Origin of the sequence: Providencia sp. 21OH12SH02B-Prov (genome assembly GCF_027362595.1) — a bacterium.
In the GTDB taxonomy this organism is placed as follows: Bacteria; Pseudomonadota; Gammaproteobacteria; order Enterobacterales; family Enterobacteriaceae; genus Providencia; species Providencia zhejiangensis.
Window position 1 is genome coordinate 3,575,639 of the sequence record NZ_CP114796.1, and the last position, 57,671, is coordinate 3,633,309.

The window sequence follows — 57,671 nt, forward strand, 5'->3', positions numbered from 1 at the left end:
TGCCGCAGTCTCAGTGATGGGTTATCGCATCAGTATGCTGGTGTCTGGTGGGCTAGCATTATGGATGGCAGATAAATTCCTCACATGGCAACAACTTTATATGGTGATGGCAGGGCTGATGCTCATTGGTGTTTTTGCGACTCTGCTCGCCAAAGAACCAGAAGATAGTGGCACCCCGCCAACCTCACTGAAAGATGCGATTTATAAACCGCTTGCCGAGTTTTTTAGCCGCAACAATGCCTGGCTAGTCCTCTTATTATTAGTATTCTATAAGATGGGTGATGCATTTGTGATGGCGCTTAGTACTAACTTCTTATTGAGTGGCCTTGGCTTTACCTTAAGTGAAGTTGCTGCGGTCAATAAAACTGTCGGTATGGCAGCAACCATCTTCGGGGCATTGTTTGGCGGTTACCTAATGAAGAACATGAGCCTATTTAACGCCTTATTGGTGTTTGGTATTTTGCAAGGCGCCTCAAATATCGGCTATTGGTTCCTTGCGGTCACACCACCAAACATTATCAGTATGGGTTCAATCATTGTTATCGAAAATATTTTTTCAGGAATGGGAACCGCGGCGTTCGTGGCATTACTCATGACTCTATGTAATAAGTCATTATCTGCAACACAATTCGCTTTACTCTCTGCACTTTCGGCTATTGCTCGAGTGTATATAGGCCCTGTTGCCAGTATTGTTGTTCTTTCTTACGGCTGGCCAACCTTCTATCTGATTTCTATTGTTGTTTCGGTGCCCAGTATTCTGCTCTTACTTGCCTGTAAAACCTCGTTGAGCTATACGCAAACCACTGGGTTATTCCAACGCAGGGAGCTGTATCCACAAGCTTATAAAATTGCCGTTTATATCCTCTTAACCGCAATTGCTATATTAGCGCTATGGCTATTAACACTATTAGTTACCTCGTTTGCTACAGTCAAAATTTACTTATTCACCAATCAAATATCCCTTTGGCTTGCCTTACCTGAATATAAGAATTTCATTTTCAATACAGGCGCAAGTATTGGCGCACTCAGTTTAATCATTGGTGGCTGTCTCGACTTCTTTGCAGTACGCAAGATAGTTAAGAAATAAATTATTAACTCAATCAATCATCCCGAAGTGAAATTAATTCATTTCGGGTTTTTTCTTGACCTTTTAAATTAGATCTGACTAGCAAATTTTGATATCCCCACCTTCATAGCGTGATGCATATCACCTATTTAATGAAATATATTTTTTAATTACAAATTAAAAGCCTAATATCTCACACGTTAAGGGCTAATCAGCCTTATGGCTGAATAACAAATAAATATCGTTAATACTCAAACGAAAATAATATATCATGAAAAAACAACTTCTCTGCGTCGCTGCACTTGCGTCTTTAGCTGGGGCGGCAAATGCTGACGACTTTCTTGGCTATCAGAATGGTTTCGCGGACATCAATGTCAATTATTTAGACTGGTCTCACCGCACCGAAACTAAATCAGAAAACACCACTCGCAAAAAAGATTTTGCCTACATTGAGTTAGAAGGCGGAGCTAACTTTAATTGGGGTGAATTGTATGGATTTTTTGATGTCGAAAATCCATTCCACAAACGTCGTACTGAGCCTGGCCGTAACCAACGTTACACCATCAAAACGACAGGTCGTTTCTATCTAGGCGATAGTGGCTTTAACGTTTATGGTCATGTTTACGGTACTTGGTCAATGCCAGGTGCTAAATATGGCGGCAATTTCCATGAAGTCAACACATTATATGGCTTAGGCTACAACACTTCATTCGGTGATCTGTGGTTCAAACCATTCGTTGCATTACATTATGTTGACCAAACTTTCTACTCAGGCAATAACGGCTATGTGGTTGGTTGGGTTGCAGGTTATGGCTTCAAGATGTTTGAAGAAGATTTCATGATCACTAACTGGCATGAAATGGAATTTGCTCGTCATAAGCGCTACGGCAACGGTGGGCGTGACGGCGTCAATGGTGCTCTCGCCTTTTGGTGGAATGCAACACCACACTTAGCTGCGGGTGTGCAATACCGCTATGCTGACAATAAGCTAGGCGATGATTTTTATCAAGACGCAATCATTTATACATTAAAATATACATTCTAAGTGTTTATATTTAACTGTAAAAAAATTTAAAAACTCTCTTTTCTTTTCAAGAAAATAACAATTTTTCTTAGTTGTTTTAGCCGATAAGATGGCCTCAAGCCTCTTATCGGCGTTAAAAGCCGTATTTTCACCTACCATTTTATTTAACAATCAGATCAGTTGTTTTAATTTTTGCTCATTTTTGTATATATTTTTCTTTGAAAAAAGACAAAGATATTTTAGTATTAGTCCTGTTTTAGCAAAATATACCTATAATCTGCATGACTTTTAACTATTTAATCATAAGTTCTTCACATGTGATCATATTAACATAAAGAGCTAACAATCCCGTTTCTTTACCTTACAATTGTTTACACTCACATAACCTTACCGTAGAATGCCCCCACTGATGAAACGACAATTAGAATCTTTGTCATTTGGGGTCGTGGATGAGACTTATGAACTACAAAAAAAGCATTGGGGCACTCTCACTTGTTGTCGCTACCTTATTATTAGGTGGTTGCGATATGGTGTTGATGGACCCTAAAGGCGCCGTTGGCGTTAAACAAAAAGAGCTGATTCTTATTGCAATCGGCTTAATGCTGGTTGTTGTCATTCCCGTTATTTTCATGGCGTTTATTTTTGCTAGAAAATATCGTGAATCCAATAAATCAGCAACTTACCGTCCTAACTGGGCTCACTCAAATAAAATTGAGTTAGTCTGCTGGACTGTTCCTATCATCATTATCATTATTCTAGGTACAATCACTTGGAAAACGACTCATGAGCTTGATCCATATCAGCCATTAGTCAGTGATCAGGAACCTGTCACAATTGAAGTTATTTCCGCTGACTGGAAATGGATTTTCATCTATCCAGAGCAAGGTATTGCAACAGTTAACGAAATAGCATTCCCTACCGGTGTGCCAATCAACTTCAAAATCACATCTGATTCGGTGATGAACTCGTTCTTCATTCCATCTTTAGGTGGCCAAATCTATGCGATGGCAGGTATGCAAACTAAACTTCACTTAATTGCCAACGAACCTGGTACCTACAAAGGCTTCTCAGCAAGCTATAGTGGTCATGGATTCTCTGACATGAAGTTTAATGCTATTGCAACACCTGATCGTCAAGGTTTTGATGAGTGGGTACAAAAGGTAAAAGCTTCACCTAAAACTATGGATACAATGCAAGCTTTCGACGAAGTCGCTAAGCCTAGCATGAATGTTCCTGTTACCTACTTCTCTAGCGTGAAACCAAATCTGTATGAAGACATCATTCTCAAGTTTGGTCATGAGCACCATAAAGGTCACGCTCCTGCGGACAAGAAAGATGAAGCCGCAGGTCAATCTATGCATATGAGCCATAATGCTCATACAGGCGCTGAGGAATAAGGGCATGTTCGGAAAATTAACACTAGATGCTATTCCGCTCCATGAGCCAATTGTCGTCGTGACATTGATTTGTATCATTCTCGGCGGCCTTGCGCTTCTAGGTGCGATCACCTACTTCGGTAAATGGAAGTGGTTGTGGAAAGAGTGGTTAACCTCTGTTGACCACAAAAAAATTGGTGTCATGTACATCATTGTTGCAATGGTCATGTTGTTCCGTGGTTTCGCGGATGCCATCATGATGCGTGGTCAGCAGGTACTTGCTTCTGCTGGTCAAGAAGGGTTCTTGAATCCTCATCACTATGACCAAATTTTTACCGCACACGGCGTTATCATGATTTTCTTCATGGCAACACCATTTGTTGTCGGTCTGATGAACCTTGTTGTTCCTCTGCAAATTGGTGCACGTGATGTTGCGTTCCCATTCCTGAACTCACTGAGTTTCTGGTTCTTCGTTGTCGGTGTTGTGCTGATTAACATCTCTTTAGGGGTGGGTGAATTCGCACAGACAGGTTGGTTAGCTTATCCGCCTTTATCTGGCTTGGAGTACAACCCTGGTGTCGGGGTCGATTATTGGATATGGAGTCTCCAAATATCCGGTATTGGTACACTATTAACAGGGGTTAACTTTATCGCGACAATTATCCGTATGCGTGCACCGGGTATGTCGATGATGAAAATGCCAGTATTCAGCTGGGCAGCACTCTGTACTAACGTACTGATCGTTGCAGCATTCCCTATCTTAACAGTCACCATCACACTACTGACTTTAGACCGTTATCTAGGTACCCATTTCTTCACTAACGATATGGGCGGCAACATGATGATGTACATCAACCTGATTTGGGCTTGGGGTCACCCTGAGGTGTATATCCTTGTTCTACCTGTATTTGGTGTATTCTCAGAAATTGCAGCAACCTTCTCGAAAAAACGTTTGTTTGGCTATACCTCTCTGGTATGGGCAACTATCGTTATTACCGTTATGTCGTTCATTGTATGGTTGCACCACTTCTTTACGATGGGCTCGGGGGCAAACGTCAACGCCTTCTTCGGTATCGCTACGATGATTATCGCAATCCCAACTGGGGTTAAGATCTTCAACTGGCTGTTTACCATGTACCAAGGTCGTATTGAGTTCAAATCACCGATGCTATGGACTGTCGGCTTCATTATCACCTTCTCTGTTGGTGGTATGACTGGGGTTCTACTTGCTGTACCTGGTGCAAACTTCGTTCTACACAACAGCTTATTCCTGATTGCTCACTTCCATAACGTTATCATTGGTGGTGTGGTATTCGGATGTTTCGCTGGTATGACTTACTGGTTCCCGAAAGCTTACGGCTTCACGCTGAATGAGAAATGGGGCGTTCGTGCCTTCTGGTTCTGGATTGTTGGTTTCTTCTTAGCATTTATGCCGTTGTATATCCTTGGCTTTATGGGTATGACTCGTCGTTTAAGCCAAAACATTGACCCAACGTACCACGGTATGCTGGTTGCAGCGGCTTGCGGTGCAGGTCTAATCGCAATTGGTATTGCATGCCAAGTTATCCAAATCATCGTGAGTATCCGTGATCGTCATGCTAACCGTGACTTAACCGGAGACCCATGGGGCGGACGTACTCTGGAGTGGGCAACTTCTTCTCCACCACCATTCTACAACTTCGCTATTGAACCTAACGTTCAAACGCGTGATGCTTGGTGGGATATGAAAGAAAAAGGCATCGCTCATAAGAAACCTGCTTCATATGAAGAAATTCATATGCCGAAAAATACCGGCGCTGGCGTGATTATCGCGGCATTTAGCTTGGTTTTAGGTTTCGCGATGATCTGGCACATCTGGTGGCTCGCAATCGTTGGTTTCGCTGGCATGATTGTTACTTGGATTGCAAAAAGCTTCGACGAAGATGTTGATTATTACGTACCTGTGGCTGAAATCGAAGAAATCGAGAATAAGCACTTTGAAGACTTACGTAAGGCAGGTGTGAACGATGTCAACTAATACAATGACTAATCAAAACTTAGCCCATGCAGAGCATGGGCACCATGATGCAGGTGGGACAAAGGTATTTGGTTTCTGGCTCTACATAATGAGCGACCTGATTCTATTTGCTTGCTTGTTTGCAACTTATGTTGTTCTAGCCGATGGCACCGCTGGTGGTCCTGAAGGTAAAGATATTTTCAGCCTGAAGTTCGTTCTGGGTGAAACATTCTTACTTTTATTCAGTAGTATTACCTATGGCTTCGCAATGATTGCGATGCATAAAGGGAAAATCCCAGCAGTCAACTTATGGCTATTCGCAACCTTCCTGCTAGGCCTTGGGTTCGTTATCATGGAAGTGTACGAGTTCCATGAACTGATCGCTGAAGGACTGGGTCCTGACCGTAGCGGTTTCCTATCAGGTTTCTTTGCTTTAGTTGCAACACATGGTCTGCACGTAACAGCAGGTTTGATCTGGATTATCGTTATGATGATTCAAGTCACTCGTCGTGGCCTAACTGACGTGAACAAAACGCGTTTGAACTGCCTTAGCTTATTCTGGCACTTCTTAGACGTTGTTTGGATTTGTGTATTTACCGTTGTTTATCTTCTGGGGGCTATTTAAATGAGTCATGCAAAAGATGCTCACACTGGAGCAAGCCACGGTAGCGTTAAAACATACCTGATTGGCTTTATTCTATCCGTCATCCTGACAGTGATCCCATTCTGGATGGTGATGGAAGGTACTGCATCACAAGCCGCTATCCTTTGGACTGTTGTCGGTATGGCAGTTGTGCAGATCCTTGTACACTTAGTCTGTTTCCTGCACATGAATACATCATCAGATGAGCGCTGGAACCTGATTGCATTTCTGTTCACTATGCTAATCATCGGTATCGTTGTTGTTGGCTCTCTGTGGATTATGTACAACCTGAACATCAATATGATGCTCGACTAAAGAGTTGCCGATATGTTTAAGCAATACCTGCAAGTGACCAAGCCAGGAATTATTTTCGGAAATCTAATTTCTGTGATCGGCGGTTTTCTACTTGCCTCAAAAGGCACGATTGATTATCCGCTGTTTATTGCGACTTTGCTGGGTGTATCACTGGTCGTGGCTTCTGGTTGTGTTTTTAACAACTATATCGACCGTGATATCGACCGTATCATGGAAAGAACGAAGAATCGCCCTTTAGTTAAAGGGCTGATTGACCCGAAGATTAGCCTGATTTACGCCGCTGCATTAGGTATTGCTGGCATGCTGCTACTTCTTGTAGCAGCGAATGCTCTGGCAATGCTCCTTGCGGTGATTGGTTTCATCGTCTATGTAGGTATCTATAGCCTATATATGAAACGTAAATCAGTCTATGGCACGCTAATTGGCAGTTTATCTGGTGCAGCACCTCCTGTTATTGGTTACTGTGCCGTCACAAATGAGTTCGATACCGGTGCATTGATTCTGTTATTGATCTTCAGTTTGTGGCAGATGCCACATTCGTATGCTATCGCGATTTTCCGTTTTAAAGACTATAAAGCAGCCAATATTCCTGTTTTGCCTGTTATTAAGGGGATCTCTGTGGCTAAAACCCATATCTTCTTATATATCTTGGCATTTATGGTCGCCACACTGATGTTAGCTATCAGCGGATACGCTGGTTATAAATATTTAGTTGTTGGTGCGGCTGTTAGTCTTTGGTGGCTTGGCATGGCAATCTCCGGATTTAAAACCGAAAATGATGACCGTGTTTGGGCTCGCAAACTGTTTATCTTCTCCATTGTGGCTATCACATCGTTGAGTGTCATGATGTCAGTTGATCCAACAGTTTCAACCGATACTGTTATAGCTTTAGTTAGATAAATTCTAACACGCAGTTACTCTAACGGCAGGCTAGTCCTGCCGTTTCATTTAGTCACCATGTTTTCGAACGTTTTTATTTGACGAATCGACCTACCCTATCGAATAACTTTTATGTTTTAATACCCGCTTATTCATGCCTAGCATAGCGAGATAATGCCTTTCTATGCTCAAAATAATAACTAACAATATTCTAATTTGTTGTAATAAGGCAAAATGTGACTAATTCCTAGATAAATACATTCATAACTGACCAGGGTTAGTGAATGAAGCCAACACAGCTACAGCTTGAAGTATGACGAGTATTTATGAAAGATAACAAAATGACCACCTCCGAACTCCGTGCTACATGGGGGTTGGGTTCAGTTTTCTCCCTACGTATGTTAGGGATGTTTATGGTATTACCCATTTTGACCAGCTATGGTATTCATCTTAAGGACTCATCAGAATTTTTGGTAGGCCTAGCGATTGGTATTTATGGCTTAAGCCAAGCTATCTTTCAGATACCGTTTGGTTTAATGTCGGATAAAATTGGTCGTAAGCCCTTAATTATTATTGGGCTAGTTATCTTTATTATTGGTAGTGTGATTGCCGCTCTCAGTGATTCCATATGGGGCATTATTATTGGCCGAGCCTTGCAAGGTGCTGGCGCTATTTCTGCCGCCGTTATGGCATTACTTTCCGATTTAACGCGTGAGCAGAATCGAACCAAAGCAATGGCTTTTTTAGGAATTAGCTTTGGTATCACTTTCGCTATTGCCTTAGTATTAGGCCCGATCATCACTCATTGGATTGGCTTAAGCGGGCTATTTTGGGGAATCACCCTATTAGCAGGAGGCGCTATCATCGTTACCCTGTTTGTTGTACCGAATAGCCGCCAGCATATTACTAACCGAGAATCCGCTTTTGTTAAAGGAAATTTACGGGCGGTCATTACTCACCCGCAATTATTGAAACTCAACTTAGGCATCTTAAGCTTACACACCTTGCTCATGTCCAGCTTCGTCGCTTTACCTTTAATGATGAGCGATGCGGGATACCTAGCCAAAGACCATTGGAAAGCTTACCTTATCACCATGCTGGTCGCTTTTGTTTCAGTGCTTCCCTTTATCATCTACGCTGAAAAACACCGAAAAATGAAGCAAATGTTTTTATTCTGTATTGTGATACTGGCTTTAGCTGAAATAACCTTATGGCTGTCAGGAAGCCATTTGTGGGTGATTTTCGTTGGCTTACAACTGTTTTTTGTTGCCTTTAATATTATGGAGGCGATCCTTCCTTCTTTAATCAGTAAAGAAGCTCCCGCAGGTTATAAAGGTACCGCAATGGGGGTTTACTCCACCAGCCAATTTCTAGGTGTCGCTATCGGAGGGATACTCGGCGGTTGGTTATATGATATAGATGGCGCAGCCGCGGTATTTATCGGTGGATTAGCAGTAACAGCCATTTGGTTTGTTGTTAGCTTAACCATGAAGCAACCACCTTATGTCAGCAGTATTCGCCTTGTGTTACCACCTCAATTTAAAAACACCGCTAAGTTACAAGCACTGCTCTTATCTCAACCCGGTGTACTTGAGGCCGCGATTATCCCTGATGAAATGGGCGTCTATGTGAAAGTGGATAGAAAATTGACCTCCCGAGAACAACTCGAGTCTATCATCAAAGACCAAATATAATCGCTATAGCCCACAACGATAAATGCTGTGGGCTTTTTTACGTGTTAGTCTCGGAAGTTAGTAAATTGGAATGGCCGGCCTAAATTACCAGAACGGACGAGCGCCATTACCGATTGCAAATCATCACGTGATTTACCGGTTACTCTCACTTGCTCCCCTTGGATCTGTGCCTGTACTTTCAATTTACTATCTTTAATTAGCTTCACGATTTTTTTGGCTGTGGCAGTATCAATTCCCTGCTTTAGGGTCACTTCAACACTGTATGTTTTACCACTATGCACAATGTCATCAGGGACATTCAATACAGCACCATCAATACCACGTTTTGCCATTTTTTCACGTAAAATGTCTAATAGCTGCTGAACTTGAAAGTCTGACTCACTAGTGACCTTAATTGATTCGCTTTTTTCATTAAGTTCGAAGCTCGCCGTCACATTTTTAAAATCCCAGCGAGTGGTTAATTCACGATTAGCATTTTCAACCGCATTGCGGACTTCATTCATTTCTACTTCAGATACAATATCAAATGATGGCATAGTTATGACCTCCTGATAATCAATGCGATGCATGATAGCTGCTTTCTATTGACAGCAAAAGTACTATACTGGAAATATGAGTTTACATATGTCTATATCGTTATATTCTTACAAGCTTAGAAGAAATGGTTCATAGGGGAAATATGAAAATAACGCTTATAGGTTGTGGTGCCATCGGCAAGCTGTGGGTTGCCGCATTAGCTGAACAAGGGCATGATATTCAAGGATGGTTACGTATCGCTCAATCCGATATATTTGTTGATGTTAATGAGCCTGACGGGCGTATTTTTCGTGAATTAATCCCTTGTAACAACCTTAATCACTTACATAATAGTGAACTCGTTATTGTCTGTTTAAAAGCATGGCAAGTGTCCGATGCCTTACTCCCTTTGCTTCATAATATCCCCGAATCCTGTCCAATTTTATTACTGCATAACGGCATGGGAACGCTTGAGGAATTAGGCCCTTTACGGCATCCTTTTTTATCTGGCGTGACCACCCACGCTGCGTGGCAAGAAAATAATCAGGTTTTTCATGTTGCGAACGGCATAACCCATATTGGAGCCATCAATTCACTTGCTGAAAATTACTATCCGATTGCCGATATTTTGCATGAAGCCCTACCGGATGTTGCATGGCATAACCAAATTTTAAATACGTGTTGGCGAAAACTGGCTGCAAATTGTGTTATTAACCCATTAACCATCCTTTATGATTGTAAAAATGGTGATTTACTTAATCATCCAGAACAAATCAATACGCTCATCGATGAGATTTGCCAAGTGATGGCAATTGAAGGGCTACATACCGATAAAACTCAGCTCGTTAATTATATTTATGGCATCATTCACAATACAGCCAATAACTACTCTTCAATGCTGCAAGATATCCGTAATAAACGCCGTACAGAGATTGATTACATTACTGGCTACCTGATTAAACAAGCGAGAGCTCACGGGCTTCATACTCCTGAGAACGATCGTTTATACCATTTAGTTAAACAGCGAGAAGAAAAAAATGACGGTTTCCGTGCTGATATGCATCGCCAATGGTAGTGAAGAAATAGAGACAGTCACTACAGCCGATCTATTAGTTAGAGCAGGTATTAAAGTAACTTTAGCCAGCGTGACTGATGATGGCTCTGTTAATATAACAGCGTCGAGAGGACTCAAAATCATCGCTGATACGCCTTTAATTAGGGTTGCCGATGATCCTTTCGATGCAATTGTGCTTCCGGGTGGATTAAAAGGTGCAGAGGCCTTCCAAAATAGCCCTCTCGTCATTGAAAAAGTAAGACGTATGCATCTTGATGGCAAAATTGTTGCCGCAATCTGCGCCGCACCTGCGCTGGTATTGGAATATCATCAATTATTTCCCATGGGGAATATGACATGTTTCCCAACCCTACAAGATCAGATTGCAGCCAATAAATGGGTTGATAAACGAGTGTATTTTGATGAGCGAGTGAATCTATTAACCAGTCAAGGTCCTGCAACTACCTTTGATTTCGCCTTAAAATTGATTGAGTTGCTAGTTGGCCGTGATATCGCTGGCAAGGTTGCATCTCAATTAATTTTACCTAATGGGATTAATGATTACTTAGAGCAGTAATGACAAAAAGCCGAAACAGCGTAGCGGGATCGGCTTTTATCTTATAGAACGTAGCGAGTTACGGGCGATAGACTTTCACATTACTAAAGCCTTGTTCTTGCAGATACAGCGCTTGCAAGCGACTCATCACACCACGATCACAGTACAGTAAATAAGTCTTTTCTTTTGGTAAATCACCAAACTGCGTTCCCAGTCGATAGAATGGAATATGTTTAATTTCAATTCCCTCGATCGACAATGGATTATCTTCATGCTCATCCACAGAGCGAATATCTAAAATGATTTCATTGTCTGGTGAAAGCTCACTCACCATTTCCACTTCTGTCACTTGTTCGCGACTTTCTTGTGCAATCTGGCGGATATCAATATTTTGTGCGTGTTCAACCACATCGTCTAAAATACTGAAATCAAAATTTGCTTCTTCTGCTTCAATTCTCGCTTTAACCGCTTTAACGGTAGGACTTTTCGAAATCACGCCACAATATTCAGGCATCGTTTTAGCAAAATCCTCAGTACCGATTTGGCGAGCTAGTTTGATGATATGCTCTTTGTCATGAGAAATCAGAGGACGCAATACCAACGTATCTGAAGCATTATCAATCAAACGTAAATTGGTCAGTGTTTGGCTTGATACTTGTCCTAATGCCTCGCCAGTGACAATCGCTTGTACACCATAACGTTCGGCGACTTTAGAAGCTGCGCGTACCATCATGCGCTTCAGTACCACTCCCATTTGGCCATCATCAACTTTTTCAAGGATTTCTGCCACAACAGGTTCAAAATTAACCGCAATAAAGCGAACTTTATGTGAACTGCCAAAGCGGTTCCATAAATAGTGGGCTATTTGTTTAACGCCAATTTCGTGGGCTGCACCGCCTAAGTTAAAGAAACAGTAGTGCACTCGACAGCCTCGGCGCATCAACATATAACTGGAAACGCCTGAGTCAAAACCACCTGAAATCAGCGACAGTACATCTTCTTGAGTACCAATTGGGAAACCGCCAATACCTTCATAACGCGCTTTCACGAGGATCAAGTTTTCGTCTTCGATCTCCAAATGCACGGTGAGATCAGGATCGGTTAATTTCACTTTTGCAGATGAAATATGTTGATTTAAGCCACCACCGATGTAGCGTTCCGCTTCAATCGATGTAAATTCGTGCTTCCCTCTGCGTTTTACGCGAACACAAAAGGTTTTGTTTTCTAGTAATGCACCGTATGCCTCATGCGCCATTTCATAAATATGATGTAGGCTAGTAAACGGTTTTTCTTCAACTTCTAAAATATGGTGAATACCAGGGATTCGAGTCAGCATGTCACAAATTTCGTCGTGCTTTGTTTCCCCTTTAACACGCACTTCGATGTTATCCCAATGACGGACAACCGCGATTTCTTCGCCTAATGGTTTGAGGACATTACGGATATTGCTGGTGAGGATCTTAATAAAACGTAGCCTAACGGTTTGGCTTTTAATCGTAATTTCTGGGAATAACTTAATGATAAACTTCATAATAGCAGCATGTTAATGTTATAGGGGCCAGCGCACGTATTTTAAAAGTGACACACGTACAGGTTACCAATTGTCAATAAAGAAGCGTATTATAGCACTATCTTGTGTGTTGAATCTAAAAACACTAAGAATAAATTGTATCCGTAGCGAGACTACGCTAGTCTGCTAAATGAATATAATCCCTTGATTGAATGATTGAATATTTGTGGTTGAAGAAAGATGGCTAAAGAAAAATCTCAACAAGTACCAGTAGTTAGCTTCGAAAACTCACTCAAAGAACTTGAGGAAATTGTTTCTCGCCTTGAGTCTGGCTCACTACCACTTGAAGATGCTCTCAATGAATTTGAACGAGGCATTCAAATCGCTAAACAAGGGCAAAAAGTCCTCCAACAGGCTGAACAACGCGTTCAAATTCTCCTTAGCGATGATGAAAATAAAGCACTTGATGATTTTTCACCAGATACCGAATAAATTATGTCTGAACAACACCTTAATAGCTTCATAGTACAACAACAACAAGCGTATGAGCGAGTTAACCAATATCTATTAGATGCTTTGGATGCGCTTCCTTTCTCACATTTACCGCTTGCTGCTGCGATGAAGCATGGCGCATTGCTCGGTGGTAAGCGCCTACGCCCATTTTTAACCTATACTGTAGGAAGTATGCTTGGTGTCGCGACCATTAATCTTGATGCACCAGCGGCGGCGGTTGAATGTATTCATGCCTATTCACTCATTCATGATGATCTCCCAGCGATGGATGATGATGATTTACGCCGTGGGCAACCGACATGCCATATAAAATTTGGTGAAGGAAATGCGATTTTAGCCGGCGATGCGCTACAAACATTAGCATTCCAATTACTTTCCTCCGCCCCCATGCCAGATGTCACTGATAAAGATCGGATTGCCATGCTGTCAGAGCTGGCTTATGCCAGTGGTTTAGCAGGCATGTGCGGTGGACAAGCCCTTGATCTTGAAGCTGAAGGTAAACGTGTCGGCCTTGCGGAACTAGAGCAAATTCATCAACATAAAACAGGTGCACTCATACGAGCGGCCATTCGCATGGGCGCCTATGCCGCTGGAGATAACGGCTATCAAATATTATCTGCTTTAGATCATTATGCTGAAGCTATCGGTCTGGCATTTCAAGTACAAGACGACATTCTAGATGTCATTGGTGACAGCGAAATCACAGGTAAGCGTCAAGGTGCAGATGCAGAGCATGAAAAGAGCACTTATCCCTCATTACTGGGGCTTGAAGCAGCTCAAGAAAAAGCGCGTGAACTTTATTTTAATGCCCTTGAAGCCTTAAAAGTCATTGAAGCACAAGGCTATAATACGCAAACCTTAATCGCATTAGCTAATTTCATTATCGAGCGTAAAAGCTGATCTTATATAAAGCCACTTTACATTCAGACGTATGATGATAAAAGTGGCATAATAGCTGAATTCGAACGCTGGGATTACCCAGCGTTATACTCTAAATAATTCGTAGTACCGCTGAGCGAACAACCAATAAGTCGCTAACAGCACCGCAAACTAGATGCCCCATAGGGTTGGGCCTAGTCAACAATGCGGCAACTGGATATATGACGAGTATATTACCTTTTAACAATTATAATAGTAGTGAGCCCCTAATGAGTATTGATATCGCTAAGTATCCAACACTAGCGCTGGCAGAAACACCGGAAGAGCTTCGTTTGCTACCGAAAGAAAGCCTGCCTAAGCTATGTGATGAACTCAGGCAATTTTTACTTAGTAGTGTTGGTCGATCTAGCGGTCATTTTGCCTCTGGTTTAGGCGCCGTTGAACTCACCGTCGCATTACATTATGTCTATAAAACCCCTTTCGATAACCTCGTTTGGGATGTCGGTCATCAAGCCTACCCACATAAAATTTTGACGGGACGCCGCGATCGTATCGATACCATTCGCCAAAAAAATGGCTTACATCCCTTTCCTTGGCGTGATGAAAGTGAATATGACGTACTCAGTGTCGGCCACTCATCAACTTCAATCAGTGCCGGCTTAGGTATGGCTATTGCCGCTGAAAAAGAAGATAGGAATCGTAAAACCGTCTGTGTGATTGGTGACGGCGCAATTACTGCCGGCATGGCTTTTGAAGCGATGAACCATGCTGGTGATGTCGCGCCGGATATGTTAGTCATTCTTAATGACAATGAAATGTCTATTTCTGAGAATGTTGGAGCACTTAATAATCACCTTGCGCATTTACTTTCTGGCAAGCTTTATACCACCTTACGTGAAGGTGGAAAAAAAGTGTTCTCGAACATGCCGCCGATTAAAGAGCTCTTAAAGAAAACCGAAGAGCATATCAAAGGTATGGTTGTTCCAGGCACCATGTTTGAAGAGCTTGGTTTTAACTACATCGGTCCAGTTGATGGTCATGATGTTGTTGCGCTCGTACAGACGCTGAAAAATATGCGCGATCTAAAAGGCCCTCAGTTCTTACATATCATGACCAAAAAAGGTCGTGGCTATGAACCAGCCGAAAAAGATCCAATTAGCTGGCATGCTGTGCCTAAATTTGACCCTAGCACTTTTACTTTACCTAAAAGCAAAGAAACGGGGCCTACATTCTCTAAAATTTTTGGCGATTGGCTGTGTGATGAAGCACAGAATGATAGCAAACTCATGGCGATCACACCTGCAATGCGTGAAGGTTCCGGTATGGTGCGTTTTTCAAAAGAGTACCCCGACCAGTACTTTGACGTTGCTATCGCCGAACAGCATGCGGTGACCTTTGCTGCTGGCTTAGCTATCGGAGGCTACAATCCTATTGTTGCAATTTACTCCACTTTCCTACAACGCGGCTACGACCAAGTGATCCACGATATCGCGATCCAAAAAGTGCCTGTTTTATTTGCTATTGATCGTGCTGGGATTGTTGGTGCAGATGGTCAGACTCATCAAGGTGCTTTTGATATCTCCTATCTCCGTTGTATCCCAACATTGGTGATCATGACGCCAAGTGATGAAAATGAATGTCGTCAAATGCTGCATACAGGCTACCACTATAAAGAAGGCCCAAGTGCTGTTCGCTATCCTCGAGGAACAGGAACAGGTGCTGAGCTTCAACCTCTCGAAACCCTGCCGATTGGTAAAGGAGTCATTCGACGCCAAGGTGAGAAGGTGGCGATCCTCTGCTTTGGTACTTTGCTCAAGCATGCATTAGTTGCCGCTGAAGAACTTAATGCAACCGTGGTTGATATGCGTTTTGTGAAACCATTGGATGAAGAATTAATTTTGGAAATGGCAAATAGTCATGAAATGTTAGTGACGCTAGAAGAGAATGCCATCATGGGTGGTGCGGGTAGTGGTATTAACGAATTTCTGATGCGCGAGCGCAAGATGATCCCCGTATTAAACCTTGGATTACCTGACTTCTTTATTCCTCAAGGTAGTCAAGATGAGCTTATTGCAGATCTCGGTTTAGATAGCCAAGGCATTCTGAACGCTATCGAGCACTATCAACAAAAACTGTAGTGTCTAAAATAGACAGGTATTGTTAGGGTAACAAGCAATACCTGTTTTTTCTTGGTACTTCATCCTATTCCCTCTGTAATTTAATGTTGAATTGCACTCATATTTTTTAATATCTCAGTATAAAATTAGCGGGATCATTAGTTAGATCAATTTCAAGCAAATTTCTTTTAAAAAGGATCTTGCTTTTATCTCAAATAAAGTTCAGTATGGATTTAACATCTATTTACCCTCATAAGAATTTTGTCAATATTGACATAAATATCTCATATTTATATGAGATCTACGCCTCATTTTTGTTTTAGCTGCCTTTTGGCAGCTTTCTTTTATGAATAAAAAATGACTTTTTATTCATACACTTAAAGAATACTTAATCCCCCTCTTTATATGTAAGTATTTATACTAATAAGCCTGTTTATTCTTTTATATAAATTATCTCAGCATTATTTTGCCAGCAAAATATAAAATAAAATATTTTATGGATTCAAGATCCCTTTATAACGATCTGTTGCGATCAATAATAATAAAAAAGCCCGTGACAATGACTGACACGGGCTGATTTTTTTATGCGTTATTATCTAGGATTAATTATCAATATTTTCTAATACAAAATGATCAAATCCTTTTAATGCCACATCTACAACCTGATTATCACAATAATAACTGATCCCCTCAGATTGCGGTTTGATCTGCCCAATACAAGTAAAGTTGGCACCGGTATGCGCTAGTGCCATTTCGAGTGCACCACGGTTTATCTCAGGAACTGTGAAGCAAAGCTCATAATCCTCGCCGCCACTGAGAGACCAAATACGCGCTTGCTCTACGGAACAGTTTTGCTGTAATGCTTCAGAAAGTGGTAATGCATCAAGATTAATACGTGCACCACAGCCGCTAGCTTTCAAGATATGGTTTAGATCGGAAATTAATCCATCTGAAATATCAATGGCGGAAGAGGCCAGATTGCGTAATGCTTGGCCTTGCAAAATACGTGGCTGAGGACGCAAATGGCGTCCCAGTAACCATGCTTTTTGCTTTTCATCTTGGATATCTAACCTGCCCTGCAATATTGCTAGACCGGCAGCGCTATCACCCAGTGTCCCCGTCACATATATCCAGTCTCCATTACGAGCCCCTGACCGTGACAACGCTTTTCCATGTGGCACTAAGCCATGTACCGTATAAGTTAAACTCATCGGGCCACGCGTGGTGTCTCCACCAATTAACTGCATACCGTAATAATTAATCTGCTCAAACAAGCTATCACTGAATTGCTCTAACCAATGGAGGTCAACATGAGGTAATGTAATCGCCAGTGAAACCCAAGCAGGATCCGCCCCCATCGCAGCAAGATCACTTAAATTAGAGGCTAATGATTTGTAGGCTAGATCCGCAGGGGAAATTTCAGGTAGGAAATGAATACCAGAAACCAGTGTATCAGTACTGACAGCAAGCTGCTGTTTTTCTGGTATGGTCATCAACGCACAGTCATCACCAATACCGATATTCACATCCCGTCGATTGGTAGTTTGACGGTTAAAGAAACGTGCGATGAGGTCAAATTCGCCATATGACATGGTAGCTTTTCCATTTTCGCTATGCCTAGTATCATATTTATCATGGATACATACGCATAAAATATAAAGATAGGCTGGAACCCAGCCTACCTCATTACTACTGTAGTATTACAGGAGGGAACCCTGATCAATGTTTATTTTTTACGACGAACAGCTGGCGCAGCCTTATCAAGTACACCATTAACAAATTTATGGCTATCTTCTGCACCGAATACTTTAGCAAGTTCAATGCCTTCATTAATAGCAACTTTATAAGGGACATCTTCACGGTAGCTAAGTTCATACATAGCAACACGTAAAATCGCTTTCTCTACCTGTCCCAGCTCTTCGAGTTGGCGAGATAAGAAAGGAGCCATGAGTTGATCCAATTTCGCAGCGTTATTCGCTACTCCAGATAACAGTTCACGAAAATAAATAACGTCAACGTCAGACATGTCCTGTTCAGCAATAAATTCATATTCCACATCGGAAACGTTATTACCGGATAATTGCCATGAATAGATGGCTTGCACAGCACACTCACGAGCGCGGCGACGAGCAGCAGGTTTCACAAGATTCCCCTTAAATAAAAACTAAATCAGCCTTTTACAGCTTTAAGTACATTAATCATTTCTAATGCTGTCAGTGCTGCTTCAGCACCTTTGTTACCAGCTTTAGTGCCAGCGCGTTCAATCGCTTGCTCAATATTCTCTGTGGTCAGAACACCAAAAGTGACAGGAATTTCACTGTTCATTGCTACATGAGATAGGCCTGAGCTACACTCTCCTGCAACAAACTCGAAATGGGCGGTTCCACCACGGATAACCGTGCCTAACGCAATGACTGCATCATATTTTTTCGTTTCAGCTAACGCCTTAACTGTTAGTGGTAGCTCATAAGCCCCCGGTACCCACACAACAGTAATGTTGTCTTGAGAAACTTGGCCGATACGCTCTAAAGCATCAACAGCACCGTCCAGCAGACTATCATTAATAAAGTTGTTAAAACGAGCGATTGCAATGGCGACACGCGCTTGTGGCGCGGCAACAACACCTTTAATTACGTTCATAGCCTTCCTTTAATATTAATTATACTCGTCATGCTTCAGGTTGCAGCGTTTTACCTTACCTACGGTAAGAACCCCATTCGCCCTAGTCATACAGCGAACTATACATCTAGCGACGCTTTCACTTATTACCGAGCTGCACCTCGAATGATGAACAGTATACAACCCGTGGGGCGCGGATTTTATCACATTCTTTCATTAATCGCGTGGTTGAATTTTAGCAAAACGATAAAAAACTTTTATTACCACACGGGACGTAGTCTAACACGTAGATCATCACCAACCTTTTGCACATCCGTAAATGCAAATTTTGGCGCATCAGACAAATGCGCAAGAGCCGGAAAATTGACTAATCCGTGCGCGGTATCGCCTAGCAGTTTAGGTGCAATATAAACAATAAGCTCATCCACTAAACCGAGCTTAAGTAACGATCCGGCCAGTGTTGGTCCTGCTTCTACCCATATACTGTTCACATTACGCTTAGCGAGCTGCATCATCAGAATCACTAAGTCAATGCCATTGTCGTCACTGGGTATCGCTAATTGTTCAACTTGCCCCTGCCATACGGCATCGACGTCAGGTTGTGGGCGTACAAGCCAACATTCACCTGATAATTGAGTCACCTTATGCTCTGCCGTGACTTTGTTCTGCTGATCCAACACAATTCGAATAGGCTGACGTACCGTCTTTTCTGGGTAAATAGTTTGTATATTTTCTGGTAACTCATTCCATCGAACAGTCAAAGAAGGATCATCTGCTAATACGGTACTGCTGGTACTTAAGATGGCGCTTGCCTGCGCTCGCAATACTTGAACATCCTGCCGAGCAGCGGCAGAGGTAATCCATTTACTTTCGCCAGAGGCAAGCGCTGTCTTACCATCAAGAGAGGCTGCCAGTTTCAATTGAACATAAGGGAATGCTGTACGCATGCGCTTGAGAAAGCCTTGATTTAATCGCTCAGCTTGCTCCATCAAAACCCCACTGGCCGTTTCGATACCTGCTTGAGACAGCATATATAGGCCACGACCTGCAACTTGTGGGTTAGGGTCTTGCATAGCGGCCACAACACGGCTAACACCGGCTTTAATTAAAGCTTCAGCACAAGGTGGTGTACGACCATGATGGCTACACGGCTCTAATGTGACATAGGCGGTTGCACCTTTTGCGTTTTCCCCTGCCATACGCAAAGCATGAACTTCAGCGTGAGGCTCCCCAGCCTTCTGGTGGTAGCCTTCACCCACAATTTCGCCATCACGTACAATAACACAGCCAACATTTGGGTTTGGTGACGTAGTAAAACGACCTTTTTGGGCAAGCTCAAGCGCCCGCGCCATGTAGATGCGGTCTTGTTCAATCATGTTATTAATCCTGTAATTTAGCGATTTCTTCGCCAAATTCCCGCACATCTTCAAAACTGCGGTAAACCGAGGCAAAACGGATATAAGCGACTTTATCCAACTTTTTCAACTCATCCATCACTAAATTACCAATCAATTTAGAAGGGATTTCTCTTTCACCCGTTGCACGGAGTTGTGATTTGATAGAAATAATCGCCTGTTCAACCGCATCTGCACTTACAGGGCGTTTTTCCAAGGCTTTTTGCATGCCTCGGCTAAGTTTTTCTTCATCAAACGGTTCACGTATTTCATCACTTTTAATTACCCGTGGCATAACAAGTTCAGCCACTTCAAAGGTGGTGAAGCGTTCATGGCAAAGCAGACATTGACGGCGCCTGCGCACTTGAGAGCCTTCACCAACTAGACGCGAGTCAATTACTTTCGTATCTACAGCTGAGCAAAATGGGCAGTGCATAGTGTTTCCTGATTCTTATTTCGGGTAAACAGTGTAACCCAGAGCTCAATAAAAAACACCCCGCAAGACTGTACATTTGCAGTCTAACGGGGTGTTTCACGTTTTTAGCTCGCTTTTCAAAACCCAAAAGATAGCGTTAATTGGCCTACTAGCATGACAGGCCTTCTGCTAAATCAGATTAAGGCAGTAAAGACTCTTGGTCTGCACCTTCTTTCTCAACTTTAGGAGGAAGTAAATGCTCACGTCTCATTCCCATCTTCAATGCTAATGCAGAAGCAACATAGATAGATGAGATAGTACCAATAGTGACACCAATCAACATTACCAATGAGAAGCCTTCTAACATTGCGCCACCAAATATATACAGCATCAAAACCACCAGTAATGTGGTTGCAGATGTCATAATGGTACGGCTTAATGTTTGGGTAAGAGAGACGTTCATGATTTCATAAGGTGTACCGCGACGGATCTTACGGAAATTTTCACGAATACGGTCAGATACTACGATACTGTCGTTCAGTGAATAACCAATAACAGACATCAATGACGCAACAATCGTCATATCGATCTCAATATGGAATAACGATAAGATACCTAATGTAATGATAACGTCATGGGCAAGTGCTAATACCGCACCCGCAGCAAGACGCCATTCAAAGCGGAAACCAACATAAATCAGAATACAGATAAGCGCGGTTAACAATGCCAGTGCGCCTGTTTGAGCCAATTCAGCGCCAACACTTGGCCCCACAAACTCAATCCGCTTAACTGTCGCCTGTTCATCAACATTTTTATTGATGATAGTGATGATCTCTTTACCAACTTCTTGACCCGCCACACCTTCGATAGGGGGTAGACGGATCATAATGTCACGGCTACTACCAAAGTTTTGGATCAGAGGGTCTTTGTGGTCCGTATTAGAAAGACTATCACGAATCTTATCCAAGTCAGCAGGCTGACTCAGGTTGATCTCGATTACCGTCCCCCCCGTGAAATCAAGTCCCCAGTTGAACCCTTTAACCCCGATGACCACAAAAGATGCGATCAGCAGTACGATAGAAATCCCAAAGGCAACGTTGTCCCAGCGCATAAAGTCATAGACTTTACGGCCATAGTTCAATTGTTCAACAGTATAATCCTGTGCCACAACGTGCTCCTTAAATTGACAGCTTGTTGATACGCTTACCACCATATAGCAGGTTCACGATAGCACGTGTACCGATAATGGCTGTAAACATAGAGGTGGCGACACCGATAGCTGTCGTAATTGCAAAGCCTTTGATTGACCCGGTTCCCACTGCATACAGAATAATGGCAGTGATAAGCGTAGTCAGGTTTGCGTCAATAATACTTGAGAATGCGCCTTTATAACCTTCATGAATAGATTGCTGGACGGAACGCCCATTACGCAATTCTTCTTTGATACGTTCGTTAATCAAAACGTTCGCATCAACGGCAACGGCAAGGGTCAACACAATCCCCGCAATACCAGGCATTGTCAGTGTTGCACCCGGTAACAGCGACATCACACCAACAATCATGATCAAGTTTGCAAATAGTGCAGTACTGGCAATCAAACCAAACTTACGATAGTAAATAATCATAAATAGAATTGATGCTAACAGGCCTGCCAAACACGCTTTCAAACCTTGTTCAATATTCTGCAAACCAAGCGTTGGACCAATGGTACGCTCTTCAACGATTTGGATTGGTGCAATTAACGCACCCGCACGTAACAGCAATGATAACTGGCGTGCTTCATTTGGATCATTGATACCGGTGATACGGAATTGACTACCGAAACGCGCTGAAATGTTCGCAGCGTTAATCACTTTCTCATCTTTCATCAAGATAGCGCGGCCTTCGGCATCTCGTTTACCACTGTCTTTATATTCAACAAACAGGGTTGCCATGAGTTTACCCTGATTATCACGAGTAAAATCAGACATGATAGAGCCACCAGCACTATCCAAACCGATGCTAACTTGAGGTGCACCGTTTTCATCACCGCCTGAAGTTGAGTCAGTGATATGGTCACCGGTCAAAATAACACGCTTATACAACACGTAAGGCACGCCATTTCGATCATACTTAACTTCGGAATCACCAGGCACACGTCCACTTTCAGCAGCCGATGGATCAACGCTTTGGTTGACTAAACGGAACTCTAGGGTTGCTGTTGCACCTAAAATTTCTTTAGCACGGGCGGTATCTTGAATACCCGGTAACTCAACAACAATACGCTCCGCACCTTGACGCTGAACTAAAGGTTCTGCAACCCCTAATTGGTTCACACGGTTACGAATGATAGTAATGTTTTGAGATACGGCATAGTTACGAGCCTCACGTAGACGCTCATCCGTCATGACAGCAGTCATGGTATTATTGCCACCATCAGAAAACACTAAGTCTTGGAATTTACGAGCCAATGTTTTCTCTGCTAGGCTACGGTCATCAGCGTTACGGAAACGGACTTCAACGCTGTAATTGTCGCCTTTACGGATAGAAGAGTACGGAATGCCTGCTTGGCGCAAGTCATTACGTATACCGTCCATGTTTTGTTCCTGCAATTTACCTAATGCAGTGTCCATATCAACTTCCATTAGGAAGTGAACCCCACCACGCAAGTCAAGGCCGAGTTTCATCGGCTCACCACCGATCATTTCAAGCCATTTCGGTGTTGCAGGTGCAAGGTTTAATGCAACAACGTATTGATCACCCAAGGCGCTAACTAAAGCTTCACGAGCGCGCAACTGAATATCTGAGTTGTTGAATCGGGCTAATACAGCCCCATTTTCCAAGGCAATAGACTTGCTTTGGATATTGTCTTTTTCTAACGTTTTTTGGACTTGGATCAGCGTTTGTTCATTGGCGGCGGTTCCCCGCACGCCAGTGATCTGAACAGCCGGATCCTCACCATATAGGTTTGGAAGCGCATAAAGCAGACCGATGAGGATCGCAGCGATCAGCATCAGATACTTCCACAAAGGATAACGGTTTAGCACGGCAGTTCCCTTCGGGAAAATCAGAAATTAAATAGCTTTCATTGTGCCTTTAGGTAAAACAGCAGCAACGAAATCACGTTTGATAGTTACTTCAGTGTTCTCACTGAGTTCAAGAACAACATAGCCTGTTTCAGAAACTTTGGTTACACGTCCGATCAAACCACCCGTTGTCAAAACTTCATCACCCTTCGTAATGGATTCCATCAGCTTACGGTGCTCTTTAGCACGTTTTTGCTGTGGACGTAGGATCATAAAATAGAAGATCAGGGCGAAAACGACGAGCATAATGACCATCGTGTACGGGCTACCCTGTGCTGGAGCGCCTGCAGATGCCGCTGCTTCAGAAATAAAAAAACTCATTCAACTTTCCTCATTGTTATTGAACGCTATTTAAAACATAAGTACAGCAAGGCTTAATATGCTACACAGATTAAGCCTATTTGGCACTTAAATTCATTCCATATTTAAAGAAGGTTGGCTTTTGCCAATCTTCTGGTAAAAATCTTGGGCAAACTGTTCAAAGTTACCCTCTTCAATCGCTTGACGAATGCCAGCCATCAAACGCTGATAATAACGTAAATTATGAATGGTATTTAGTCTTGCGCCAAGAATTTCATTACAACGGTCGAGATGATGTAAATAAGCTCGACTATAATGGCGGCAAGTATAACAATCACATTCCGGATCGAGTGTTGAAGTATCTGATTTATACTTCGCATTACGAATTTTTACCACGCCATTAGTGACAAATAAATGTCCATTTCGTGCATTTCGAGTTGGCATCACACAATCGAACATATCGATACCACGGCGTACACCTTCGACTAAATCTTCAGGTTTACCGACACCCATAAGATAACGGGGTTTATCAGCTGGAATCTGTGGACATACATGCTCTAAAATACGGTGCATATCTTCTTTTGGCTCACCCACCGCGAGGCCGCCTACAGCGTACCCATCAAAACCAATTTCTACCAGCCCCTTAACCGAAATATCACGTAAATCTTCGTAAACACTCCCTTGGATAATGCCAAACAACGCATTCTTGTTGTTTAATTCGTCAAAACGTTGACGGCTACGCGCGGCCCAACGTAAAGACATCTCCATGGATGTTTTTGCATAATCCCAATCCGCGGGATATGGCGTACACTCATCAAAAATCATGACGATGTCCGAGCCAAGATCGTACTGAATTTCCATCGATTTTTCTGGGCTTAAGAAGACTTTTTCGCCATTGATTGGATTGCGGAAATGCACACCTTCCTCTTTAATTTTACGCATAGCGCCGAGACTAAAGACTTGAAAGCCGCCTGAATCTGTCAAGATCGGCCCTTGCCACTGCATGAAATCATGTAAATCCCCATGCAATTTCATAATCTCTTGCCCTGGGCGTAACCAGAGATGAAAGGTATTCCCAAGTAGGATTTGAGCGCCCGTTTCTTGTACTTCTTCAGGCGTCATTCCCTTGACCGTACCATAGGTACCCACAGGCATAAATGCCGGCGTTTCTACGACTCCGCGTTCAAACACTAAACGACCACGACGTGCATTGCCATCCGTGGTGTGTAATTCATATTTCACGTTTATTTCTCCTAGCACCAGAAAAACAGTCCGATGCTGATATTAACTTTACAGGCTAGTGGCGTTGCCATCGCCTAAATCAAACGACTCTCCAATCTGCTCTAAACGAGCATCGGGATTACGGGTGATAAACATAGCATCACCATAACTAAAGAAACGGTACTGTTGTGCTACCGCTTCTTTGTAAGCTTGCATAGTATGTTGGTATCCTGCAAAGGCAGAAACCAACATAATTAATGTCGATTCTGGTAGATGAAAGTTAGTAATCAACGCATCAATCACTTGATATTCATAACCTGGATAAATAAAGATTTGCGTATCATCAAAAAAAGGTGCGATTAAAGTGTCTTTACTGGCTTGAGCCGCACTTTCCAATGAGCGGACGGATGTCGTTCCTACCGCAATAACGCGATTACCTCGGGCCTTACAAGCCAATACCGCATCGACAACATCTTGGGGAACTTCCGCATATTCTGAATGCATGACATGGTCTTCAATGGTATCGACTCGCACGGGCTGGAACGTACCTGCACCTACATGCAATGTGACAAACGCCATTTCCACACCTTTTTCACGCAATGCTTCCAGCAAAGGCTCATCAAAATGTAATCCCGCTGTTGGTGCCGCAACAGCACCAGGGCGCTGACTATAAACAGTTTGATATAATTCTTTATCGGCTTCTTCGTCTGGACGATCGATATAAGGAGGCAACGGCATATGACCAATTTGATTGAGGATACTCAGCACGTCACGCTCATCATCAAATTGCACTTCAAACAAGGTATCATGACGAGCGACCATGGTCGCCTTGACGCTTTCGTCTTCACCTAAAATCAGCTCAGCACCTTCTTTTGGTGCTTTAGAAGCTCTGATATGCGCAAGCACGCGGTGCTCATCTAACATTCTTTCAACGAGCATTTCGATTTTACCACCACTCGCCTTACGGCCAAATAGCCTTGCTGGAATAACACGAGTATTGTTAAAAACGAGCAAGTCACCCGGCTCCAATTTCTCAAGAATATCGGTAAAAATGCCATGCGTGAGCTGCCCCGTTGGGCCATCAAGGCTAAGCAGCCTGCATGCGCTTCGCTGCGCTTGAGGATAGTGGGCAATTAATTCTTCAGGTAACTCAAAAGTAAAATCAGAAACACGCATTGTCTTAACTTCAATCTAAAAAAACAGGCGACTAGTCTAGTGCTGAGCACTCAAAGGCGCAAGAAATAAGCGTATTTTTGCTGAAAAAACTCCCCACATTTAACAAATATTTAGCAAAGTAGCCCTATTCCCTGTTTCTCTAAAGGGGCTATTATCGTTCTCTTTTGTTCGTCAATACCTAATGACAAAGCGGCTTACCACTCATTGACACTGCAAAACAGATAACCGTAGGTAGCTCAAACAATGTTTAAACAACGAACATCACTATAATTTGTTAAGCATCAGGTATATGATAAGGATCATGAACTTTCTCGCTCATTTACACTTGGCTTATACCGCTAACTCCTCATTACTCGGCAATATCATGGCTGATTTTGTACGTGGCAACCCTGAAGGCCTGTATGCGCCAGATGTCGTCGCGGGTATCATGATGCACCGAGCTGTTGATAAGGCAACGGATTCGCACCCCTTGGTCAAAGAGGCGCGTCTGCTATTCAGAACGGATTACCGGCGAGTCGCACCAATCACGTTAGATCTCGTATGGGATCATTTTCTGTCTTTGCATTGGTCTAAGGTTGAACCGCATATTAACCTAACTGACTTTATTCATTATGCTCGCCATCAAATAGAGCCAAACCTCTCCCATACTCCTGAAAAGTTTCAGGAGCTGAATGAGTTTCTTTGGCCGCAGCACTGGCTAACGCGCTATGCAGATAAAGCCTACATTGGTAAATCATTAAATGGTATGGCTCGCAGACGACCAAAATTACAAGCACTTAGTGGTTCATATGACGATTTTTTATTGCAATATGCGCAACTTGAAAAAATTTTTTTCCAGTTTTACCCACAAATGATGGCGCTTGTGAAAAACTCACGCTTTTCTTAGACACCCTCATGCCATGACAAGCCGTTACATGATTTCGCAAAAATAATAGCCATAAATGAATGTTCGATTAAAACGTTTCCCGAACGGATTTTGCATTCACCCAATGAGTTACCTGCCCCGTTTTACTATCAAAATCAGAATCTAAACATTGAGCCTTAGAAAGGTAATCGCTGCCTCTTGAGATCCCAATACCGTGATAGCCATAAATGCGAGCTTCTGGCACGACTTTTTGGGCTTCTATTTTGGCGTGAGCAGCTAGTGAATGAGTATGATTTTTATCAATTCGCTTTTTTTGTGTTAATTGGTTAAATGAGTCAAGTTTCTCAGCATCGGCGCTTTCACAAGCAGTCAATTTAATTTTTACATTGCTGGCGATTTTATTGCCTAGTGATGCATAGATTTCCTTCATCACATCTGCAACATGTTTTTGCCGACAACCTATTTTGCTCGTTTCATAGAGATAAGGCTGCCCTGCTTCACCATGCCCAATAACATAAATTGTGTCTATTTTTTGTGATGACTTTAACTCTAACTGCAATTGGTTCAATGCCTTATATTCCCCCAATACAGTCACTGCATTCTTATTGAGCGCTATACCACCTTGTAAAATCGCATCATGTACCGTTGCAAGCCCATGCTCTGCAATTAAAGGAGTCAATTTTTGGTCATAAACAGCCCCATTCTTTAACTTTCCCTGTAGCTCACTTTTTTTAAATTCCCTCACCGATTCTTGCAGCATCGGACGCAATAATTTCGAGCTCAATAAGGGTAATGCAGCTTTATTTTTCAAAACTCTAGGTGTATTGATTCTCAATGCTTGGCAAATCATATCTTGATGACCAAATGGACTATAAATAACCGCATTCTTCGAGGGTAAACTAAACGTCTCATTATTATTTTTTAATTTAATGATATTCGGCGCGACGGATAAGGTATTACTGACCACCATAGTATTGTGATATCCGCTGCTCCTAACGGTCGCGTTTTGACTCACCTGATTCACAGTTTAGCCGTTGGACGGTGGCTTTTTGTCTGACCGATGTGGGCGCTTTTGGGCGTCATAACAGACTCTGAGACTATTTTACCAATCATTCGTATACCTCTATGCTTCGCTAATGTATTTTTATCAATAAATTAAACTGCTAATAAATTCAGCATCAGACATAGTAGAAGCAATCAAGAACTGAATGATTTCATAAAACGCGGCTATGACGTAATTCAAGAGTAGAAAAGAGTCACAATGTCAATAAATATCATCTATCAATATTAATTTAGTTATAAAGATCAATAAATTAAAAAACCTATTAATATCAATGCAAAATTTAAGCTTGCACTTCACAACAATCAAACTATCTTATTGTTATTAATCTGATAAATTGTTACAATCAATAGGTAAAAACTATCACAACGATTGGTATTTATACCTTTATTCTTTGTAGGGAATTTCATATTCTCTCTTGAGATATAGCCCAAATATTTTGAGCTGCTTGTAGGCGGAAAATAACCACTCCCCCTAACAGCACCATTGAGTGCGCAGGGAGTTTAGTGAACCCCACACCTAAGCAGTTTACATTATTATGGGTATAAAACCTTTAATTAACACTCATAGGAGTAAATTATGGTTCTGGTAACACGTCAAGCCCCTGATTTTACCGCAGCAGCTGTTCTAGGTAACGGTGAAATTGTTGATAACTTCAACCTGAAAAAACACCTAAACGGCCGCCCAGCAGTGATCTTCTTCTGGCCAATGGACTTCACTTTCGTTTGCCCTTCTGAGTTGATCGCATTCGATCATCGTTATGATGAATTCAAAAAACGCGGCGTTGAAATCGTTGGTGTTTCTTTTGACTCTGAATTCGTTCACAACGCATGGCGTAAAACACCGGTTGATAACGGTGGTATTGGTGAAGTTAAATACCCAATGGTTGCTGATATCAAACGCGAAATTATGAAAGCTTACGGCATTGAACACCCAGAAGCAGGTGTTGCTCTGCGTGGTTCTTTCTTAGTCGATAAAAATGGTGTTGTTCGCCACCAAGTCGTTAACGACCTGCCACTAGGCCGTAACATCGATGAAATGCTGCGTATGGTTGATGCGCTGCAATTCCACGAAGAGCACGGTGATGTTTGCCCAGCTCAGTGGGAAAAAGGTAAAGAAGGTATGAATGCATCTCCTAAAGGTGTTGCAGACTACCTGACTAAAAACGCAACGGGTCTGTAATTAGATCTTTTCAGTTTTTATGGGCCAGCATAATTTTATGCTGGCCTTTTAGGTATCGTTCTCATTTTCCCTGTTATTTCCTTCTGTTTTTTCTTCCTTTTTTAAATATCTCAGACCAGAAAATTCTCAATTGAAGATAAAAAACCATATATCAAATGATATATAGCGCCTCATACTTTCATGTGGTGAACATTTATAATATGGTTACATTTATCAACAAATAGTTACATTCACTATTAAATAAGCCTTATTGAATTTAATGATATTTTTGGGGTAAGTCTGTTAATCATCTATATCTCGATACGTAAATTATTTTTATATCAAATAGTTACAAAAATATCGTCATCATAGTCGTTATAATGATCTTTATAACAGCAATAAATATACGTAAGTCGATTAGGATAGGAATACAATGAAATTTAAAATGTTAGCTTCTCTTGCTATTGCAGCGACTTTCCTCGCTGGCTGCGATAATAACCAAACTGCTTCTGAAAGTAATTTCAAAAAGTCTATTCAAGATTATCTCGATACTAAACCGGCTATTTGTATTAATACAGGAGCCTTTCCTGCGGGGTTTTTAGCTCAATCAAATGCGACAAAAATAGAACAATTAAACAGTTTAGTTGATGCTGGGCTATTAAATAAATCAGAAAAAGAAATTGTCATCAAGGATATGTGGGGCAAAGAAAAATCAGGTGAGGGCGTTGAATTTACACTGACTAATGAAGGTCAAAAATTCTTTGATGAAACCAAGGCTGAATTTTCAGGACGCGGGAGTTTCTGTACAGGTAAACTCGTTGTAACGGAAGTGACCAACTTTACTGAGCCAGCTGAACGTGGCGGGCAAAAAATTTCTATCGCTAACTTCAAACAAAAAATTGAAGATGTTGCGCCATGGGCTAAAAATGAAAAAGTCATCGCCGCATACCCACAAATCAAATCAGCCCAAGAACGCGCTGAAAAATCGCAGCAATCACCACTAGTGCTGACGAACAATGGTTGGATCCACATCGCATTATTCAATGCAAAATAAGTTAACTCATTTCGGTAGAGCTCTCGCCTAGGGCTCTACTCTTCCCTTCTCTAGGCTCGAGAATAAAATTTATTTCCTCTCATTTTAATCATATTCTCATACCGATCTCTCGGCCTGCTCATCTATTTTGTGCTATACATAAAATACACAATTGATTAACAAATCGACCCATTTAGTCATTTGTGTTACACAACATCATAATAACCCTATACTATTTTAATTATCGGGAGATACGAATGATAAAAACATCATGGCGCCCTTCTGCCTTATTACTTTCGCTACTTATCTCACCTCAGCTGTTTGCAGCCTCAGAGCCAGCAGTGGAAGCCAAAAAAGGGATGGTGGTATCTTCCCAGCACTTAGCCTCTCAAATTGGCGCTGATATTCTTAATTCAGGTGGGAATGCTGTCGATGCTGCCGTGGCTGTAGGTTACGCTCAAGCGGTCGTAAACCCATGCTGCGGTAATATTGGTGGAGGCGGTTTTATGACTCTCCACCTTGCTGATGGTAAAGATATTTTTATCAATTTCCGTGAAACTGCCCCTGATGCGGCTAGCGCCAATATGTACTTAGATAACAATGGCAACTTAATAGAAGGCGCAAGTCTTTACGGTTACTTAGCATCTGGCGTCCCCGGAACAGTAAAAGGGCTTGATTACGCGCTCGAAAAATACGGTTCAATGAGCCGCCAGCAAGTGATGGCACCCGCCATTAAATTAGCCCGAGAGGGCTTTGTTTTAACACGGGCGGATACCGATGTTCTCGATACAACCACTGAACGATTTAAGCAGGACCCTGAAGTCGCGCGTATCTTTTTAAAACCGGATGGTAGCCCTTTCCAACCCGGTGATTTGCTCGTTCAAACTGACCTAGCAAATACCCTCGAAAAAATTGCTAAAGAAGGCCCTAGCGCCTTTTATGAAGGAGAGATCCCGAAAATTGTTGAGGAAGCATCGAAAAAGAACGGCGGAATACTCACCGCTAAAGATTTCGCTAATTATACAATCACCGATACCACCCCTGTTAGCTGTACCTATCGCGGCTATAAGTTCATTTCAGCACCGCCACCAAGCTCAGGGGGAGTGACGATTTGCCAAACGCTCAACATCTTAGAAGGCTATGACCTCAAAGAAATGGGTTTTAACTCGGCAGAATATATCCATACACTAACTGAAGCGATGCGCCATGCCTATATGGATAGAAATACCTTCTTAGGCGACCCTGCCTTCGTTAAGAATCCAACGGATAAATTGTTAAGTAAAGCCTACGCTGACGAGCTACGCAAAGAGATCAAACCAGGTCAAGCGACACCATCAACACAAGTGCAGCCGGGTGTCGGGCCTCACGAAAAACCTGAAACCACTCACTACTCTGTGGTCGATGATAAAGGCAATGCGGTATCCACGACTTATACCATTAATGGTCGCTTCGGTTCTGTAGTCATCCCACCGGGTACGGGCTTTTTCTTAAATGATGAAATGGATGATTTCACGACTAAAGTCGGTGAAAAAAATCTGTATGGATTAGTCCAAGGGGAAAGAAATTCGATTGCTCCGGGTAAACGACCATTGTCATCAATGAGCCCAACCATCGTGACGAAAGATGGCAATGTATACCTTGTGCTTGGCTCTCCTGGCGGCTCACGGATCATATCCATCACATTACAAACTGCATTGAACATTATCGACCATGGCATGCCTCCTCAAGAAGCCGTTAATGCACCACGTATTCATCATCAATGGTTACCAGACGAGGTTTACTATGAAGAACGAGGAGTATCTAAAGATAGCTTAGCCTTACTCGATAAAATGGGCTATAAAATGGTTGAACAAACGCCATGGGGAGCTGCTGAGCTAATTATGGTGCCTGTGCCGGATGCGAAAGGCGCTAAAACAGACTCCTCAGGTAATGACGCAGCCGTCTCAGGTAAAGTTCGCCAAGGCTATATTTACGGTTCCAACGATGTTCGCCGTCCAGCAGGAAGTGCTGTTGGCGTGAATTAATCTTCTCCAAAAAAGCGGGAGCCATCCCGCTTTAGACTGCTGCCAAACCTATTATGTTTGGCAGCAAGTCGAATAGGTTATTGAAAATAAACGAGGAAAATCAATTTATTGATTTTCGGCTGATAACACAAAGTGGGGAAAAACCACGCTTTTATCCCACTTTGTCAACAACCTCAAGCGGGAGCCATCCCGCTTTTTAATATTAGAGATCAGAACATCCCTTTGCGGTTATTGATTCATCTTCCAAGAGGAACGTGTCTCTTTTTTTGAAAGACGCTTATTCAGCGTTTCATATAATTCCATAATATACAATTAACAAAGGAATTATTATGATCAACACATTTCCAAAAAACGAGGCTCCTTCCGCCCTTGTTTTCACTAATCATAATACTCGCTCAACGAAAAGTTCAGCAGACTCATCCCCTCAGAGATTACAGCCCAACCACGTTGACAGTATCAGCAATACAAATGAATCTTATACATTCCCATTAAATGGCCGTTTTATTCATTTTAATAAAGAAAAATTACTGACTGATTATCAACAGCATAGCAATTCCGAATTAATAAAAGGTGTTAGACGTGAACTTAAGGCACAACTTAAAAGTGTCAATAAATTAGATAGACTTAAACACCCGCAAAGAACCCTTAGAATGATGGATATACTCTCACACTTAAAACAACCGAAGAGTCATCAAGAAGGAAAAATTCATTCGCGATATCAATCAAACAACCAAATCGTTCAAATCCTGATGGAAGAAGGACGTCAGCAACATGCTCAGCTGGAAAGATCACTCGCTATAGCTAGGACTATCAATACAGCAGTGTGTGCTACGATTGAAGAATGGAGAGCCAATCACCAATCTACGGCCATTACGCTGACACCCGTAGAAATCGAACAAATAAAAAGTAAAGTGTTAGATGCGGTGATAACCAAATTTGAATTAACCGATGAACATATTAATTTAAAAGATAGTTCTCCCTACACCGCATATCATGTCGCAATGAATTCATATAATAAGGCGATTAAAACCATCGATTTTAATACACAAGGGCTCACAGAAAGCCAAAAGCGTGAAAATGCACAAAGTATGACAAAAGAGATCAATACCATCATCACAACCCTTGGCAATAACATTATCAACCATGTGATGACAGAATTTGAAAACGGTAAGGTGTTCAATCTTCATAAAATTAAGCAGTACGCTTCAGAGGTCACCCAAGAACAGCTCAATCATCTAGCGCCTTGCGCCTCAACAAAATCAACAGCGAATATTCCTCAACCAACACAGCTTCAGTTCTCAACATACGGTATTCATGGGGAATATGATGAAATAACTGACGTGTAAGCCAATTTTACCGATAGCTTATATTTAACAGTAAAAAGGAGCCATTAGGCTCCTTTTTACTGTGAATCCTTTCGTCATTAAACAGGTTTATGCGCCTTACTTGGCTCAATCATTCGGTCACACACTGCCGCGACAGCTAACACAATCACAGAGGGCAACAGCCACGCTAAATCTTGCTGATATAGTGGGATAGCCGTCATCCAATCAGGAATATAGGTTTTCAAATGCTCAGAAGCTTTGGCAGCCCCCACTAACCCAACAATAAAACTGGTTAACATCGTAGGAGCAATGACCACACTTGGATTACGCCACCATTTCAATGTGAAGCTGAGTAAGATCAAAACAATACATGGAGGATAAATCGCGACAAGCACAGGCACTGAAAAGGCAATCAATTTACTCAAACCAAGGTTAGAGACCACCATGGAAAACACCCCCAGTATGAGTACTAATGTGCGATAAGAAATGGGGACATATCGACTAAAGAACTCTGCGCAAGCACAAGTCAGCCCAACAGCAGTCACCATACAGGCAACAAAAATCAGTACCGCAAGGAAAAAGCTACCGTAATTACCAAATGTATACTGAACATAGGCATGCAAAATATCCGCACCATCCTGTGGGTTTGGGATAATAGAAGCGCTATTTTCGCCCAATTTAAATAGGGATAGATAAACCAGTGTCAACAATAGACCCGCAATCAAACCTGCCCACATGGTATAGCGCGTCAACAACGACGAATTCTCAATGCCGCGTGAACGGGCTGCATTAACGATAACGATACCGAACACCATTGCACCCAATGTGTCCATCGTTAGATAACCGTTAATGAAACCATTCGAAAATGCCATCTCTCGATATTCATCCGTTGATGGTATTGGTTGACCCGCTGGCCACAATACTGCCGCAACCCCTAAAATGGCCAAAGCAAGCATTTTGACCGGTGCCAATATATGCCCAACACTATCTAATAACTTGCCTGGATACAGTGAAATACCAATAACCAAAACAAAGTAAATTGCGCTGTAAATCAATAATGAGATGTCAGATTCACCACCCAATAATGGTGCAATACCCACTTTATAAGACACTGTAGCAGTACGTGGCGTGGCAAATAAAGGTCCCACAGAGAGGTAAGCGACAACCGCTAGCAATAAGCCTGCTGTTTTTCCTACTGGAGTACTCAGTGCCTCAATGCCCCCTCCAACTTTGGCTAATGCCACGACCGTTAAAACGGGGAGACCGACACCTGTAACAAGGAACCCTAATGCAGCCGTCCAAACTTGTTCACCTGCTTGTAAACCAACCATAGGCGGAAATATGATATTTCCAGCCCCCACAAAAAGCGCAAAGGTCATAAAACCTAAAGCAAGAATATCTCTGGATGTTAAACGATGAGCCATATTTTATGTTGAATCTATGTAACAATGTTAATAAATATAGAGTCACTAATAAGTAACTCTTTGAATTATAAGTGGCGGTATAGAATTCTAATTAACAAGATGATAAACAATACAATCTGTATGTTTTATCACATCAGGCAAGATTAAAAATCAAAAAACAGAAAAAATCGCCAATAACTGGCTACAAGTAAAACTTTTATAGGGAAAAAAGGCAAGAGCAAAGCGAAAAACAAGAATAAAACTCTAAAGTATTTTTTATAACTAGTGATTACTGTCAGTAAAGTAACAATATGCGCTATATGATTTGAATAAAAAACAACCAATAAACACTCAACTCTCCTTCGAGTTTAATGATATCTAATTCGAGATTGCTAGATAAAAATAGGCATTTCTGTAGTAATTGAGTATGTTTTTAATATAAATCAATGGAATATAGAAACATTGCCTCATATACCGAAAGAACGCCTAATATATAAAGACTGGCTTTCTAGAGTACAAGAACAGTGAAAGCGGCTGTATGCCGCTTCAGACGGCTGAAAAACCTATGATGTTTGGCGGCAAGTCGAGTAGGCTTTAAAAATAAACGAGGAAATCAATTTATTGATTTTCGGCTGATAACACAAAGCGGGAAAAACTACGCTTTTATCCCGCTTTGTCAACAACCTCAAGCGGCTATATGCCGCTTTTAGTCGGGTAATCATGACCTCTTTATGCTGTTTTATTCGCCTTTTTATCTACGACAATTAACACCGGCGGTAAGGTAAATGAGAATTCACTCCCCTTGCCTAACTGACTGGTTATCACTAACTGGCTGTTATGATGCTGCAAAGCATGCTTAACGATAGCAAGACCTAACCCCGTCCCCCCACCAGTTTGGCGAGACCTCGCTTTATCAACACGATAAAAACGTTCCGTTAAGCGAGGAATATGCTCTGCGGGGATCCCTGCACCATTATCTGTCACACTAAAGCGCGCGCCATTATGTGTTTTTTGCCAACCTACACGAATTGTCGTCCCTTCCGGTGTGTGCATAATGGCATTATAGACAAGGTTCGCTACCGCACTACGTAATTGCTCTTCATTACCATAAACACGTAACTTTTCATCCACTGAAAATACCAATTGCTGCCGACCTTGGCTTAAACTTATCGCCTCCTGCTCTATCATTTTTAAAATGACCGGAATATTCACTTGTTCATCTAAATTGATATGAGGCGCGACTTCAATACGAGATAATTGCAGTAATTGTTTCACTAAATTATCCATCCGATGTGCTTGCTCTTGCATCACCATCAAGGCTTTTTTATTTGCCGGAGAAGTATTTTCTTGGTCTTCCAATACTTCAAGATACCCTTGAATGACTGTCAACGGTGTCCGTAGCTCATGACTAACGTTCGCAAAGAAATCTCTACGCGATTTTTCTAAGCGACGCTTTTCAGTGACATCACGAGCCACCATTAGGAGCTGGTCTTCGCTATAAGGCAAGATACGAAATTCGACAATAGCGCCACTGTTTAACTCTATCGTTAACGCTTGCTCATAATTTTGTAACGTGAAATACCGACTAAAGTCAGGATAGCGCAATAAATTAAAAATAGGTTGCCCGCTATCTTCCGGCCAACGAAAACCTAATAGGTGCTGGGCATGCCGATTACACCAAAAAATGTTACCTTCAAGAGTCATCATCACAACCGCATCCGGTAAAGACTCTGCCCCACTGCGAAAGCGTTTAATCAATTGGCCTAATTCACGACGGCGTTTACGGTTTCGTTGTTGAAGTTGGTAGATGCCATAAAATATGGGTTCCCACCCCCCTTTGCCATCAGGTGGAAGCATACTGCGATCAAGCCATAACCAATATGAAAGCTTCATCAGGTTATAGCTATGCCAAATTAAGGCCGCCGCCAATGAAATCACTAAAAGCCATGCTAGATGGCCGATAAAAATAGACAATATTAAGGCTGGTAAGATAAATAAAAACAGCCCCCAAACTAGCTGCTTCCATGATAAGCGTTCAAGCAAACTGGAATCTCCTGTTATTTCTCAGTAGCGCACTGAAAAGCGGTAGCCAGTGCCACGAACCGTTTGAACCATTTTATCATGTCCTTCCGTCTCTAATGCTTTTCTGAGACGACGAATATGAACATCAACCGTTCTATCTTCAACATACACATTCGCCCCCCACACATAATTAAGTAACTGTTCACGGCTATATACGCGTTCGGGGTGAGTCATAAAGAAATGCAATAATTTATATTCCGTTGGCCCCATATCAATAGGCACATCGTTACTGCTAACGCGGTGAGACGTTGGGTCGAGTGTTAACCCATTCATTTCAATAATATCTTCAGTCGCCATTGGCGAAATACGGCGTAAAATGGCTTTTACTCGCGCGACTAACTCTTTAGGCGAAAAAGGCTTGATTAGATAGTCATCTGCACCAACTTCCAATCCCTTTACGCGATCTTCTTCTTCTCCCCTTGCTGTTAGCATCATCACAGGAACATCGCGAGTATCACTGTCACGTTTCATGTGCTTAATCACTTGAATACCGGATCCGCCTGGGATCATCCAATCCAATAGAACTAGGTCAGGTAATGGGTCAACCAACTGCGCAATCGCGGAATCATAATCATCAGCTTCAATAGACTGAAAACCATTCTGCTCCAGTACAAAACAAACCATTTCTCGGATGGGCGCTTCATCTTCAACAACTAGAATGCGTCTTGCCATGATTAATCCTGTAAATAAGAAGAGATTATTAAAAGTGAAACCATTATGCGTCACTTTTATGACAGAATTATGAATCCTGTCATCCAATGACACGACTCTTTTCTATATTAGTGGTAAATTGTCATTTTAGTGAAATAAACTTGTCATACATAATGCCGTGAATGGATTTATCTTCATACGGCATCATCATCTACTGGGCAATATGCCTAACATCTCTTCCCACTCAATTCGCTATTTGTTCTGATATTGCCATTAACGACCTCTAATAAGGTATACTCATCATCGCAACTCTATCAAGCAGCAGGAATCAGCCCTTATGCGTATCATTCATACCTCCGACTGGCACCTTGGCCAATATTTTTTCACCAAAAACCGAGCTGTTGAGCATCAACACTTTTTAACTTGGCTGATTGAGCAAGTTAAACAATACCAAGTGAATGCCGTGATCGTTGCCGGAGATATTTTTGACACAGGCTCCCCGCCTAGCTATGCGAGAGAACTTTACAACCAATTCGTTGTGTCACTCCAACAAACTGGCTGCCAGCTAGTCATACTGAGTGGTAATCATGATTCCGTTTCGGTCTTAAACGAAACCAGCTCGTTGCTTGCGTATTTAAATACCCAGGTTGTCACCTCTGGCAGCCATCCACAGGTGATCACCTTAAAAAATGCACAAGGCCAACCTGGGGCACTACTTTGTGCCATTCCTTTTCTACGACCAAGAGATATTCAATTGAGCGTGGCAGGACAAAGCAGCGAAGAAAAACAGCTATCACTACAGACCGCGATTAGCGAGTATTACCAAAATAGCTATCAACTAGCAGTACAACAACGGGCATCACTCGGATTAGATATCCCTATTATTGCCACTGGCCACCTAACGGTTGTCGGCGCCGAAGTGTCCGATTCTGTGCGCGATATCTATATTGGTAGCTTGGATGCATTCCCTTCCGGCGCATTTCCTCCTGCTGATTACATCGCATTAGGGCATATTCACCGCCCACAAACGATTGGGGGACAGCAACATATCCGTTACTCTGGCTCTCCTATTGCTCTAAGTTTTGATGAGGCTCAGCAACAAAAAAGTGTCTGTATGGTGGAGTTTGACGGCCATCAAATCTCACAAATTTGTCAGCTCCCTATTCCTCTATTTCAGCCACTACAAACATTAAAAGGCTCACTTGCTGACATTGAAAAGCAATTAAAGACATTAAAACATACGCCTGACACCCCACCTATTTGGTTAGATATTGAAGTCGCATCGCAAGACTATCTTGCGGATATCCAACAACGTATAGAGGTCTTAGTCAAGGATTTACCTGTTGAGGTGGTTTTATTACGCCGTGCGCGTAAACAACAAGGTCAGTCTGTGACGATAGCCAATGAAACCTTAAATGAGCTCACTGTAGAAGAGGTTTTTTTACGTCGTTTAGCAGAGGAAGCGTTGGACGATAAAGAGAAGGAACAACGCCTATTATTACTCTTTAGGCAATCCTGCGAAGCACTACGCGCTGAATTAGAGGGAGACGCATGAAAATCTTGAGCTTACGTTTAAAAAATATTAACTCCCTTAAAGGCGAATGGAAAATAGACTTTACCCAAGAACCGTTTGCTAGTCAGGGACTGTTTGCGATTACTGGCCCAACAGGAGCAGGCAAAACAACATTGCTGGATGCTATTTGTTTGGCGCTCTACCATCAAACGCCTCGCTTGAGCACTTTATCTGCCAGCCAAAACGAACTCATGACACGTCATACTGGTGACTGCTTGGCTGAGGTTGAATTTGAAGTAAAAGGTATTGCTTATCGCGCATTTTGGAGTCAACGCCGAGCGGGTAATAAACCTGAAGGTAAGCTGCAATCTCCAAAAGCGGAGTTAGCAACTAGCGATGACGGTAAAATTATTGCTGAGAAAATCAGTGAGGTAAGAGAAAAAATCATTCAGGTGACAGGACTCGATTTTGAACGTTTTACCAAATCGATCTTATTATCACAGGGTGATTTTGCCGCCTTCTTAAATGCTAGCGAAAAAGAACGCGCTGACTTATTAGAAGAGATCACAGGAACCGAGATTTATAGCCAAGTATCCAGCTATATCTACCGTCAGCATAAGCAAGTTAAACATGATTTAGAGCTGTTAAAAACTCGCGCACAAAGCATTCATTTACTTACCGAGAGTGAACATCAAGCATTCGTCGCCCAGCAAACGCATTTGGCTAGCCAAGAAAGCCAGCTAAATGATACACGCGCCCAATATCAACAGGCCTTATATTGGCAGCAACGTCGGCAACAATTGGCGGCGCGTTTGAGCCAATTACAATATGAAAAACAACAGGCAGAACAAGCCTACAACGATGCACAGCCTAAACTAAAAAAACTGGCAAACAACTTACCAGCAGAGAGTATGCGACCGCTATGGCTAGATTTAGAGCGCCAACAACAATCCCTGAATGAACTCACTGAAAAACAGCGCCAGCTTTTACAGCATATCGAACATCAACACCAACAACTCACCCCGTTGCAAATGCAGCTCACGCAGGCACAAGATAAAGACAAGCAACATCAAGCTTACGTGCAGCAACAAACCTTGTTGATCGATAGTCAAGTTCGCCCTCTGGACAATGAGATCGCTCATTTACATCAGCAGATTAGGGAAGTTTCAGAGCAACAAGCACAAGATCAAGCTGAATATCGTTCAAAACAGGCCTTAATTTCCGATGCCCAACAGCAGGCTAAACTGGCAAATACAGAACAACAACACATTCAGCATTACCTAGAACAAAATGCACAAGATGCCCGCATTCTGCAACAAATTGGATTATGGCGCCAACAAGGCCACTCTATTGATGAGTTAAATCAACGCGTACTGGCATTAAAACAAAAACATCAAGCTTTAACGCAAGAGCAGTTAACCTTGTCCGCCGAGCAACAGCAGCAAGTTGAGCAAAATACGCAAACTCAACAACAGCTCGAACAAGAGACGATGACCTATCAAGCAGTTGAAGCACACTATTTAGCGTGGCAGAACAAACACGATGTTGAGCAGCTTAATCACGCAATAGAACAGCTGCGAACAAGATTGCAACATGCCCAACTATTGCCTTTATTATTATCGCAATGGCAGGAACAACAGAAACAATTAAAGCAAAAACAAAGTCAACAAGATGAAATTACTCAGTCTATCTCTCAAGCTGAACAACAAATTCAACTCACTGAAACACAAATTAATCATCTTCAGCCACATTTAGCAGACTTGACTGCACGGTTACGCTTAGAACAAAAAATCGTCAGTTTGGAAAAGGAACGGCAGCAATTACTCTCGGGCGAGCCTTGTCCTTTGTGCGGGTCGACTGAGCATCCTTCGATTGAACAGTATCAAGCCATTGCGCCGACGCAAACGGAACAGCGATTAGCTGAGCTAACCAAGCAATTGGAAGAGTTAAAGCAAACGCAGATGGCCCAGCATTCACTGAAACAACAAGAAATCCAGCGTCAAGCTGAGAACCAAAGATCACAACAACAATTAATTGCCCAAGAAGGCAACTTACACCAGCAATGGGTAACCGCTTGCCAACAAGCCTTAGCGCCTCAATTAGAGATGACAGATGTTGTTGTTGAACAATTCATTGCTGAGCTTCAGCAACAACTCGCCATACAACAACAATTGTTGCAGGATTTCGCTGCCCTTGAACGCAAATATCAACAACTAAAATATCAATTACATGAAAAACAGTCTTTAAATAAACAACAGCAATCGACACTTGCCTTGGTTATCGAACGTATTAAGCACTTACATCAACTTATCGATGAAACACAAACCGAGCTGAACATACAGCAGCAACGTCAACATGAGCAAAAGCAGCAATTACACATTGCACTGGCTGACTTTGATCTGCCCATCAACGAAAGTTTTGATAACCGTTTTGCTGTATTAGAACAGCGAGGCCAACGGTATGAACAACAAAGGCAAGCAGCTCAAGAGATAGCAAAGAAAATTGCCGTCAATGCAGCAACCTTACAAGCGCAAATGGCACAACAGGCTGATTTAAATAAACGACTAGAGAGCACCTGCCAGCAGCTACAACAATTAAAATTAACGCTACAACAAAAGCAAGCTATGCGCCAACAATTATTAGATGGGCAGCCCATTACAGCGTTTGTCGCCCAACTTCAGGCACAGCAAGACAAACTGACTCAACATAAGCAACAGCTCACAGAGCAAATCAGCCACTGTGAAAAAGCGATTGCATCGCTCAAAGGTAGCCAAACTGAAATTGAAGGCGCAATCACTAAAAATCAGCCTCTATTAGCCAACGCTCAACAGGCTTTCGATACTGCGCTCTCCATGAGTCCATTCGCGACACAACAAGAATTCTTAGGCGCCTTATTATCTTCTGATGAAAAACTTCAACTTGAACAGTTACAACAGAAGCTAGAGCAGTCACGACTACAGGCGCAAACACGCTATACAGAAGGTGAACTAACGTTATCAGAACATTTAAATCAGAAACCTGAAACATTTACCGAGGCCAGCCCAGAAAAATGGCAACAAGAGATAGCCAAACTTGATGAAGAGATCAAAAACCTCAATAAACAACAAGGGCAAATTTTCAGTCAGCTTGAGGCTGATAGACAACAACGTCATCAACAACGAGGTTTGCTGCAAGAAATTGCAGACAGCCAATCTCGCTACGATGATTGGGGCTATCTAACCGAACTTATTGGTTCCGCTGACGGTGATAAGTTCCGTCGTTACGCTCAAGGGCTCACCTTCGACTGTCTCATTTCACTGGCTAATTTACGACTCGATAAACTGCATGGCCGCTATTTGCTAAAGCGCAATCATAATGCTGATCTTGAGTTACAAGTCATTGATGGTTGGCAAGCTGATACTGTGAGAGATATTAAAACGCTTTCAGGTGGGGAAAGCTTCCTTGTCAGCCTAGCGCTCGCACTCGCGCTCTCTGATATGGTGAGTAGCAAAACACAACTCGAATCGCTATTTCTGGATGAAGGCTTTGGTACTCTCGATCCAGAAACGTTAGATATTGCGTTAGATGCATTAGAAAGTCTCAATGCCTCTGGAAAAACAATTGGGGTGATCAGCCATGTCGAAGCGATGAAAGAGCGGATCCCAGTTCAAATCACCGTGAAGAAAACCAATGGGTTTGGCTTTAGTGAATTACCGAGTCAATTTAGAGTTAACTGATCGCACAGCTGTAGTGCGCAACATCACTATCTCAGCAGAGGCCAATAGCCTCTGCTGCCGTTACGTTTAAATCGCCTCTAATGCCTGTGATAATGCTTCTTTTAAGTCATTCACATTTTCAATACCGACAGATAAGCGTACTAAATTACTCTCAATACCAATGGAGCGACGAACAGATTCCGCAATACCTGAATGTGTCGTTGAAGCAGGATGGCATGCTAACGACTCCGTGCCACCTAAACTCACCGCTAATTTAAATAACGCAAGGTGGTTCAGAAAGTTAAACGCATCTTCCTCATTATCCCCAACATTGATAGAAAACGTTGAACCGGCTCCCGAACATTGCGCCGAGTAAACTTGATACTCCGCACTTTCCTCGGCCAGAAACGCAGGGTAATGCACCTTTTTTACTTTTGGATGCTGGTGTAAAAAAGTAGCAAGTTGCTGAGCATTGTCATTGGCTTTTTCCATTCTTAATTGCAACGTTTCTAATGAACGTCCTATCATCCAACTTGAATGAGGGTCAAGTTGAGTGCCAATTGCATTGCGTTGTGCTCGCACTTTATCAAGTAATTCACGGCGTCCAACGACGCCCCCCGCGACCAAATCCGAATGCCCGCCGACATATTTAGTGAGTGAATACACACTTAAATCGGCACCCAGCGCTAAAGGCTTCTGAAATATAGGTCCCAATAACGTGTTATCACAGATCAGTAGCGGTTTTTCACTTTGTCGTGTTTGAGCAATTTCTTGCGCTATCTCACTAAGTAAGTGAATACCAACTAACGTATTTAATGGATTAGACGGCGTTTCGATATAAATCGCCGCAATCCTTTTTTCAGGATCGATACCGTTAATCACCTCTCGAATAGACTTCGCATCGCACCCATTTTGGAATGCCACTGGCGTTATCCCAAATCGAGCTAGCGTATTCAAAAATAAGGTTTCTGTGCCACCATACAGGGGCTGAGAATGTAATAACACATCGCCTGGTTTGAGAAATGCCAGTAAACACGTTGTAATTGCAGACATGCCTGACGAAAAGAGCGCAGCGCTTTCAGCACCTTCATATAAGGCAAGCCTATCTTCAACAATCTCACTATTAGGATGATTGAAGCGTGAATAGACTAGCCCCTGTTTTTGGTTATCGGGTGTAGGTGTGCGCCCACTAACCATATTGAAAAAGTCTTTTCCTTCCTGAGCTGTTTTAAATACAAAAGTTGAGGTTAGAAAAACAGGAGGTTTAATGGCCCCTTCGGATAGTTCAGGATCATATCCATAACTCATCATCAATGTTTCTGGTGACAGTGTGTGTCCATTTAATTCTTTTTTATAATAGCGACTTGACATCGTTGTACTCCAATAAGATCAATCTACAGCTTTATACTGAGTACATCATAAGATATTGCTATTTTTAACAATTTGCTCGTATTCTTCCGGATAAAACTGACGTGTGACCGATAAATGTGAGCGTAATCGCCCTTTAATTGCATTTTTTCCTAGATTGGTAAACATTGGATTCAAGGGATCACTCTCTGGCCCCAATGCTTGTTGAGCAAGATAATGGGGTAATGGCAATAATGGTACTTCATCGGCAAAAACACTTGGCGTGATGAAATAAGCAATCGAATAACGTGAAACACTATTCTTTTGCCTAACAACTTGATGCACGTTTGCGCGTAAATAACCGTTGGTTGCCAATTCAAACACTTCTCCAATGTTGACAACGAAAGCATTTTCTAACGGAGCAACATCGACCCAACCATTATCTGTTTCGACTTGTAATCCCCCAATATTATCTTGCCATAATAATGTGAGTATTCCCGCATCCTTATGCGCTCCAACTCCTTGCCCACCTTCATTTTGGTCATCCCGTGCCGGATAATGAATCAACTTTAATAAATGTTGAGTAGGCTCGGCAATAATCTGATCAAAACTATTCTCAGGTAATTCCAATGCCACAAGAAACGCTCTGATTAATTTCACGGCAATGTCTCTCATGGCTGATTGCCACGCTAACGCCGCTGTTTTCAATTCAGGTAGTGTTTCAGGCCATTGGTTAGGGCCTTGTAAATTCCACCAAATAGGGTCCTGCTCTGTGAGTGCTAATGCTGGCAGTTCTTCCCCAATATCAATTTGTTCCCGATAATCAGGTTGGTTTCGGGTATTCTCCTGCGTTGAGGCCGTATAGCCACGAAAATGCCTTGAGTGGCTCATGTTTATCTTGTCTTTTTCTGTTTTCGGTAAGGCAAAAAACCGTTTCATATTAACAAGCAAATCCTCTCGTTGTTCGACTGGAATAGCGTGGCCAACAAGATAAAAAAAGCCTATTTCACGAGCGATAAAACGTAGCTTTTGATAAAAATGTTTTTGTGTTGCCGGATTATCTAACTCACGAAGATCGATAATGGGTAATTGATATGATGACATAATAATTCCTATTAATATTTAATTATCATAATAGTGGTTTTTTCATCCACACTGATATAAATAAATACCATATATAAAAAAGACTAAAAATAACTTAAAAACATATCGATATAACCTATCTTAATTAATTTTATATAACTAAAAGTTGTTTATTTTTATAAAATGTTATTTCAAAAACACTTATTTATTCTGATTAGATAAAGAAATAAATAACGAATAGGGTAAAAAAATGAAAAAGCTCGCTGTATTGTTGTTAACATTTTCTGTTGCCATCATGAGTGCTTGTTCAGATGAAAATAAAACGACAGAAACTGATAAAACGAATTCACAAGAAAAGCAAAAAATCATTATTGGTAGCCATGGAAGCGATGCTGATATTTGGCAATTTATCGCACAATCTCAGGCTGCTAAAGATGCGGGATTAGATATCGATGTTAAGATTATAGATGATGGTGTCACACTGAATATAGCGACTATTGATGGCGATGTTGATGTTAATGCCTTTCAATCTTGGGGATTTTTAAAAGATTTCAATCAAAATCACCACCATCAACTCGCGGCGATTACAACTACTTACTTTGAACCTATGGCCATTTATTCCTCGAAATATAAAACGCTAGAAGAGATACCTAATAAAGCATTAGTTGCAATTCCCAATGATACTGCAAATCATGCTAGAGCATTATTATTGTTGCAAAAATCTCAACTTATTACATTAAAACCAGACTTTAACCAAGCCACAGGGTCAGTTAATGATATTGTTGAAAATCCTAAACAACTCGAATTTAAACAAATTAAGTATGCTCATGGTCCACGAGCATTACCTGATGTCGATATTGCTGTTATTGGAAATACCGCTGCACAAGAAGGTGGCTTAAATGCACTTAAAGATTCATTATTTAGAGAACAAAATGATGGTAGTATTAACAATATGATCAATGTACTCGTCGTTAAAACAGAAAATAAAGATAACCCAGCCTTTAATAAACTAGCTGAACTTTATCATACCGACGCGGTTAAAAATTATATTCAGGACAATTTTGGTGGCACAAAAATACAAATTGTTCAGCCTTTATCTACTCTCAAATAAAAAATGTCAGGTATAACGATAGATTACATATGGTTATACCTATTCCTGACGGCATAAACCTCTTTCAATTTCACTCACCGAACATTCAAAGCACTCTCCAAAATAGGGTTTCAAACCAAAGCAACAAAACATATCATATTGATTTAAAACATCATTAATCCAGCATACACTAGAGCGAAAAATTTGAACCTTATCGTTAATTTTTTTTTCTATGATTTTTTCGCCACAACGCTATAGTAATACTCAACTAACGAATAACGGCTTCTGAAACGTTTAATATAATGCCGTGCGCTAACAAATAGCTAGGAGACTCAAATGTCAAATGCATTTATCGAAATGATTAAAAACCGCCGTACTATTTACAACCTCGGCGATGCATTACCTGTTTCTGAGGAACACGTTACAAAATTAATTAAAGAAGCAGTGAAACATTCACCTTCTTCTTTTAACTCTCAAACATCACGTGTCGTCATTTTATTTGGTGCAGAGCATAAAAAATTGTGGAATCTCACCAAAGAAATCTTGCGTACAATTGTTCCTGAAAAAGCTTTCGCGGCAACAGAACAAAAAATAGACAGTTTCGCTGCGGGTGCTGGCTCTATTTTATTCTTTGAAGATATGGATGTCGTTAAAAGCCTGCAAGAGCAGTTCCCACTCTACGCTGACAACTTCCCTATTTGGTCTGAACAAGCAAGTGGTATTGCGCAATTTGCGGTCTGGACGGCATTAGCACAAGAAAATGTCGGTGCATCACTACAGCACTATAACCCATTAATTGATAACCAAGTTCAAAAAGAATGGGGAACACCGGATAGCTGGGTATTACGTGCTCAAATGGTATTTGGTTCAATCAATGCCCCAGCAGGTGATAAAGACTTTATGGATGATGAAGAACGCTTCAAAATCTTCAAGTAATTCATTATAAAACGATAATAAAAAATGCCCCTATTTGTTATAAATAGGGGCTAATCACCTTCTACATTAAATCGCTACAACTTTGCAATGCCAACCAACACCAAGGGATTCAAAAATGATAAAATTTGGGCGGTTTCTATTTAATACTCAAAATGTTGTCATCAATAACTTTTATCACTGAATATTTACGCCCAAATATAAAAGCAAAAACCGCCCACCAAGCCTCGTCAAACCCACTAAATACGGGATACATACAGATTAAAAATCCAATTAAGATTCATTTTACGAATTTTTATATATCACTCCCGCCTGCCTATCTCGGTTAGAAATCACTCAAAAACAAAATATGCTAAAGAAAATCGATGTTTCTTTAGTACATGTCATATTTTTTACTCGTAACTGAACTAAACTTAGAGATGAGAATTCGTAACGCGCTATCCGTGTTATTAAAGTAGCGCTAGTTCCAACTAGGGGGTAGATGCTAATGAAACGTTTATCTTTAATTGTTACTGTTACTGCTGTACTCATTTCTAGTTTCACTTTCTCTCATGCCGCAACAAACAAAATAGGTGGAGGCACGATTACCTTTGTGGGTTATGTCTATGAACCGCTCTGTGAAGTCACCGTGTCAAATAGTGAGCAAATTAACCTAGAATGTTATCGCAATGGTAAAAACTTGACTAAAACTAGTTCACTCAAGAACGCCAAACAACTTAGCTCTGATTATGTCAAAGTGGAATATAACCAATTTAACAATAAACCGACCCTCAATATTACTTATGATTAACGTAGTATTTTTTTGAAAGAGTTAGCGATAGTTGGCTAACTCTTTCAACTCTATTGACGACATTATTTTATCGTTATCATTCATCATCTTAACTAATTAGTATTTAACATTATCGTCATTTTGCTATTCGCTCTACCGGGTGTAATTGGAACGCCACCGTAGGGAACAAAGCGAGCTAAAAAATTCAGTTGAACTTCATGCGTTGCAGCCCCTGTCGTTGGAATTGGCACGCGAGTCCAATTATTAGTCGCCGGAATTTGCCCTCCTACAACACCTAAATTTAGTAAATTATTACGAACCCCTGAAGACGTTAAGATTTCAATGGCTATGCCAGTTGCTGTTGAACCTAAATTAGGATCTAATAACAAATAGTTCGTTTCATTCTTTACTCTATTTTCTTCCCCAGGTGCAAATCCATAGCTAATTCTTGCGCCTCTTTGGCATTTTAATGTAAATGAAAATGGCACAGGAATAGAAGGAATATCAGCAGCAGAATGCCTTCCTAAATTCACCGTCGATTGTACGGCACTCAAGCCACATGTTGATACGACTCGAGCCTCAACAGGCCTCATACGAATAGGTAAATAACTCCCAGCGCTAGGAAACCCAGCATTCCCTTGAGCGGCATTGATACCCGGCCCAGAAAAGCCTATTGCGCCGCGATCAAATCCTGCAATTGATGTATATGAGTTCGAGTTGGCAGCAGCAGTCGAACGGGCTTGTTCCAAGGTCACGCCTGAAAAATGTTTCATTTTGATATTTATTTTATTGCTATTGACAGGATCGACTTCATAACCTATTTTTCGTCTACTCACCCTATTATCATACTGATTATCAACCGATTTATTCATTCCTAAAAACATTTGAAAGCTTAATTCAGGTGCCCTTACGGCCCAATATTTAATACCATTAGCAATAAACAGATAGTTGCCATTATCAATAGCTCCACTAGGCAAGTAATACATTTCAAATATATTATCTGCATCCGTTATATCACATTGAAACACGATGGTTTCTAATGTTTTTCCCATTAAAGAGGCCATATTGGCATTGGAAAATGACTCAATATAAAGTTGCGTCCCTGCTGGTTGAAATTCCAATCCATAAATATATAAATCCACTTTAGAACCAAGAATAATGGGTCCACCTGAGATACCACCATTCATTCTTACACAAGCGGCATTCGCCAGCCCCGTAAAAAATAATAATGTAATACCTATTAATAAAAATATACGTTTAAGCCCCATCACAATCCCTCCCTAATGCTATAAGTTTAAATACATAAATAAAGCCAAAATAAAAGTGTGTTCATCAGTAAAAGAAAAATTTTAATTTTGATTCAGCATAAAAGTCGCTTTACTTCTTACAATACCCGGTGTTATTTCTTCACTACCATGTTTTACAATACGGGCTGAAAAATTGACATCCACAGTCGATGTTGAAGTACCCGAAGGAGGAATGGGTAATGGCTTCCAATTATTATTATTTGAAATTTGCCCACCATTTGCGGATAAACTCAATAAAGGGACTCTATTCGTGTTTGCATCTAAAATTTCAATAGCAACACCTTTCGCTGTTGAACCAATATTCGGATCAAGCAGTAATACATCGGTAATATTTTGATTTATATTTTCCATACCGGGAGCAAAACCATATCGAATATTTGCAGCGCCGGTATCACATTTTACTGTCACAGAGAAATTGACAGGGGTTGAAGGAAGCGAATTTCCAGCGTGGCTCCCTAAATTCACATTTGACGTATTTCTTTCTACGGTACACGAATTAACCGCTGTTGTGCTGGCTGCATTTTGTCCAATATTAAAAAATGATCCCGGCGTATGTGGAGCGCCATTCCCTCCATTCGATACCATGGTATCATTGATTCCTGGCCCTTTAAAAAAGACAAAGGCTCTTGATTCATTTGGGATCGTAGCATCAAATCCATTAGCAGTGATGGGCACTTTAGAACGAATTTGATGGTTGGTCACACCCGAAAAATGTTTTGCTTTAACAAGAATAAAATTTGGGTTTGCTGGGTCAACATCATAACCGATTCTTTTTGACCAATTAGGTTGGTTAGGGAATGCCGTCGTCGCGCTAATTCCATTCCCTAAAAAAAACTCATAATCGACCCCTGAAGTTGCAGTATAAGTATTATTGGCGTAAACAACTGATATTAGCCAATAAGGAATACCATTAATATTTTGCGCAGGTGTTAAATTCGAATAATATGCTCTAAACATATAATAACCTTCGAATATCCTAGTCGCATCAGCGGCCGCACAACGAAATAGAACTTGCTCAGGACTCAAGCCATGCGTTGCTGCCATTTGTGCCGCTGATATATAACTTGTTGCTAACGTTGTTCCTGCTGGTTGAAACTGTAAACCATAAATAGAAACTGGATCTGATGTTCCAACATGTATCGCAGGATTTGGTCTAATATAAGTCTCCATCGTACAAATTGCATTAGCAACAAAAGGAGTAGACATTAAACTTGAAAGCAACGCAACTTTATATTTACGGTTAATATTCATGTTAACCTCAATAGAAATAACAAATGGATTCTGAAATAGAATTATTATCCGAGATACGATAATCAAATTTACAACGTTGATTACTATCTTCACCCCATTTAACAAAAACAGTGCCTTGTTCAGATTGAGAATTAAAATGAACTAAACCGCCTTGTCCAACTAAACCAATTTTATTGTTATTTTCATCATAAATATCAGCGCCAAAGGGTACTGCGTTTTTATCTTGCAATGTAATTCGATAAGTAATGTTATTACCTTTCTTCGTATCAAATTTCACGAGAACAGCAGATCCGGCATAAGGAGCAACTTTGATTAAGTTATTATCAAGATCAATATCCGTACTCATATTTTCAGTATTAAGATAAAGTGTGTTGTATTGATAAGGGACTAATGAAGGGACTACTGCTTGCCCATTACCATTAATCACAATATTACTCCATGAAGATACTGCCGCACCTTCCGCTTCATCAGCTTCTACAATAGCAAAAGTATCACTTAAATAACGAGACGGAATAACCCCGCCCTCATATACAACGAGTGCACCACTCGCGCCCATTGAGAGGGATTTAAAATCATGTCCTTGAGAATAACCGGCATTAACCGATGCAGAAGAAAAATCCTTTTGAATATTGCCTGAAAAACTACTATTTGAGTTACCAACATTGCTTGCTGTAGCATTCCACGAAATAGAATTATCTTCACCAAAAGAACTACTAATCGTGGTGTTATTTGCCCAACGATTATCTGAGTCTGAACGAGTGATTGAACTACTCAATAACGTATTCTGTTCTGGATACCAAAGTGAGAATGGCACTGACACGTTAAACATGTAGTTATTATCACCACCCTCTTCATTATTTCGGTACATTTTGATATAGGTAAAGCTATAGCCAATACCTTTAAAGTTATTCATATAACCGGCTTGCAATTGCTTAGTATCAGGCAAATCATCACGCCAAGTTTGCAAAGAGCCGCTGATATACATCGTTCCATAATCAGCTAAATTCTGATTAACCGTTAATATATATTGAGAACGCCTTGGATTAATCGTGCCACCGCTATATAAATAGCTATCACGATAAGAACTCGCTTCATATAAACTTAAATAGTTTTGTGACTCATAGCGATAACCTGCTAAAGCGATATTTGTGCCTGTCGCATTAATGTCTTTATTCCATGTTATACGTGCACGTGCGCCATTATAGGTATGATTATTATCTAATTCAGCTTTTGAGCTTGCCATATCAAAACTAAAGGCACCAATTTGAGTATTAACAGCAAAACCCAATAATCCAGATTGGTATTTATTGCTGTACTGTACTCCAGCAAATGGCGTGAAAATATTACTCAAACCATATTTCAGGGTAGACTGAACAAAAATATCAGAAGAAGTATTATCGCCGCGTAATTTACCACTCACAATACTGTAGTCGATTTGCCCAGGTCTTAATAATCCAGGTACCGTAGAGAACGGAACAATAAATGTAGAAACACTGCCATTAGCCTCTGTAACTTCAACCGTTAAATCGCCGCCATAACCCGTTGCATAGAGATCATTGATCGTAAATTCACCCGGAGAAACATTTGTTTCGTATATCACAAAACCATTTTGAATAACTCTAACTCTAGCGTTACTATTCGCCACCCCTCTGACGGTTGGCGCAAAACCTTGCATTGACTGTGGGCGCATTCGATTGTCAGTCGCTAATTCAGCGCCTGTGTATGAAAAGCTATCGAATAAGCTTCCATCTGTAAATGATTGGCCAATAGTTAATTCGCTTTCTATTTGTGGGATTGCTCGTTGAACATAAGTTCTAATGCTTTCGTGTTGAAATTTATCATCTTGATTGTATTGCAAGTTAGATTGATGGCGAATTCTAAACAAACCTAGATTAAGCCCTGCTGATATATTTCCATAAGCAGAATGTTCATCTTCCCCATGACTACGACTACTATATCCATTCAGGTTATAGTTCATAAAGAAAGCAGGGATACCTTCATTCAAAGCACTGATAGGCACAAAGCCGCGCGCAGAATGCTCCACCATGACTTGAGGAATTAAAATATCTAAGCGTAGGACTTCTTGCTTTAAATTAACTTGGACATCTTTTGACAACGCATTTAAATCTTCACATGCACCAGCAGTGGTTATTAAACCTAAATATTCAGGTTTTATATTAAAGCTATCAATATCTTCTTTGGTTAAACAGGGAACTACTCGTCCTTTGCTATTTTCATAAAATCTAACTTCTTTATTATAAATAAACTCGTTATTTAAATACACATCAACAAACCAGTCTCCAGGTGTGATCTGGTCTTCTGATAATTTACCTATTGATATATCTTTAGCATTACCAATTAAGAAACCTTCATTATAAGAATATTTCTTTTCACTTTGGTTTTCTTCTACCGCTAATGCAACCCTACCATACCCTAAGGATAAGTATACCATTATAAAAATTAATTTTATTTTCATAGCAATACCATTTATTATAAATTAGACTCGTAGGAATCTAAGCCACCATAATCATTAATGACTGAGTAGCTAATTTTTTTGCATTCATAAACTCATTGGGTATTGCCACACCATTTCCACGATTAAGATAAATATCAGAGAATGGCGCAACCATATTACCTTCTAAATTTAGCTTTCTATTCCCATCAGATAAAGTGACAGTTTGGAATGTAATAAACCATGGAGAATTATTCTTTATCAATAACTCATTACCTTTTGATGTTTTCTTTAATGAGAAAGAAAGTTTTTCATTTATCTGTGCTGGTACTTTAACATCTGTAGGTCGATAAAATAATTTAATTCTAGACCTAATTGCAATTTGCATTGTGTTTTTATTTAGTGAAGTTGTCTCTTCATTTTCTGGAGGAACTTCCAACACATTGAGGTAAAAAATAGATTCTCTATCTTTAGGTAATGTGCCTCCCAAATAAGTTAATCTTAAATTTTGACCTGCACCTGGAGACATTTTAAATATTGGTGGAGTAATTGAAAATGGTGTTTTAATATTTTCAGGTAACTCATTAGGATCTCCAGTATCTAACCAAACTTGTACTAAAGCAGGCCATTTATTATCATTGACCAACTGTACTGTTTTACTTTTCGCTTTTTCATTATATATAACCCTCGTTCCATTGATAATAACGCTGGCATAAAGTGATGTTGATACAATGAATAATGAAATAAATAAAATTAATTTATTTATTATAGGCAGCCTAGTTATCATAATGACCTAATCCTACTTAAAATTGTAATAATTTAATTTTTTATTGATCTGTCAGAGGAATAATTTCCTCTGACAGAATTAACTTCTTATGGATAAGTCAATGTATAGTTAACTTGTGCTGTTACCGCACCTGGCGCGGTTACAACATCTTTCGCATAGTAAAATGCTTGGTATGCCAGTGTTGCAGCACCATTAACAATTGGCTGGTTACCAACTGGCGCACCATTTACTTTCGCTAAGTTACCTGCTTGGTCAGCTAGACCAATCTGTACGTTAGCGGGTGCAACGGTAGGAATAAGATTACCTGTTACAGCATCGCCAGAACTTAGGCTTTCGAAGTTAGCAGCAACATCAACACCACTAACGCTACAGTTAGCTAAGTCGATAGTGAATGAGGTGTTTCCTGCTGTCGCACCTGCTGCATTCAATGCTGTTGTTGATACAGTTGGCAGCGTTACAGTGAAGTCACCACCATTACCTGTTGTCACATCACAGGTTGTAGATGTAATTTCACCGTTGAACGTAATAGTACCATCCGCAGCTAATGCTGATGCTGAAATTGACGATGCAATGAATAAAACTAAAAGTGATTTTTTCATATTTAACCTTTGTAAGATAAAACAATTCCAATCCTTGATTATTAAAAATAAGGATGACTAACTACACATATAGGGCTAAATCCATTTAGAACTACATTCCAAAAAATTAGATAATTAAAGTGTTCGCAATAAATATATTCTTATCGTAAATTGTTTTGTCGTAATCAGATAATAAAACTACGATATCCACATTAAATGCATTAGCAAATTTTGCTAATGATTCAACATCTATTCTATTTATTCCGCGTTCAAATCGTGAAATTTGTTGTTGGCTTATTCCAGTTATTTTACCAAGCGTTTCACCGCTCCAACCATTTTGTAATCTTAACGATTTAATTCGTTGTCCAACAGACAATGAATATTTGTATTTTTCAATTTCCATGTAAGAGTACCTCTGAATTTAGAATTTATTATTCATGCTTTGATTCAGATCAGTGCTTGACTAATATATTACGCATTCATAGTTTAAAAACAAATAACATCACTCACTAAAGAGTAGGTGGATTTTTGCGAGTAATATATTTTATTAACCCCACTCTAAAATAAACAACCACAATAAAAACATAATGTTAACCTTTGCAAACAATCCAGAATTAACATCTAAACACTCAGTTTTAAATACCAACTAAAGGTTTATAATTCCGATTTAAATTGAAAAAACGACATTTTTATCATAAAACATCAATTTTATACTTTAATATATATCATCTTAATTACATTTTTAGATTATCCTCATCACTATCTTACTTCAAATACCCCCCCCTCCTTTAACACAACATCACAATATAACCATCATTTATTGACAGTAAAAATCAAAAAAATGCCTTTAATAAGTGGAAAATACTGCAAGGCAATATAACTACTGACAAAAATAGAACCTTTATCAGACGATAATTTCTATTCCTTTATTTTAGATAATCAATAAAGCACATTCTTTTTACGATCTATTTTTTAGAGAAAACAATCGCCATAAAGATATATCAATAATAACTAACATGATTAATTATTTAATCTTGTCAGAGCTAGACTTTAATAACAAATCAATTTTATTTATCTATAAACAACATGAACAAAATTACGTTATTCATTTTTATTTGGATATAATATGTATGACAATGCATAATTAGACTAACCATTTTGTCGTATATCAATATTTAGTTACCAAGTTTGTATGACTCAGTTAGTTTATTTGAATGTTCTTCTTTTTATTGAGCAAACAAAAATATTAACCCCCTATTATTAAATCCAGTTTAATAATAAAGGGGGTTTTGATGATTAGTTTTTAATAATAATACTAAAATCGATACTTAGTTATTTACCATTTAAATTAATTTTATAAATAGCAAAACCAATATCATCATTTCCTACTTTTTCTAAAGGATACTGTGCCGTCTGTTGAATAAATTTTGCGGCTTTATCACTTTGAGATGTTTCAAAACGAATATCGAGTGCTTTATCACTTTTAATCGGTAAGAAAGACCAATTATTATCGGCTTTACTTTTCACCTCACCTTGTTCTTTGGAAATTTTAGCAATGTAAGATGCCAATACTGAACGATTTTCATCTGGGGAAGCGAATGCGATATGGTTATCACCTGTACCTGCAAACTTACCGCCGTATGCACGATAGTTATTGGTTGCGACTAAGAAAGTGGCCTTTGGATCAATGGGTTTGCCTTGATAAGTAACATTTTTGATCCTATTAGCCTGTGAATTAACTGGTTGGCAATCTACGTCATATTTTGCAGGTTCGGTAAGATCGATTTGGTAATTAATCCCGCTGATAGTATCAAAGTTATAAGTTCTGAATCCTTCCCAATTGATCAAGTTTTGAGGTGAGGTTGATTGAGGGTCAATACGGTTAAACATCCCAGCGGAACATTCTAGCCACTCAACGACTTCGGCGCCTGTTGCCTTCACTACGACTAAAGTATTTGGATATAGATACAAGTCAGCCGCATTGCGGAAAGTAAGGTCCCCTTTTTCAACCTCAACAAATTCATCTGGCGCATTTTTACGACCACCAACTTTAAATGGCGCAGCGGCAGAAAGTACAGGAAGATCCGCTAAATCAGGGTCACCTTGAATATAATGCTTTGTATAATCAGTTTGAGCATCATTGACAATCTGTACCGTCGGATCACTCTGTACTAATGCCAAATAGCTATACATGTTATCAGAAGCTTTACCGATCATTTTCCCCACAAATTGACGTGTATCGTTGTGAGGCTTATCGATAATTTTAGCCAACTCGTCATCTCGTTCGACTAGCGGTTTTTTATTAGCTTTGTCGTAGACAGGGCGGGCATGAGCATTTGCTTTAAGCACTTCCCAACGTCCTTTATCATTGCTTAACACCAAGTCAACGACGCCAAGGTGATCCCCCCACTGACCAGGCATAACGGCTGGGATACCATTAACGGTTCCTTTTTCAATATCAACGCCTTTGATATTTTCAAAATCTTTACTTGGGAATACACCGTGAGAGTGACCAAACATAATGGCATCGATACCCGGCACTTCACTGAGATAGTAAACGGAGTTCTCTGCCATCGCTTTATATGGCTCTTGTGAAAAGCCTGAATGCGGAATTGCCACAACCAAGTCCGCCCCTTCCTTTTTCATCTGAGGCACAAATTTTTTCGCGGTCTCAGTGATATCATTGACGGTCACCTTGCCTGTCAGGTTTGGCTTATCCCAAATCATAATTTGTGGAGGAACAAAGCCAATATAACCGATTTTTAAATTATGACGCTTACCGTCTCGATCCTTAACGGGCGTATCAACAATAATATAAGGTGTGAAGTAATTTTCGCCTGTCTTAGCATCAATAATATTTGCGTTAACATAAGGGAACTTAGCCCCTGCAATCGCCTTTTTAAGATAGTCTAAGCCAAAGTTAAACTCATGATT

48 protein-coding genes (2 of these 48 running past the window's edge) are annotated in these 57,671 nt (G+C 40.9%); 23 read left to right on the forward strand and 25 right to left on the reverse strand.

The features are described 5' to 3' along the window. From O7C57_RS16615 to O7C57_RS16650, 8 genes are all read left to right on the forward strand, one after another. Window positions 1–1,087, forward strand: the 3' portion of a protein-coding gene (locus O7C57_RS16615; protein ID WP_247046979.1) for an AmpG family muropeptide MFS transporter. Its footprint begins 416 nt before the window's first position; only the last 1,087 of its 1,503 coding nucleotides appear in the window; the start codon falls outside the window, past its left edge; its stop codon occupies window positions 1,085–1,087. A 250-nt stretch (window positions 1,088–1,337) separates the two neighbouring features. After that, the gene (locus O7C57_RS16620; RefSeq protein WP_154622791.1) at window positions 1,338–2,111 is read left to right on the forward strand and encodes an outer membrane protein OmpK; all 774 of its coding nucleotides are present in this window, start codon (window positions 1,338–1,340) and stop codon (window positions 2,109–2,111) included. A 428-nt stretch (window positions 2,112–2,539) separates the two neighbouring features. After that, complete coding sequence (cyoA, locus tag O7C57_RS16625) at window positions 2,540–3,487, forward strand: cytochrome o ubiquinol oxidase subunit II (protein WP_154622792.1); 948 nt, start codon at window positions 2,540–2,542, stop codon at window positions 3,485–3,487. A gap of 4 nt (window positions 3,488–3,491) precedes the next feature. After that, the gene (gene cyoB / locus O7C57_RS16630) at window positions 3,492–5,483 is read left to right on the forward strand and encodes a cytochrome o ubiquinol oxidase subunit I (protein WP_154622793.1); all 1,992 of its coding nucleotides are present in this window, start codon (window positions 3,492–3,494) and stop codon (window positions 5,481–5,483) included. Then, complete coding sequence (locus O7C57_RS16635) at window positions 5,473–6,087, forward strand: cytochrome o ubiquinol oxidase subunit III (RefSeq protein WP_154622794.1); 615 nt, start codon at window positions 5,473–5,475, stop codon at window positions 6,085–6,087. Before cyoB ends, O7C57_RS16635 begins: the two co-directional genes overlap by 11 nt. Next, a complete protein-coding gene (locus O7C57_RS16640; RefSeq protein ID WP_154622795.1) occupies window positions 6,088–6,420 on the forward strand; it encodes a cytochrome o ubiquinol oxidase subunit IV in 333 nt (110 codons plus the stop codon). 12 nt (window positions 6,421–6,432) lie between these two features. Next, complete coding sequence (gene cyoE, locus O7C57_RS16645) at window positions 6,433–7,320, forward strand: heme o synthase (protein WP_070926781.1); 888 nt, start codon at window positions 6,433–6,435, stop codon at window positions 7,318–7,320. A 305-nt stretch (window positions 7,321–7,625) separates the two neighbouring features. Continuing rightward, entirely contained in the window at window positions 7,626–8,993 is a 1,368-nt protein-coding gene (locus tag O7C57_RS16650) for an MFS transporter (RefSeq protein ID WP_269723360.1), read from the forward strand. 44 nt (window positions 8,994–9,037) lie between these two features. On the opposite strand, the gene O7C57_RS16655 is transcribed toward O7C57_RS16650, so the two are convergent. Further along, the gene (locus O7C57_RS16655; protein ID WP_269723361.1) at window positions 9,038–9,529 is read right to left on the reverse strand and encodes a YajQ family cyclic di-GMP-binding protein; all 492 of its coding nucleotides are present in this window, start codon (window positions 9,527–9,529) and stop codon (window positions 9,038–9,040) included. A gap of 143 nt (window positions 9,530–9,672) precedes the next feature. Here O7C57_RS16655 and panE point away from each other — a divergent pair, with 143 nt between their 5' ends. Both panE and yajL read left to right on the forward strand, forming a co-directional pair. Then, window positions 9,673–10,584 carry a 2-dehydropantoate 2-reductase gene (gene panE, locus O7C57_RS16660; RefSeq protein ID WP_154622798.1) on the forward strand — a complete coding sequence of 304 codons (912 nt, stop codon included), beginning with the start codon at window positions 9,673–9,675 and terminating at the stop codon, window positions 10,582–10,584. Then, window positions 10,547–11,140: a protein deglycase YajL gene (yajL, locus tag O7C57_RS16665; RefSeq protein ID WP_154622799.1), complete on the forward strand. Its 594-nt coding sequence runs from the start codon at window positions 10,547–10,549 to the stop codon at window positions 11,138–11,140. The genes panE and yajL overlap by 38 nt, the downstream gene beginning before the upstream one ends. Before the next feature lie 58 nt (window positions 11,141–11,198). Here yajL and thiI read toward each other — a convergent pair whose 3' ends face one another. Continuing rightward, window positions 11,199–12,650, reverse strand: coding sequence for a tRNA uracil 4-sulfurtransferase ThiI (gene thiI / locus O7C57_RS16670; RefSeq protein WP_154622800.1), 1,452 nt, complete (start codon window positions 12,648–12,650; stop codon window positions 11,199–11,201). 219 nt (window positions 12,651–12,869) lie between these two features. Here thiI and xseB point away from each other — a divergent pair, with 219 nt between their 5' ends. The 3 genes from xseB to dxs all read left to right on the forward strand — a co-directional run bounded on the left by xseB (window position 12,870) and on the right by dxs (window position 16,159). Next, complete coding sequence (gene xseB / locus O7C57_RS16675) at window positions 12,870–13,121, forward strand: exodeoxyribonuclease VII small subunit (RefSeq protein WP_004926992.1); 252 nt, start codon at window positions 12,870–12,872, stop codon at window positions 13,119–13,121. 3 nt (window positions 13,122–13,124) lie between these two features. Next, window positions 13,125–14,042 (forward strand): (2E,6E)-farnesyl diphosphate synthase, encoded by a 918-nt coding sequence (ispA, locus tag O7C57_RS16680; RefSeq protein ID WP_163860711.1) that lies wholly within the window; start codon window positions 13,125–13,127, stop codon window positions 14,040–14,042. A 248-nt stretch (window positions 14,043–14,290) separates the two neighbouring features. Continuing rightward, window positions 14,291–16,159, forward strand: a complete 1,869-nt coding sequence (dxs, locus tag O7C57_RS16685; RefSeq protein ID WP_269723362.1) for a 1-deoxy-D-xylulose-5-phosphate synthase — start codon at window positions 14,291–14,293, stop codon at window positions 16,157–16,159. 581 nt (window positions 16,160–16,740) lie between these two features. Here the strand turns inward: dxs and thiL are convergent. From thiL to queA, 10 genes are all read right to left on the reverse strand, one after another. After that, window positions 16,741–17,730 (reverse strand): thiamine-phosphate kinase, encoded by a 990-nt coding sequence (gene thiL, locus O7C57_RS16690; RefSeq protein ID WP_154624255.1) that lies wholly within the window; start codon window positions 17,728–17,730, stop codon window positions 16,741–16,743. Between the two features lie 134 nt (window positions 17,731–17,864). Beyond that, window positions 17,865–18,281, reverse strand: a complete 417-nt coding sequence (gene nusB / locus O7C57_RS16695; protein ID WP_163860710.1) for a transcription antitermination factor NusB — start codon at window positions 18,279–18,281, stop codon at window positions 17,865–17,867. 26 nt (window positions 18,282–18,307) lie between these two features. Beyond that, on the reverse strand, window positions 18,308–18,778 hold the full coding sequence (ribH, locus tag O7C57_RS16700) for a 6,7-dimethyl-8-ribityllumazine synthase (protein ID WP_154624256.1): 471 nt from the start codon (window positions 18,776–18,778) through the stop codon (window positions 18,308–18,310). Between the two features lie 239 nt (window positions 18,779–19,017). Further along, a complete protein-coding gene (ribD, locus tag O7C57_RS16705) occupies window positions 19,018–20,133 on the reverse strand; it encodes a bifunctional diaminohydroxyphosphoribosylaminopyrimidine deaminase/5-amino-6-(5-phosphoribosylamino)uracil reductase RibD (RefSeq protein ID WP_154624257.1) in 1,116 nt (371 codons plus the stop codon). Window positions 20,134–20,137: 4 nt separating this feature from the next. Further along, complete coding sequence (gene nrdR / locus O7C57_RS16710) at window positions 20,138–20,587, reverse strand: transcriptional regulator NrdR (protein WP_154624258.1); 450 nt, start codon at window positions 20,585–20,587, stop codon at window positions 20,138–20,140. 178 nt (window positions 20,588–20,765) lie between these two features. Further along, window positions 20,766–21,734 (reverse strand): protein translocase subunit SecF, encoded by a 969-nt coding sequence (gene secF, locus O7C57_RS16715; protein WP_163860709.1) that lies wholly within the window; start codon window positions 21,732–21,734, stop codon window positions 20,766–20,768. Window positions 21,735–21,744: 10 nt separating this feature from the next. Further along, window positions 21,745–23,592 carry a protein translocase subunit SecD gene (gene secD, locus O7C57_RS16720; RefSeq protein WP_163860708.1) on the reverse strand — a complete coding sequence of 616 codons (1,848 nt, stop codon included), beginning with the start codon at window positions 23,590–23,592 and terminating at the stop codon, window positions 21,745–21,747. A 27-nt stretch (window positions 23,593–23,619) separates the two neighbouring features. Then, entirely contained in the window at window positions 23,620–23,952 is a 333-nt protein-coding gene (gene yajC / locus O7C57_RS16725; RefSeq protein WP_004905542.1) for a preprotein translocase subunit YajC, read from the reverse strand. 93 nt (window positions 23,953–24,045) lie between these two features. Then, window positions 24,046–25,173 carry a tRNA guanosine(34) transglycosylase Tgt gene (tgt, locus tag O7C57_RS16730; protein WP_163860707.1) on the reverse strand — a complete coding sequence of 376 codons (1,128 nt, stop codon included), beginning with the start codon at window positions 25,171–25,173 and terminating at the stop codon, window positions 24,046–24,048. 48 nt (window positions 25,174–25,221) lie between these two features. After that, window positions 25,222–26,328 carry a tRNA preQ1(34) S-adenosylmethionine ribosyltransferase-isomerase QueA gene (gene queA, locus O7C57_RS16735; protein WP_154624261.1) on the reverse strand — a complete coding sequence of 369 codons (1,107 nt, stop codon included), beginning with the start codon at window positions 26,326–26,328 and terminating at the stop codon, window positions 25,222–25,224. A gap of 301 nt (window positions 26,329–26,629) precedes the next feature. Here queA and O7C57_RS16740 point away from each other — a divergent pair, with 301 nt between their 5' ends. Further along, the gene (locus O7C57_RS16740; RefSeq protein WP_154624262.1) at window positions 26,630–27,214 is read left to right on the forward strand and encodes an ACP phosphodiesterase; all 585 of its coding nucleotides are present in this window, start codon (window positions 26,630–26,632) and stop codon (window positions 27,212–27,214) included. A gap of 67 nt (window positions 27,215–27,281) precedes the next feature. On the opposite strand, the gene O7C57_RS16745 is transcribed toward O7C57_RS16740, so the two are convergent. After that, complete coding sequence (locus tag O7C57_RS16745; protein WP_269723363.1) at window positions 27,282–28,163, reverse strand: hypothetical protein; 882 nt, start codon at window positions 28,161–28,163, stop codon at window positions 27,282–27,284. Between the two features lie 669 nt (window positions 28,164–28,832). Between O7C57_RS16745 and O7C57_RS16750 the strand changes: the two genes are divergently transcribed. The 4 genes from O7C57_RS16750 (at window position 28,833) to O7C57_RS16765 (ending at window position 33,817) form a co-directional block, all read left to right on the forward strand. Beyond that, on the forward strand, window positions 28,833–29,435 hold the full coding sequence (locus O7C57_RS16750) for a peroxiredoxin C (protein ID WP_154624264.1): 603 nt from the start codon (window positions 28,833–28,835) through the stop codon (window positions 29,433–29,435). A gap of 412 nt (window positions 29,436–29,847) precedes the next feature. After that, window positions 29,848–30,468 carry a hypothetical protein gene (locus O7C57_RS16755; RefSeq protein ID WP_163860704.1) on the forward strand — a complete coding sequence of 207 codons (621 nt, stop codon included), beginning with the start codon at window positions 29,848–29,850 and terminating at the stop codon, window positions 30,466–30,468. A 236-nt stretch (window positions 30,469–30,704) separates the two neighbouring features. Next, entirely contained in the window at window positions 30,705–32,471 is a 1,767-nt protein-coding gene (ggt, locus tag O7C57_RS16760; RefSeq protein WP_154624266.1) for a gamma-glutamyltransferase, read from the forward strand. Window positions 32,472–32,800: 329 nt separating this feature from the next. Next, on the forward strand, window positions 32,801–33,817 hold the full coding sequence (locus tag O7C57_RS16765; protein ID WP_269723364.1) for a hypothetical protein: 1,017 nt from the start codon (window positions 32,801–32,803) through the stop codon (window positions 33,815–33,817). Window positions 33,818–33,894: 77 nt separating this feature from the next. Here the strand turns inward: O7C57_RS16765 and brnQ are convergent, their stop codons facing one another. The 3 genes from brnQ to phoB all read right to left on the reverse strand — a co-directional run bounded on the left by brnQ (window position 33,895) and on the right by phoB (window position 37,953). Next, window positions 33,895–35,220, reverse strand: coding sequence for a branched-chain amino acid transport system II carrier protein (gene brnQ / locus O7C57_RS16770; protein ID WP_154624268.1), 1,326 nt, complete (start codon window positions 35,218–35,220; stop codon window positions 33,895–33,897). A 708-nt stretch (window positions 35,221–35,928) separates the two neighbouring features. Beyond that, window positions 35,929–37,242, reverse strand: coding sequence for a phosphate regulon sensor histidine kinase PhoR (gene phoR, locus O7C57_RS16775; RefSeq protein WP_154624269.1), 1,314 nt, complete (start codon window positions 37,240–37,242; stop codon window positions 35,929–35,931). A gap of 21 nt (window positions 37,243–37,263) precedes the next feature. Next, entirely contained in the window at window positions 37,264–37,953 is a 690-nt protein-coding gene (gene phoB / locus O7C57_RS16780) for a phosphate regulon transcriptional regulator PhoB (RefSeq protein WP_154624270.1), read from the reverse strand. Window positions 37,954–38,269: 316 nt separating this feature from the next. On the opposite strand from phoB, the gene sbcD reads away from it, so the two are divergent. After that, window positions 38,270–39,487 (forward strand): exonuclease subunit SbcD, encoded by a 1,218-nt coding sequence (gene sbcD, locus O7C57_RS16785; protein ID WP_154624271.1) that lies wholly within the window; start codon window positions 38,270–38,272, stop codon window positions 39,485–39,487. Next, complete coding sequence (locus O7C57_RS16790) at window positions 39,484–43,161, forward strand: AAA family ATPase (RefSeq protein WP_269723365.1); 3,678 nt, start codon at window positions 39,484–39,486, stop codon at window positions 43,159–43,161. The genes sbcD and O7C57_RS16790 overlap by 4 nt, the downstream gene beginning before the upstream one ends. A gap of 66 nt (window positions 43,162–43,227) precedes the next feature. Here the strand turns inward: O7C57_RS16790 and O7C57_RS16795 are convergent, their stop codons facing one another. Together O7C57_RS16795 and O7C57_RS16800 are read right to left on the reverse strand one after the other, a co-directional pair. Next, window positions 43,228–44,511: a cystathionine gamma-synthase family protein gene (locus tag O7C57_RS16795; protein ID WP_247046998.1), complete on the reverse strand. Its 1,284-nt coding sequence runs from the start codon at window positions 44,509–44,511 to the stop codon at window positions 43,228–43,230. A 45-nt stretch (window positions 44,512–44,556) separates the two neighbouring features. After that, complete coding sequence (locus O7C57_RS16800; RefSeq protein ID WP_269723366.1) at window positions 44,557–45,591, reverse strand: isopenicillin N synthase family dioxygenase; 1,035 nt, start codon at window positions 45,589–45,591, stop codon at window positions 44,557–44,559. 229 nt (window positions 45,592–45,820) lie between these two features. On the opposite strand from O7C57_RS16800, the gene O7C57_RS16805 reads away from it, so the two are divergent. From O7C57_RS16805 to O7C57_RS16815, 3 genes are all read left to right on the forward strand, one after another. Then, window positions 45,821–46,681, forward strand: coding sequence for a MetQ/NlpA family ABC transporter substrate-binding protein (locus O7C57_RS16805; protein ID WP_196713795.1), 861 nt, complete (start codon window positions 45,821–45,823; stop codon window positions 46,679–46,681). A gap of 315 nt (window positions 46,682–46,996) precedes the next feature. Next, window positions 46,997–47,596 carry a nitroreductase family protein gene (locus O7C57_RS16810; RefSeq protein ID WP_154622320.1) on the forward strand — a complete coding sequence of 200 codons (600 nt, stop codon included), beginning with the start codon at window positions 46,997–46,999 and terminating at the stop codon, window positions 47,594–47,596. A gap of 484 nt (window positions 47,597–48,080) precedes the next feature. Then, window positions 48,081–48,383 carry a hypothetical protein gene (locus O7C57_RS16815; protein WP_154622321.1) on the forward strand — a complete coding sequence of 101 codons (303 nt, stop codon included), beginning with the start codon at window positions 48,081–48,083 and terminating at the stop codon, window positions 48,381–48,383. 92 nt (window positions 48,384–48,475) lie between these two features. On the opposite strand, the gene O7C57_RS16820 is transcribed toward O7C57_RS16815, so the two are convergent. The 7 genes from O7C57_RS16820 to O7C57_RS16850 form a co-directional block, all read right to left on the reverse strand. Next, window positions 48,476–49,630, reverse strand: coding sequence for a fimbrial protein (locus O7C57_RS16820; protein WP_269724000.1), 1,155 nt, complete (start codon window positions 49,628–49,630; stop codon window positions 48,476–48,478). Window positions 49,631–49,711: 81 nt separating this feature from the next. Next, a complete protein-coding gene (locus tag O7C57_RS16825; RefSeq protein ID WP_269723367.1) occupies window positions 49,712–50,920 on the reverse strand; it encodes a fimbrial protein in 1,209 nt (402 codons plus the stop codon). 7 nt (window positions 50,921–50,927) lie between these two features. Next, entirely contained in the window at window positions 50,928–53,396 is a 2,469-nt protein-coding gene (locus O7C57_RS16830) for a fimbria/pilus outer membrane usher protein (protein WP_269723368.1), read from the reverse strand. 37 nt (window positions 53,397–53,433) lie between these two features. Then, a complete protein-coding gene (locus O7C57_RS16835; protein WP_269723369.1) occupies window positions 53,434–54,159 on the reverse strand; it encodes a fimbrial biogenesis chaperone in 726 nt (241 codons plus the stop codon). 86 nt (window positions 54,160–54,245) lie between these two features. Continuing rightward, a complete protein-coding gene (locus O7C57_RS16840) occupies window positions 54,246–54,758 on the reverse strand; it encodes a fimbrial protein (RefSeq protein ID WP_154622576.1) in 513 nt (170 codons plus the stop codon). A 106-nt stretch (window positions 54,759–54,864) separates the two neighbouring features. Further along, complete coding sequence (locus tag O7C57_RS16845; RefSeq protein WP_154622577.1) at window positions 54,865–55,140, reverse strand: helix-turn-helix domain-containing protein; 276 nt, start codon at window positions 55,138–55,140, stop codon at window positions 54,865–54,867. Between the two features lie 929 nt (window positions 55,141–56,069). Then, window positions 56,070–57,671: the 3' portion of a bifunctional 2',3'-cyclic-nucleotide 2'-phosphodiesterase/3'-nucleotidase gene (locus tag O7C57_RS16850; protein WP_163860698.1), read on the reverse strand. Its footprint extends 348 nt past the window's final position; the window shows 1,602 of its 1,950 coding nt (coding positions 349–1,950); the start codon falls outside the window, past its right edge; it ends in the stop codon at window positions 56,070–56,072.

Coding starts and splice junctions, on each gene's coding strand:
- O7C57_RS16620 (WP_154622791.1), top strand. CDS start 1,338: ATGAAAAAACAACTTCTCTGCGTCGCTGCACTTGCGTCTTTAGCTGGG.
- cyoA (WP_154622792.1), top strand. CDS start 2,540: ATGAGACTTATGAACTACAAAAAAAGCATTGGGGCACTCTCACTTGTT.
- cyoB (WP_154622793.1), top strand. CDS start 3,492: ATGTTCGGAAAATTAACACTAGATGCTATTCCGCTCCATGAGCCAATT.
- O7C57_RS16635 (WP_154622794.1), top strand. CDS start 5,473: ATGTCAACTAATACAATGACTAATCAAAACTTAGCCCATGCAGAGCAT.
- O7C57_RS16640 (WP_154622795.1), top strand. CDS start 6,088: ATGAGTCATGCAAAAGATGCTCACACTGGAGCAAGCCACGGTAGCGTT.
- cyoE (WP_070926781.1), top strand. CDS start 6,433: ATGTTTAAGCAATACCTGCAAGTGACCAAGCCAGGAATTATTTTCGGA.
- O7C57_RS16650 (WP_269723360.1), top strand. CDS start 7,626: ATGAAAGATAACAAAATGACCACCTCCGAACTCCGTGCTACATGGGGG.
- O7C57_RS16655 (WP_269723361.1), bottom strand. CDS start 9,529: ATGCCATCATTTGATATTGTATCTGAAGTAGAAATGAATGAAGTCCGC.
- panE (WP_154622798.1), top strand. CDS start 9,673: ATGAAAATAACGCTTATAGGTTGTGGTGCCATCGGCAAGCTGTGGGTT.
- yajL (WP_154622799.1), top strand. CDS start 10,547: ATGACGGTTTCCGTGCTGATATGCATCGCCAATGGTAGTGAAGAAATA.
- thiI (WP_154622800.1), bottom strand. CDS start 12,650: ATGAAGTTTATCATTAAGTTATTCCCAGAAATTACGATTAAAAGCCAA.
- xseB (WP_004926992.1), top strand. CDS start 12,870: ATGGCTAAAGAAAAATCTCAACAAGTACCAGTAGTTAGCTTCGAAAAC.
- ispA (WP_163860711.1), top strand. CDS start 13,125: ATGTCTGAACAACACCTTAATAGCTTCATAGTACAACAACAACAAGCG.
- dxs (WP_269723362.1), top strand. CDS start 14,291: ATGAGTATTGATATCGCTAAGTATCCAACACTAGCGCTGGCAGAAACA.
- thiL (WP_154624255.1), bottom strand. CDS start 17,730: ATGTCATATGGCGAATTTGACCTCATCGCACGTTTCTTTAACCGTCAA.
- ribH (WP_154624256.1), bottom strand. CDS start 18,778: ATGAACGTAATTAAAGGTGTTGTTGCCGCGCCACAAGCGCGTGTCGCC.
- ribD (WP_154624257.1), bottom strand. CDS start 20,133: ATGATTGAACAAGACCGCATCTACATGGCGCGGGCGCTTGAGCTTGCC.
- nrdR (WP_154624258.1), bottom strand. CDS start 20,587: ATGCACTGCCCATTTTGCTCAGCTGTAGATACGAAAGTAATTGACTCG.
- yajC (WP_004905542.1), bottom strand. CDS start 23,952: ATGAGTTTTTTTATTTCTGAAGCAGCGGCATCTGCAGGCGCTCCAGCA.
- queA (WP_154624261.1), bottom strand. CDS start 26,328: ATGCGTGTTTCTGATTTTACTTTTGAGTTACCTGAAGAATTAATTGCC.
- O7C57_RS16740 (WP_154624262.1), top strand. CDS start 26,630: ATGAACTTTCTCGCTCATTTACACTTGGCTTATACCGCTAACTCCTCA.
- O7C57_RS16745 (WP_269723363.1), bottom strand. CDS start 28,163: ATGGTGGTCAGTAATACCTTATCCGTCGCGCCGAATATCATTAAATTA.
- O7C57_RS16750 (WP_154624264.1), top strand. CDS start 28,833: ATGGTTCTGGTAACACGTCAAGCCCCTGATTTTACCGCAGCAGCTGTT.
- O7C57_RS16755 (WP_163860704.1), top strand. CDS start 29,848: ATGAAATTTAAAATGTTAGCTTCTCTTGCTATTGCAGCGACTTTCCTC.
- ggt (WP_154624266.1), top strand. CDS start 30,705: ATGATAAAAACATCATGGCGCCCTTCTGCCTTATTACTTTCGCTACTT.
- O7C57_RS16765 (WP_269723364.1), top strand. CDS start 32,801: ATGATCAACACATTTCCAAAAAACGAGGCTCCTTCCGCCCTTGTTTTC.
- brnQ (WP_154624268.1), bottom strand. CDS start 35,220: ATGGCTCATCGTTTAACATCCAGAGATATTCTTGCTTTAGGTTTTATG.
- phoB (WP_154624270.1), bottom strand. CDS start 37,953: ATGGCAAGACGCATTCTAGTTGTTGAAGATGAAGCGCCCATCCGAGAA.
- sbcD (WP_154624271.1), top strand. CDS start 38,270: ATGCGTATCATTCATACCTCCGACTGGCACCTTGGCCAATATTTTTTC.
- O7C57_RS16790 (WP_269723365.1), top strand. CDS start 39,484: ATGAAAATCTTGAGCTTACGTTTAAAAAATATTAACTCCCTTAAAGGC.
- O7C57_RS16795 (WP_247046998.1), bottom strand. CDS start 44,511: ATGTCAAGTCGCTATTATAAAAAAGAATTAAATGGACACACACTGTCA.
- O7C57_RS16800 (WP_269723366.1), bottom strand. CDS start 45,591: ATGTCATCATATCAATTACCCATTATCGATCTTCGTGAGTTAGATAAT.
- O7C57_RS16805 (WP_196713795.1), top strand. CDS start 45,821: ATGAAAAAGCTCGCTGTATTGTTGTTAACATTTTCTGTTGCCATCATG.
- O7C57_RS16810 (WP_154622320.1), top strand. CDS start 46,997: ATGTCAAATGCATTTATCGAAATGATTAAAAACCGCCGTACTATTTAC.
- O7C57_RS16815 (WP_154622321.1), top strand. CDS start 48,081: ATGAAACGTTTATCTTTAATTGTTACTGTTACTGCTGTACTCATTTCT.
- O7C57_RS16820 (WP_269724000.1), bottom strand. CDS start 49,630: ATGGGGCTTAAACGTATATTTTTATTAATAGGTATTACATTATTATTT.
- O7C57_RS16825 (WP_269723367.1), bottom strand. CDS start 50,920: ATGAATATTAACCGTAAATATAAAGTTGCGTTGCTTTCAAGTTTAATG.
- O7C57_RS16830 (WP_269723368.1), bottom strand. CDS start 53,396: ATGAAAATAAAATTAATTTTTATAATGGTATACTTATCCTTAGGGTAT.
- O7C57_RS16835 (WP_269723369.1), bottom strand. CDS start 54,159: ATGATAACTAGGCTGCCTATAATAAATAAATTAATTTTATTTATTTCA.
- O7C57_RS16840 (WP_154622576.1), bottom strand. CDS start 54,758: ATGAAAAAATCACTTTTAGTTTTATTCATTGCATCGTCAATTTCAGCA.
- O7C57_RS16845 (WP_154622577.1), bottom strand. CDS start 55,140: ATGGAAATTGAAAAATACAAATATTCATTGTCTGTTGGACAACGAATT.